Genomic DNA, 54949 nt, shown 5'->3' with positions numbered 1-54949 from the left:
GCAGGCGGCTGACCAGACGGTCGCGTTTCGACCCTGGCCGCGTGCCCGGAACATAGGCTTCAATTGGCCAAAGTCAATGAATTTGCGGCCAAAATGGCTGAAAACCTTAACCGGAAACGTTGCCGGCTGTCATTCTGGCGTTACTCAAAGGCAGGCAACAGGGCCCGCTGGCGAACGATTCGACGGAGCAGGGTATGACCATCGGACCAGGCGAATCCGCCCCACGGGTCCTGACGACCCAATGCTGCATCGTGGGCGGCGGCCCGGCGGGAATGATGCTGGGCTATCTGCTGGCTCGCGCCGGCATCGGGACGGTCGTTCTCGAAAAACACGCCGATTTCTTCCGGGATTTCCGTGGCGATACGGTCCACCCGTCGACCATGAAAATCATGCAAGAACTCGGTATCTTAAAAGAGTTTTTAAAAGTTCCACATCAGGAGATTTCGCGCCTCGAGGGGCTGTTCGGGACGACCTCGATCAGGCTTGCGGATCTATCCCGGCTCGATACGCCATGCCCCTTTATCGCGCTAATGCCGCAGTGGGACTTTCTGAGCTTCCTGGAGGTTCAAGGCGGGCGCTTTCCGACCCTCCAAATCCTGAAAAGCACCGAGGCCACTGAATTGATGACAACCGGCGATCGCGTGACCGGCGTAACGGCCCGAGATGGCGGCGGCACGCTGCGGATCTCGGCCGATCTTACCGTCGCCTGTGAAGGCCGCCACTCGATCCTGCGCGAGCAGGCTGGTCTCAGGGTCGAGGATATCGGTGCGCCGATCGACGTGCTGTGGTTTCGGGTTGGTAAGGCCAAGGGCGCGACGGACGGAGTGTTCGCGCGGCTTCAATCAGGCCAGATGATGGTGACGCTCGACCGCGACGCTTACTGGCAGTGCGCATATGTCATCGCCAAGAGCGGGATCGATGCCGTCAAGGCACGCGGCCTCGAAGCGTTTCGGGCCGGCGTTGTGGCGATGGCGCCACCCCTGCGAGATCATATCGCCGACGTCGCAAGCTGGAACGACGTGAAACTGCTGACGGTCAAGATCGACAGGCTCAACCGGTGGGCGCGCCCCGGTCTGCTGTGTATCGGCGACGCGGCACATGCGATGTCTCCTGTCGGCGGCGTCGGCGTCAATCTCGCGGTGCAGGATGCCGTGGCGGCGGCCAACCTGCTGTTCGATAAGTTCGCGGACGGCGGCCCAACTCTGGCCGATCTCGATCGCGTGCAAGCGCGCCGGCTGTTTCCCGCCCGCATGACCCAGGCTATTCAAGTTTTGGTACAGAACCGCATCATCAACAAGGCGCTGTCCGGCGGCGATCTGACGCCGCCGCTGGCGATCCGGTTGATCGACCGATGTCCAGGGCTGCAGGGCTTGACGGCGCGCGCGATCGGAATTGGCGTTAGACCCGAGCACGTCCAATCGCCTGATGCACAGGCGGCGGTATGACGCGGTTCAGCCTTGCACGGAATATCCGCCATCGACCGGGATCGCTGTGCCGGTGACGAAGTCCGACGCGGACGAACTCAGAAATACGGCGGTGCCCGCGAGATCGTCGATATGGCCCCAGCGCTTTGCTGGCGTCCGCGCCAGCACGCTGTCATGCAGCGCATCGACCTGTTCTCGTGCCTTGCGCGTCATGTCGGTATCGATCCAGCCCGGCAGGATTGCGTTGGCCTGGATGTTATCGGTCGCCCATGACGCAGCGAGCGCTTTAGTCAACTGGACGATGCCGCCCTTGCTCGCTGCGTATGCCGGCGCGTAAGCGGTCGCGAAGATCGACATCATCGACCCGGTGTTGATGATCTTGCCGCGGCCCTGCTTCTTCATCGCCGGGTAGGCGGCCTGCGCGCACAGGAATGCGCTGGTCAGATTGGTGTCGATGACGCTGCGCCAGTCGTCGAGCGCCAGCGTCTGAACCGGATTGCGGATATTGATCCCGGCGTTGTTGATGAGGATGTCGAGACGGCCGAATTTCGTTTCCGTCGTCGCGACCATCTTTTCCACGGCGGCCTTGTCGGTGACATCCACCACGATCGCCAATGCCTTCGCGCCCAGCTTTTCGATTTCGGCGACCGCCGCTTTCGATTTCGCGTCACTGCGCCCGGCGATCACGATTGCCGCGCCGGCCTTCGCAAGACCGCGCGCCATGCCGAGGCCAATGCCGCCATTACCGCCGGTGATGATTGCAACCTTGCCGGTCAGATCGAAAGGGGACGTCACCATATTGCTTCTCTCCGTCGCGGTCTTTGCGCCGCTGCCGGATCAAAACACACGGTTGCTGTGAAGGCTAGCGCCGCAGTGCGAACGTCATCAGGGCGGCGCCGACCACACTCAATCCAGCGCCATACCACGCCCACTGCATTTGCCGGATCATGAAGCTTGATTGCGGCCAGTTGACAAAGCCTGTTCCCTGACCGACCCAGAGCAGGCCGATCAGAAGCGCAAGAATGCCAATGGTGAGTAATGGTGTTCGCATTGGCTCACTTACGTTGACCGGCCGCGACGGGTTTCAAGGGAGCCAGACTAGACGTCCAGCAAGTCCTCATTGGCGAATTCGGCCTTGTCGGAAATGAACGCGAAGCGCGCTTCCGCCTTGGTGCCCATCAATCGCTCGACCGAATCCGCCGTGCCTTCGCGATCATCCGGCAATAGCACCACTCGGAGCATGGTGCGTTTGGTGGGGTCCATCGTGGTTTCCTTGAGCTGCGCCGGCATCATCTCGCCGAGGCCTTTAAAGCGGCCGATCTCGACCTTGGCGTTGGCGTGGAATTCCTTTTTCAGCAATTCGTCACGATGGGCTTCGTCGCGGGCATAGACCGTCTTGGCGCCGTGGGTGAGGCGATAGAGCGGCGGCACCGCGAGATACAGATGGCCCTCGTCGATGAGGCGTGGCATCTGCCGATAGAAGAACGTGATCAGCAGCGAAGCAATGTGGGCGCCGTCGACGTCGGCGTCGGTCATGATGATGATGCGCGAGTAACGCAAATCTTCCTCGCGATAGTGCGAGCCGGTGCCGCTGCCGATCGCCTGCATCAGATCGGAAAGTTGCGCGTTGGCAGTCATCTTGTCGCGGGTGGCGGAAGCGACGTTGAGGATCTTGCCGCGCAGCGGCAGGATCGCTTGGGTTTTGCGGTCACGCGCCTGCTTCGCGCTGCCGCCCGCCGAGTCACCCTCGACGATGAACAGTTCGGAGCCTTCCGCCGCCGTGTTGGTGCAGTCCGCGAGCTTGCCGGGCAGACGGAGCTTCTTGACTGCGGTCTTGCGCGAGACTTCCTTCTCGGCGCGGCGGCGCAGGCGGTCGTCGGCGCGCTCGCAAACGAATTCCAAGAGCTTGTTGGCCTGCAGCGGGTTGCCGGAAAGCCAGTGGTCGAACGGATCCTTGATCGCCTGTTCGACGATCCTTTGGGCTTCGGCCGTGGCAAGGCGGTCCTTGGTCTGGCCCTGGAATTCCGGCTCTCGCACGAACACCGACAGCATCGCGCCGGCACCGATCATGACGTCCTCTGACGTTATTGAGGACGCTCTCTTGCCCTGACCGATGCGTTCGGCGTGATCCTTCAGGCCGCGCAGCAGCGCGCTGCGAAAGCCAGCTTCGTGGGTGCCGCCATCGGGGGTCGGCACGGTGTTGGTGTAGGACGACAGAAAACCGTCGGCATCCGCGGTCCATGCCACCGCCCATTCGCAGGCACCATGCGCGCCGTTGCGGCCGGATTTGCCGGCGAAGATGTCCGGATGCACCAGTGTGTCGGCGTGGATCGCCGCACCGAGATAATCCTTCAGGCCGCCGGGGAAGTGGAAAGTGTCCTCGGCCGGAACGTCTTCGAGGCCCTTGAGCAGTTCGGGATCACAGCGCCAGCGGATTTCGACGCCGCCGAACAAATAAGCCTTGGAGCGCGCCATCTTGAACAGGCGTTGTGGTTTGAACGCTGCCTTGGCACCGAAGATTTCGCTGTCCGGTTTGAAGCGGATGCTGGTGCCGCGCCGGTTGTTGACCTTGCCGAGTTCTTCCAGCTTGCCCTTCGGTTTGCCGCGTTCGAACGTCATCCGGTAGAGCTTTTGACTGCGCGCGACCTCGACCACCAGCTGCGACGACAGCGCGTTCACCACTGAGACGCCGACGCCATGCAAGCCGCCGGAGGTTTCGTAGACTTTCGAGTCGAATTTGCCGCCCGCGTGCAGCGTACACATAATCACTTCGAGAGCGGATTTTTTTGGCATCTTCGGATGCGGGTCGACCGGAATGCCGCGCCCGTTGTCGATCACGGTCAGGAAGCCGTCCGCGCCCAGCTCAACCTCGATGAAGGTTGCATGACCAGCCAGCGCCTCGTCCATCGAGTTGTCGATGACTTCAGCGAACAGATGATGCAGCGCCTTTTCATCGGTGCCGCCGATATACATGCCGGGGCGGCGGCGAACCGGCTCAAGCCCTTCCAGAACCTCGATATCACGAGCGGTATAGCCAGCTTCCGCGCCGGACGCGCGGGGGCTCGCCTTTGCGCCGCCACTGCGGGGCTTGCGGTCAGTCGAGGCGAACAGATCCGCTGCGACCTTCGGCTTAGCTGACGATTTCGTGTTTGCTTTCAGTGACTTCGGCATGGTTCTTATATCGGGATTTCGGTACTGTATGGCGAATCGGTGCCACTCACTATGCCACGGATGACACCTCAAATGTGACGGGTGGCCGAGCCGAACCGGGGTGGTTCCGCTTTACTACCGGGCGTAACGCATAATTGCGTCAGCGGTTTGCTGGCGAAAAGGGATATGTATGGGACTGGAAGAACTGGCTCGCGAGGTCGTTGGCTTCGTGAACGAACACCGGACGTGGGCCGCTCCCATCGTGTTCGTGCTGGCGTTCGGAGAGTCACTGGCGTTCGTCTCGCTGCTGGTCCCCGCCTGGGGTGCGCTGGTCGGGATCGGGGCGTTGGTCGGGGCGACTGACATCAGTTTCTGGTCGCTGTGGATCGCAGGAGCGCTGGGGGCGGGTATCGGCGACTGGGTATCCTACTGGATCGGATTCAAGTTCAAGGATCACGCCGCGCAGATATGGCCGCTGTCGCGCTATCCCTCGGTGCTGCCACGCGCCGAGGCTTTCGTAGCCGATTGGGGAGTGCCCAGCATCTTCATCGGACGGTTCTTCGGACCGTTGCGCGCGGCTGTTCCATTGGCGGCCGGCATTTTTGAAATGCCGTATTGGCAGTTCCAGATGGCAAACTTCTCGTCAGCTCTGGTGTGGTCGGCAACGCTGCTGCTGTTCGGAGATATTCTGTCTAAACTGGCCGGCTGGTTCTGGGGCGCCATCTGATCGACCGGCCGCCGGAATAAGCTGCATCGGCTGGTATTGGTCAAGAATCCGCTCGCGCTGTCGTGATCTTCGGAGAGCGGATTCTTCATTAGAAAAGCGTGTTCGGAAAACAACATCATCAACGGCGGCATCGAAAACTCCTGGGAGAAAACAACAATGGACATCACGCGACGCCACGCTCTCGCGGGTGCAGCAACGGTTGCAGCCCTGCCACTCCTGTCGTCATTGCCACTGACGTCCGCAAAGGCTGCTGCACCGGCCGTGGGAAAACAGAACGCCAGTTTTTATCGCTACAAGGTCGGAGACATCGAAGTCACCGTGGTCTCGGACGGCGCCAACACGTTCCCGCTCAATGACGGTTTTGTGCTCAACGCCAAGAAGGACGAGGTCGGTACCGCGCTGGCGAAGGCATTCCGCCCCAGCGACAAGATGACGATCCAGTTTGGACCCCTGGTCATCAATACCGGCGGCAAACTCGTGGTCGTCGATACCGGCAATGGTCCCGGTGCTTTCGCCTCGAGCAAGGGCGCCGTCGGTCAGTTCATGACGAATCTGCAGGCGGCCGGCATCGATCCCAAGGCTGTCGATATGGTGGTGATTTCCCACTTCCACGGCGATCACGTGAACGGATTGCTGACCGCTGATAATCAACTGGCGTTTCCGAATGCCGAAGTGCTGGTGCCGGCTGTGGAGTGGAAATACTGGATGGATGACGGCGAGATGAGCCGCGCGCCTGCCGGTCGCATGGAAGGCCTGTTCAAGAACAACCGCCGCGTTTTCGAGGCTGGACTGAAGAAGAAGGTCACGCCCTACGAGTGGGGCAAGGATGTTGCGCCGGGGATGCACGCCGTGGAGTCGATCGGCCATACGCCGGGGCACACGTCCTATGTGCTGTCGTCCGGATCGGACAAGGTGTTCATCCAGTCGGATGTCACCAACGATCCCGATCTCTTTGCGCGCAATCCCGGCTGGCACCTCATGTACGATCAGGATCCAGCGGTCGCTGAAACAACCCGGCGCAAGGTCTACGATATGGTCGCAGCGGAGAAGCTCAAGGTGCAGGGCTTCCATTATCCGTTCCCCGGCTTGGCCCATATCGAGAGGGACGGGGCTGGCTACCGGTGGGTGCCGGCGCCGTGGAATCCGATCATCTGACAGGTCTGCCGGCTTGACCGGGGAGGGGCGCGGATTTATATCCGTGCCCATGACGTTTACCGCGACCATCACCATCGCTCGCCGCCGCCGCATTCTCGCGGTATGGGCGGTTGGTCGCGTTTAAGATCATCGTTCGTGCCGCCGGAGACGGTCCGCGGCACGCTTACTCTTCCAAACCACGCGGTTCGATCTCAGGTGGCTCCTCATTGAAGCAGGAGCTTACAGATGTATGTCCCGCCCGCTTTCAGTATCGATCGCGCCGCTTGCCTTGCGTTCGCCGCCGCGCGCGGCTTCGGGCTGGCCTGCGCCCATGACGGCGGCAAGCCGGTTGCGTCGCCCGTCCCGTTCCATCTTGATTACGGGCCTGACGGCACACCGCTGCTTTGCTTTCATCTCGCGCGCCGCAATCCGCTGATCGCTCTCGCGGACGGCGTAACGCCATGGCTATTCGCGGTCAGCGGGGCCGACGCTTACGTGTCGCCGGACTGGTACGTCTCGCCGGGTCAGGTTCCGACCTGGCTCTATCAGGCGGTGCACATGACGGGACCAGTCAGGCCGATGACGGGGCATCAGCTTGCCGAGCATTTGCGGATCGCGAGCGCGCGGTTCGAGAGCGAACTCGCGCCGAAGCCGTCGTGGACGATGGACAAGATGTCCGCCGGGCGGGCTTCGGCGATGATGCAGGCGATTACGGGCCTGTTCATGTCTGTTGAGGAAGTCGAAGGTAGCCTCGAGCTGAACCAGCATAAATCGGACGCGGACCATGTTGCGGTCACCGGCGCTTTGGCTTTACAGAAGTCGGCGGATGCGCGCGATTTGTCGGATGCGATGCGCGTCATGCGCCCGCAGGCCTTTGCTGCTATTGAAGATGATGTGTTGGATTTGACGCACGAAGGGATCGCGCCATGAGCACGAAAAAGAAAATCGGTATTCTCGGCGCCTCGGGCTACACCGGCGCGGATGCCGTGCGCCTGTTAGCGCGCCATCCGCATGTCGAGATCGCCGCACTGACCGCCAACACACACGCCGGCAAGGCGATGGATGAGGTGTTCTCGCATTTCTTCATGCTGGACCTGCCGCGGCTAATGGAATGGGAAAAGGTCGACTGGACCAAGCTCGATGCGGTGTTCTGCGGGCTTCCGCACGGCACAACGCAGGAGATCATCGCCGCCGTGCTGAAGGTCAATCCGAAGATCAAGATCCTCGACATGTCGGCCGACTTCCGGCTGCGCGATATGGAGACCTACGCGAAGTGGTACGGCCACGAGCACCGCGCGGCGTCGTTGCAGGGCGAAGCGGTCTACGGACTGACCGAGTTCTATCGCGAGAAAATCACCTCGGCGCGGCTTGTTGCGTGTCCCGGCTGCTATCCGACGGCGGCACTGCTGGGGCTCGTACCGCTCGCCCGAGCCAAGCTGATCGATGCCGATGATATCATCATCGACGCGAAATCCGGCGTCACCGGCGCGGGCCGCGGGCTGAAGCAAAATACGCTGTTCAGCGAAGCCGGCGAGGGGCTGTCGCCTTACTCCGTCGGCACGCATCGTCATGCGCCGGAGATCGAGCAGGAAATCGGGGGCGCGGCCGGCTCCGCGGTGACCGTGAATTTCACGCCGCATCTTATTCCGATGAGCCGGGGTGAACTCTGCACGTCCTACGTCAAACTGAAAGGCGCGACGCCGGACGATCTGCGCACTGCGCTTGAAGAAGCCTATCGCGACGAGCCGTTCGTGTATGTCGCGAAGAAGGGCTTACTGCCGCAGACACAGAACGTGCGCGGTTCGAACTACGTGCAGGTGAACGTATTCGCCGACCGCATCAAGGACCGGGCGATCGTGATTTCAACGCTCGACAATCTGGTGAAGGGTTCGGCCGGCCAGGCGATCCAGAATATGAACCTGATGCTCGGTTTCCCGGAAACAACCGGGCTCGAACAGATCGCACTATTCCCGTGAACGACAAAGGGGACGGCATGGTGCCGTCCCCTTTGATTTTTTAGACTATGCGCTGAGGCGATCAGACGATTCCGAAAACCGCCAGCGCCAGGACCACCTGTGCAAGGAACCCCACCGTGAAGGCCAGCGTGCGCAGCACCGGCACGCCCATGGTGTAAACGATCAGGTGCGCGACCCGCGCCCAGAAATAGACCGCGCAAGCGAGGACCGTCCACTTGGTCGAATAGTCGATGGCGTTGAGGATCAGCACCAGCGGCGCAAAGATCACGAGGTTCTCGATCGCGTTGTCGTGCGCGAACATCAGTCGGTTGGCCCATTCTGCGTGAGGCTTGTCGGCACGCGAGGGATTGGCCATGGCGCCGCCGAGACCCCGGACCTGACAGCGGTTCAGCACGTAAGGTACCCACAGCAGTCCCGTCAGGATGACCGTCAAAGTGAGCCAGAACAATTCGCGCGTCATCGGAATCTCCCTTTCAATCGCTCAATATCCGCTCACTGCGGCGTCAAATGCTGTTGCCGATCTTAAGCCCGAAGAGCCCGAGTCGGCAGCAACAAAGTCGTGGAGACTCACAGACCATCGGTCATTTGAGGCCAGCGCAGCCTTTGGGTTTTGCCGCATGTGGTCGGGCAGGTAATGACGGCTTCCGTCCTTCGGGAATGTTCCGGCAGGGCTGGCGGCGTTTATCAGGCGCGCACCCGCACGTAGCTGCCCGGCGCGTCCTCGATTGCTTCGAGGGCTCCAGTCCCGGCCGGTCTGGCGGAGACCCGCTCACTGTCGATCGTTTCCAGCCATTGCCGCCAATCAGGCCACCACGAACCCTTGTGTTCCTGCGCGGTTTTGAGCCAATCGGCGACCGTGACGTCATGGATATTGTCATTGGTCCAGTACTGATACTTGCCAGAGGCGGGCGGGTTGACGACACCGGCAATGTGACCCGAGCCAGCCAGTACATAGCGCACCGGCCCGCCGAAGAATTGCGAGCCGTACAGTACGGATTCCGCCGGCGCGATGTGGTCCTCGCGGGTCGCGAGATTGTAAACCGGCACCTTGACCTTCGACAGGTCGAGCAGGGTGTTGTCCAGCACCATGGTGCCGGATGACAGCCGGTTCTCGAGATAACAGTTGCGCAGATAATAGGAATGGTTCGCTGCCGGCATTCGCGTTGCGTCCGAATTCCAATGCAGCAGGTCGAATGTCGAGGGCTCCTTGCCTTTCAGATAATTGCTGACGACGTAAGGCCAGATCAGATCGTTTGAGCGCAGCATGTTGAAGGCCATCGCCATCTTGCTGCCCTCAAGAACGCCTGCGCGCTGCATGTCGCGTTCCAGCGACGAAATCTGATCCTCGTCGACGAATATCAAAAGATCGCCGGCGTGAGTGAAGTCAACCTGTGCGGCGAGGAATGTCGCCGACGTCACGCGCTGGCGGCGCTTTTCGGCAAGCCATGCGAGCGTGGCGGCGAGCAGGGTGCCGCCCACGCAATAGCCCATGGTGTGGACCTTCATCTCGCCGGTGGCTTTTTCGATCGCGTCCATCGCCGCAAGCGGCCCTTCGGTCATGTAATCCTCAAAGGATTTCGAACCGAGCTTCTTGTCGGGATTGACCCAAGAAATCACAAACACGGTGACGCCCTGATCGACACACCACTTGATGTAGGACTTCTCCGGCTTGAGATCGAGAATGTAAAACTTGTTGATCCACGGCGGCACGATCAACAATGGTGTCCGCAACACCGTCTCGGTGGTCGGTGTGTACTGGATTAGCTGCATGACGTCGTTCTGGAACACCACCTTGCCCGGGGTCAAAGCAAGGTCGCGACCAACCTCGAGATTGGCTGCGGATTGTCTGATCTTCAGCGTACCGCCGCCGGCCTCAATATCTTCGGCGAGCATCTTCATGCCGCGCGCAAGATTTTCGGCGTTGCTCGCAAACGTTTGCCGCAGCACTTCGGGGTTGGTCAGAACGAAATTCGACGGCGCGATCGCGTTGCAAATCTGTTGGACGTAGAACTCAGCTTTCTTGCGGGTGTGAGGGTCGAGTCCCTCAGCACTGCGCACAAGATCACTGGCCCATTGCACGGTCAGCAGATAAGCCTGCATCATAAAATCGAAAAACTGGTTCGACTTCCATTCCGGATCCTGAAAACGCTTGTCGCGCGGGTTCGGTGCGATCACCGGCTCGGACGTCTCGCCGGTGAGGCGGCGCATCGAACTGCCCCACAAATCGAGATAGGCCTTGCCGATCCTCATCTGCAAATCGGTCGTGCGCTGTTGATCTGACAGCCAATAGTCGGCGACCGATGAAAACGTCTTGATGACGTCCGTGAGTTCGCTCGGGGAATCCTTGACCTGACCATTCACACCTGGCGCGAGATATGCCGACAGAGCGCGGCCACTGGATTCAAGGGCGCGTGCAAGGTTTTGCCCAAACGCTTCCGGATCGAAGCTCTTGCCGGTGGTGGTCTCTGGTGTGCCGTCACTCATGATTTGATACTATACGCTGTTAGTGCGACTTCAGCGCGATGCTTTGTCGCGACGCCCAACGATGATGACACAGTTCGGTTAACTGTGCCTGTTTATGAACGCTGCGATGCAGCATAGTGTCTTGGTTTAGTCATATTGGAGTCGCAGGGCAGAGGGCTCGATCTTGGCCGGATCGCTTATCTGGTTTCTAACGTCCGATACCGCTTCGGGTTCAGGCTACGAGGCGACCGGATCGGCGCCGGATTTCAGTCCGGGTGACATTCGACAATCGGCACGACGATTTGAGAGGCAATTTGGAATATCGGTTCAGATCGATTGAAGGACGTGATGGTGCGCGTGTCGTACGTGCGCCGCTGCTCGCCGTGCTGGCCGCCTGCCTGCTCGGCGGGTGCTCGCTGCCGGTCGCTGATCTGCCGGTGGTCGGCCTTCCGGCCAGTACACCGCCGCGCCCCGAAACCCCAGCGGCCTATCTGCCGGTTCACGATATCCCGGCCCCCCGCAACGATACGCTCCTGAGCCCGGACGAGCAGGCCCGGATTGAAAAGGACCTGGCCGCAGCCCGGGACCGTCAGATTGGCCAGTCCGCCGCTGACCGCCGAAATGACTGACTTTTTCGTGCTTTGACTGGCGTGGACGGGGGTTCGTGTTAAAAAGAACCCGATTCAGCTAATGCGACGCGAATTCTCCCGGTATCTTGACCGGATTAGCGCCTGAATTCGCGCGTTTATTGGCTCGAATACAGTGTCTTGTCACCCGAACGGATCGTCCGTTTCGCCTGAAAGACGCTGCCGATTGTCTCGTTGCCGGTTCCCGGAGCCTAGGACCCATGGAAGAGTTTTACCGCATTCGCCGTCTGCCGCCTTACGTGTTCGAACAAGTCAACCGGGCCAAGGCGGCCGCACGCAATGCCGGGGCCGACATCATCGACATGGGCATGGGAAACCCGGACCTTCCAACGCCGCCCCATGTGATCGAAAAGCTCAAGGAAACACTGGGCAAGCCGCGGACCGATCGCTACTCGGCGTCGCGCGGCATCACCGGCTTGCGCAAGGCGCAGGCGGCCTATTACCAGCGGCGGTTCGGCGTGAAGCTCAACCCCGAAACCCAGATCGTCGCCACTCTCGGATCGAAGGAAGGTTTCGCCAACGTTGCCCAGGCGATTACCTCGCCCGGCGACGTCGTGCTGGTGCCGAACCCGAGCTACCCCATCCATGCCTTCGGATTCCTGATGGCCGGCGGCGTCGTCCGCTCGGTTCCGGCCGAGCCGACGCCGCAACTGTTCGACGCGCTTGAGCGCGCCATCGTTCATTCGATCCCGAAGCCGATCGCGATGATCGCCTGCTATCCGTCCAATCCGACGGCCTATGTGGCGACCCTCGACTTCTACAAAGACCTCGTTGCCTTCGCGAAGAAGCACGAGATATTCATCCTTTCCGATCTCGCTTATGCCGAATTGTACTTCGACGGCAATCCGCCGCCGTCGGTGCTGCAGGTGCCCGGCGCGATGGATGTCACCGTCGAATTCACATCGATGTCGAAGACGTTCTCGATGGCCGGATGGCGCATGGGATTTGCGGTCGGCAACGAACGCATCATCGCCGCGCTGGCCCGCGTGAAGTCGTATCTCGATTACGGCGCGTTCACGCCCGTGCAGGTGGCAGCAACGGCCGCTCTCAACGGGCCGCAGGATTGCATCAGCGAAATGCGGGAGACCTATCACAAGCGCCGCGACACGCTGGTGGAGTCGTTCGGACGCGCGGGCTGGGTGATCCCGCCGCCGTCGGCGTCGATGTTCGCATGGGCGCCGCTGCCGGAGAAATTCCGCGACGTCGGCAGCATGCAGTTCGCCACGCTCATGGTCGAAAAATCTGGCGTCGTCGTGTCGCCTGGCGTCGCCTTCGGCGAACATGGCGAGGGCTATGTCCGCATCGCGATGGTCGAAAACGAGCAACGCATCCGCCAGGCTGCGCGCAACATCCGGCGCTTCCTTGATACCGGCGTCGAAACGTTGCACAACGTGGTTCCACTCGCCACTCGGCGATAGTTTTCCGGCAGGTCTGAAACGAAATGGTTGCTCCGCTCAAGGTGGGGATTGCGGGGCTCGGCACCGTGGGTGCCGAGGTTGTCAATCTTCTCGAACGGCAAAAGAGAGTGCTGTCCGCGCGCTGCGGTCGTGGCGTGCGCGTGGTTGCGGTATCGGCTCGCTCCAGGGTGAAAAAGCGCAAGCTCGATCTTCGCGGCATCGACTGGGCGAAGAATGCGCTGGCGCTGGCCAACGATCCGCGGATCGATTGCTTCGTCGAACTGATGGGTGGCTCGGGAGAGCCCGCATTGTCCGCTATCGAAGCTGCCTTGAAGAACGGCAAATCGGTGGTCACCGCCAACAAGGCGCTGGTTGCCAAACACGGCTCGCGGCTTGCTGCGCTGGCTGAGAAACACGGCGGCGCATTGAACTACGAGGCTGCCGTCGGTGCCGCCATCCCGGTTATCAAAACGCTACGCGAAGGGCTGGCGGGCACCGATATCCATCGGGTCTACGGCATTCTCAACGGCACCTGTAACTACATCCTGACGCGGATGGAGAAGGACGGGTTGTCGTTCGCAGCCTGCCTGAAAGATGCACAGCGGCTCGGTTACGCCGAGGCCAATCCATCGTTCGACGTTGATGGCCATGACACCGCGCAGAAGCTCGCCATTCTCGCCAGTCTCGCATTCGGCACCAAGGTCAACCAGAGCGCCGTTTACGTCGAGGGCATTTCATCTATCGCGCCTGAGGATCTGCGGGCAGCCGAGGACCTTGGCTATCGCGTCAAGCTTCTGGGCGTCGCGGTCCGGACTGAAACCGGCATCGAGCAGCGCGTTCATCCGACCATGGTGCCGAAGTCGTCGTCGATCGCGCAGGTGATGGATGTCACCAACGCCGTCACAATCGATGGCGACGGCATTCCAGCGATCACCCTGGTCGGGCCGGGTGCCGGCGGTGCCGCGACGGCATCGGCCGTGGTTGCCGATATCGCCGATGTGGCGCGAGGGATACGGGCGCTGCCGTTCGGCCGACCGGTGAATCGGCTCAAAATCACCTCAAAGGCGCCGATGCGGCGCCATGAGGGTGGTTACTATATCCGCCTGATGGCACGCGACCTCGCAGGAACCGCGGCGACCATCGCAACACGGCTGGCCGAACAGAAGATTTCGATTGAATCGATCGTCCAGCGTCATCCGGATGGCATGATCGATGGTGTAGGAGCCGGCAAGAAGTCGTCTCCGGTGCCGGTCATCCTGATCACCTACGCCACGACAGAAGACGCCGTGCGCCGCGCCTTGCACGCGGTCCAGCAAGACCGGGTGATAACCGGTCGACCGCAAGTGATACGTATTGAAAAGAACTGATAGGGTTTGCCCGAGCTGGTCAGACCTATCGCGACGTTTAAGGAGTTAAGCCAATGACCGTAACGATTTCCGTTCCGCCGCAGTTATTGCTGGAGCGCATTCTGACGCTGGAAATCGTCCGTGTGACGGAGCGCGCTGCAGTGTCGGCAGCCCGTCTGCGCGGCCATGGTAACGAAAAGGCCGCGGACCAGGCGGCGGTGGACGCCATGCGTCGCGAGCTCAACAAAATTCCGATCAAGGGCACCGTCGTGATCGGCGAGGGCGAACGCGACGAAGCGCCGATGCTGTTTATCGGCGAGAAGGTCGGTGCGGAAGGCGGTCCGGATGTGGACATCGCGGTTGACCCGCTCGAAGGCACGACGCTGTGCGCTAAGAACATGCCGGGCGCGATCGCGACCATGGCGATGGCCGAAGGTGGCACGCTGCTGAACGCACCCGACGTCTATATGCAGAAAATCGCAGTGGGCCCCGGCTATCCGAAGCACGTCGTCGATCTCGATGCACCTCCCGGTGAAAACATCCGCCGTCTGGCGCGCGCCAAGGATGTGCATCCATCTGCGATCACGGCGCTTGTGCTCGATCGCCCGCGTCATGCCGACATCATCAACGCGATCCGCGCCACTGGCGCTGCGGTCCGGCTGATCACGGATGGCGACGTTGCCGGCGTGATCCATACGGCCGACCCGGAAAACACCGGTGTCGATATCTACATCGGGACGGGTGGCGCGCCGGAAGGCGTGCTCGCTGCGGCTGCCTTGCGCTGCATCGGCGGGCAGATGCAATGCCGCCTGATCCTCGACACCAATGAGAAGCGCGAGCGCGCCGCCAAGATGGGCGTCACCGATCCCGCCATGATCTATGGCATTGAAGACATGGCGAAGGGCGACTGCCTGTTCGCCGCAACCGGCGTCACCGACGGATCGCTGCTGTCGGGCGTCAAGTTCCGCAAGAACGTGATCGAGACCGAAACCGTCGTGATGCGATCAGTCACCGGCACGGTGCGCATCATCAAGGGTGAGCATCGTCAGTTCGAGAAATTCCACCTCGATTGAGCGAGGTCCCGATGTCCGAGCGTGTATTGATCCGTCCGGTTGGCGAGGATGAACGCGCGGCATGGGAGCCGCTCTGGCAGGACTACCTCACGTTCTACAAGGCAACGCTTCCGCCTGAGAATACCGACGCGGCGTGGAAGCGTTTTCACGATCCCGACGAGCCGATGTTTCTGCTCGGGGCGTATGTCGACGGCAAGCTCACGGGCATCGTTCAGTATCTTTTCCATCGCTCGACGTGGACGCCCGGAAGTTATTGCTACCTGCAGGATCTATTCGTCTCCGAGAGCGGACGCGGTCATGGCGTCGGCCGCGCGCTGATCGAGGCGGTATACGAGAACGCCAAGAAAGCCGGCGCAAGCCGGGTCCATTGGCTGACCCAGACCACTAACGCGCAGGCGCGGATTCTCTACGACCAGGTCGCGGACAATTCGGGCTTCATGCAATATCGCAAAATTTTCTGAGGACACGCGATGGCTCCCGGGGTCAAGGCATTGCTGTTCGATGTATTCGGGACCGTCGTCGACTGGCGCAGCAGCCTGATCGCCGACTTCACAGCCTGGGGAAAAGCCAAAGGCATCGATGTTGACTGGGTGCCGTTGGTCGATGCCTGGCGCGGCGCATACATGCCGTCGATGGACGAGGTGCGCAAGCATCCCGAAAACGGTTTTGTCATTCTGGATACGCTCCAGCGGCAATCCGTGGAGCCGTTGGCCGCAAAGCTTGGCATCACCGGCCTGACGCCCGCAGATTTCGATTATCTCACCAGCGGCTGGCATCGCCTCGACCCGTGGCCGGATAGTGTCTCCGGCCTGACTCGGCTCAAGACAAAATTCATGATCAGCCCGCTGTCGAACGGCAATGTGGCGCTGCTGGCGAACATGGCCAAGCGCGCGGGCCTGCCGTGGGATCTGGTGTTGAGTGCCGAGGTGTTCGGCCACTATAAGCCGGATCGCGAAGCCTATCTCGGCGCCGCCCGCATCCTTGGCCATCAGCCGCATGAGGTGATGCTGGTTGCAGCCCACAACAACGACCTCGCGGCCGCCCAGTCGTTCGGGCTAAAGACAGCTTTCATTCCGCGCCCGACCGAATATGGCCCGCTTCAGAAACGGGATTTTGGTCCGGAAGGAAAATGGGATTACGTAGCGAAGGACCTGAACGACCTGGCGGCGCAGTTCGGCTGCTAGATCGTCGGCCGGTACCTGTTCTTGAATTGCATAACACCGTCATTATTTGCGGATTTGCTCATGACGCCCCCTGTATCCGCATTGCCCATTGAAGCGCCTCAGGCCTTTCTGGGCGTCGCCTATTCCGCGACAGGCAAGCTGTGGCGCGACCGGCTTGATGCACGCGGTGCGGCGCGGGCGCTTGCGATTGCGCAACGCCACGACCTTCCCGAAATGCTGGCGCGGGTGATCGCGGGGCGGGGCATCGACATTAATGCGGTCGATGATTTTCTCGATCCGACCATTCGCAAGCTGATGCCGGATCCCTTCACGGTGACGCAGATGGAAGCGGCGGCAAGCCGCATTTCAGATGCCGTCGCGCGCCGAGAGAAGGTGGCAATTTTCGGCGATTATGACGTCGACGGCGCAACTTCCGCAGCTTTGCTGACCTGGCACTTACGCCATTGTGGGCTCGATCCATTGATCCACATTCCGGATCGCATCTTCGAGGGTTACGGCCCGAATGTTGAAGCGATCCGTAGCCTTGCCGACAAGGGCGCAAAACTCCTGATCACGGTCGATTGCGGCACCACCAGCCTCGAGCCCCTTGCGGAAGCCAAGCGGCTTGGGATGGATGTGGTGGTGATCGACCATCACCAGTGCGGCGATGAACTTCCCGTGGTCGATGCACTGGTCAATCCGAACCGGCCGGACGATCTCTCGGGACTCGGACATCTCGCTGCAGTTGGACTGGTGTTCGTCACGCTGGTGGCCGTCAACCGCGAACTCCGCAAGCGCAATTTCTGGGCTGCGGAGATGCCGGAGCCGGACCTGCTCGGCGTGCTGCATCATGTCGCTCTTGGCACTGTCGCGGACGTGGCACCGCTGCTCGGGCTTAATCGCGCTTTTGTCGCCAAGGGCCTGATCGCGATGCGGCGCCGAGATCATATTGGCCATACCGCGCTGATGGATATCGCGCGCCTGAACGGCCCGCCGGAAGCCTGGCATCTTGGCTTCATGCTCGGGCCGCGTATTAATGCCGGCGGGCGTATCGGCCGTGCCGACCTCGGCGTCCGGCTGCTTCTGGAGGGCGACATTTCGGAAGCCGCCCGCATCGCTGCGGAGCTCGACCGCCTCAACACCGAACGCCGCGTCATCGAGCAGATGGCGGAGGCGCAGGCCGAGGCCGAGGCGATGGCCTCACTCGGCCTCGAAGACAAGGGTGCGGTCATCGTGACTGCGTCCGAAGGCTGGCATCCTGGCGTCGTCGGGCTGGTCGCCTCGCGGCTCAAGGAAAAATTCGGCCGACCAGCCTTTGCCATTGCGCTGGAGCCGGGTGGTCTCGGCACCGGCTCGGGTCGCTCCATCACGGGCGTCGACCTTGGCAAGGCTGTGCGGCAGGCGGTGCAGGACGGCGTGCTGATGAAAGGCGGCGGCCATGCGATGGCAGCGGGCGTGACGCTGAAGAAGGAACGCCTCGCCGAATTTCGCGCTTATATCGAGGCCGCGCTGGCGGCCGATGTGGCGGAGGCGCGTCACGTCAACGAGCTGTTCATCGACGGCGCGGTCAGTGCGCGCGCGGTGACGACCGATCTGGTCAATACGCTTAACCGGGCCGGGCCCTTTGGTAGCGCCAATCCGGAGCCGCTGATCGCGCTGCCGTCGCATCAACTGGTCTATGCCGACGAAGTGGGACAGGCGCATCTGCGTGTCCGGTTCAAATCCGGCGACGGGGCTATGGTCAATGGCATCGCGTTTCGCTCGGTCGGCCAGAAGCTCGGTAACGCACTGCTCGAAAATCGCGGCCAGCCGCTGCATGTTGCCGGATCGCTGACGGTCGATCGCTGGCAAGGTGCGGAGCGCGTGCAGTTGCGCGTCACCGATGTGGCGGTGCCGAATCCCGAACCAACGCTTATCCGGTAGCGGCTAAGTGCCCTGCCGCAGGCGTGCGAGCACCTTGAGGCCGCCATAGCCGTCTGCCGGCGATAATCCGGCCTTGATCTGGAAATCCTTCACAGCCTTCATGGTATCGTTGCCGACGCGGCCGTCGGTGCCGCCGGTATCGAACCCGGCCTTAGTCAGCCGCGTTTGCATTTCCTGCACTTCGGCCAACGTCAGCGCGCGTTCCGAGCCGGGGAACGGGTGGATGAACGGCCCGTCGCCGAGGATACGGTCGCCGAGATGAACGATCGCCAGCGCGTAGTTCATCGACGGATTGTAGCTTTTCACCGCGTAGAAATTTTGCCCCAGCAGGAATGACGGACCGCCTTGCACCGGCGTCCACAACTGCGCCATGTCGCTAGGCCGTGGAAACGATTTGCCGTCGGCGCGGGTGACCCCGGAGGCCGCCCAGTCGGTATAAGAACGTTTGCCGCCCGCTCCGCTGCTGCTGCGCACCTCGTAACCCCAATGTTCATTGCGGCGATATTTTCCGCGATTGACGAGATAGCGCGCACTCGACCCGAGCGCGTCTGCGGGACTACCGAATGGTGACACGCGTCCGTCGCCATCATAGTCGAACCCGACATTGAGCCAGACTTCCGGCATCCATTGAGTGTGCCCCATGGCGCCGGCCCACGACCCGCGCATTTCGTCCGGAGTGCTCCAGCCTTTGTCGACAATGCGCAACGCGTTGATCAGTTCGGTTTCCCAGTAAGATCGTCGGCGCGGCTCGCGCCACGCCAGGGCAGCAAGCGAGGGGAAGACCGGGCGCATATGGTTCTTCTGGACCAACGGATCGCCGAACGCGGTTTCGACGCCCCACAGTGCGAGCAGAGTGCCGCGTTCGACGCCGAAATCCTTTTCGATCCGCGAGAACAGCGCGCCGTATTTTTGCAGCGCGACCTTGCCCGCTTCCATACGCCAGTCGGAGACACGGCGGTTGATGTATTGCCAGAGTTGCTCATGAAACTCTGGCTGCTTCTTCATTTTTGCGAACACGCTCATGTCGGGCTCGATGCGGCCCATCACGCGGGTGTAGGTGGCGTCGGATACGCCCTTGGCGCGGGCGCGTGCACGGAAGGCATCGCGCCATTGATCGAAGCCTTCCGGCGCCGCGGCCGCAGCTTCCACTGTCAAAACCAATGCACTCGCGCTCGCCGCGCCAATCAGAATATCGCGGCGCGTCACCGAAGTCGGAAAAAGACGGGAATCGGGTTTGCTCATGAGAACAGTCTAGCGGCGGCAACGTGGTTCCCGCAAAGCCCAATCCGCCGCAGGCCGCGGTCACTTAACGGCTGACGGCGTCTGCCGCTTTGGATTCGGCCGGTTCCGCATGCGCGATGGCAGGCTTGTCAGGCGAGGGCGGCGTATATTCGCGGCCATGGCCTCCGATCAAACGCTCATAAGCCGAGATCAGTGTGACGTAAGGATTGACCCACAGCCAGCCGTCGCGCGTGAACACCTGAACGTCGAAATGCAGATGGCTTGTGGTCCCGCCGACATAATCCTGGAAATTCGCCACCATGCCGATTTTCTCACCCTCGGCTACGCGACGTCCGTGCAAGACATGATCGGCATCGAGATGCACCGGGTTCATGTGCATGTAGCGAAATCGGATGTGCTCGTTGCGGGTGTTGATGACGAGGTGCACCGCCTGCTGCTTCGCTCCGCGGATGATGGTGCCGTCACGCACCGCGACGGCTGCGAAAAGGCCGGGCAGACAGCGGTCGGCACCGTCATTTTTCATTGAACAGGAGGGTGGACGAATGTCCTGACCCTGATGACCGTAACCGTTGGCGCATTGTCCGACTTCGAAATCGCGGGTTTCGCAGAAATTATCCTGCCAAGGGTAGCTATAGTTTTCCTTGGCGGATTCATCGAACACCAGCGGCTTGTCGTTGCGCTTGCAACGATAGTGATCGCCTTTTACCGGTCGCCATCCCGCCCGCCCGGTGTGATAGCAATCGCCCCAGTTCATGAACGATTGCGAGTTCGCATAGGCTGGTGCATCAGCCAGTGGAAAGCGGATCTGCGCGTACACTGTATTGTCGCGATGACCGGGCTGACTCTTGTAGCCGCTGTTGGCGATGATTTCGCCGGAGCGCCGGTAGGTGAAATCCGGCGACGCCGCGATCGGCCTTTCGGCGCGTTCCGATACAATGTTGGGGCGCGATGCAGCAGGCATCCCGCCAGTCACGCGCAGGGCTTGCAGGAAATGCTCTGCGACCGCCGAGGCTTCGCGGCAGGCCAGCCGCTTCTTGCGCGGGGCGCTATCGAGGCAATGAATGAAAACAACATAAGGAACGCCGAAGCGCGTGAACGCGTAGCGGACGAAGCCTTCACGGATGACGCGGCGTAGATCGGGGTACTGCGACGCCAGTGATTTGACCGGCGCACCCTGGCCGCCCCGCGGATCATCAATGTCGTAGAGCAGGAGCGAGCCGGTGATCTGGACTTGAACCGGTTTCGCATAGACGCGGCGCGGCAAGCTCTCTCCATCGCCGGGCTGCAGTGTGAACACAGCATCATAGCCCGCAGGGCCGGCATCAAACATGCTGGCGGGCTGAAACCCGGCTTGATAGTTCGTCAGCGACGAATTTGGCGGCGTGGCAGCAGTACGCTCCGTCACGAATTTCGCGGTATCGAACGGAAGCAGCACCGGCACCGGGCTGCGATTGATACCAGGGAAGATATCAGAGGTGATTGCGTTAAGTTGCCGCCACGCCGGTGAGGGCTGCTGGTCCGGCCGCCGAAATCGGCGACCGGCCATAAACGTGAAGCGCTCCGCGCTTGCCGCGAGCCTGGCAGTTTCAGCCCTGAGCTGATTGACGGCGGCCCGCCAATCCGGCTGTACGACGGAGATCGGCGGCGTTCTGAATTCGTCGGCGCGGCTGTCGCGGAGGCTTCCGGGTGAAAGCGTCGCTGCCATGGCACCGAGGAGGCATCCGGCAATGTGGCTGGATGCCCTGTTTCCCCGATCTGCAGCGCGCCCCCGCGTCAAATCAACTCCGTCAGCTATTAGTCCTTGGCACGTTCGACGTACGAGCCGTCCTCGGTCAGCACGACAATACGCGTTCCGGTACCGATATGAGGTGGCACCGCCGTTCGCACGCCGTTGGACAGCATTGCCGGCTTGTAGGACGACGATGCGGTCTGGCCCTTGGTGACGGGCTCGGTTTCGACGACTTCGAGTGTGGCGCGCTGGGGCAGGGTGATGGAGACCGCAATGTTTTCGTGGATCGAAAGCTTGACGGTCATGTTCTCCTGCAGATACGGCGCGGCACTGCCGACAACGTCCTTGGGGACGAGAAGCTGGTCGTAGTTCTCGTTGTTCATGAAATGGAAGCCATCGCTGTCTTCGTAGAGGTAGTTGAAGTCGCGATCTTCGACGAAGGCGCGCTCGACCTGATCGGTGGTCTTGTAGCGTTCGGAGATCTTCACACCGTCGCTGATTCGGCGCATTTCGATCTGGCTGACCGGGGTTCCCTTGCCGGGGTGGATGTTCTCCGCGGTCAAGACGACATATAGCTTGCCGTCCTGCTCAATGATGTTGCCCTTGCGGATCGAACTGGCGATGACTCTCACAGATAAATTCCCTGATGTTCGAAGCCGGGCGCCGAATGGATTCGGTGCTGGGGCCGGCCGGGTAGTTTCGGGCCGCAACATACTGATTTATCGCGTATATGCCAGCATTTTGCGCCAAAACCGGGCTTTTGGGCCATGAAGCCGGTGGATGTGCCCTCGCCATGGTGGATTCCGCAGCGTTATCAGGATCGCAAACCGTTCCTGCAGGCGCGGACGGCCATTACCCGGGCCACCCGGGCGTGGTTCGAGGCCGAGGGGTTCACCGAGGTCGAAACCGGCGTTTTGCAGGTTTCACCGGGCAACGAGACCCATCTCCATGCGCCGGCGACGGACCTGCTGTCAGCGGCAGGCGAGACATCGCGACGCTACCTGCGGACATCTCCGGAATTCGCCTGCAAGAAGCTGCTGGCGGCAGGTGAGAACAAGATCGTGGAGTTTGCTCGCGTGTTCCGCGATCGCGAGGGCGGCGCATTGCATCTGACCGAGTTCACGATGCTGGAGTGGTACCGCGCCAACGAAACTTATGAGGCGGTGATGGCTGATTGCATCACCGTCATCGCGCATGCGGCGCAAACCACCGGCACCGGATCGTTTTCGTTTCGCGGCAAGACGGCGGACCCGTTCGCCGAACCGGAGATGCTCACGGTGGCTAATGCCTTTGTGCGATTTGCCAAGGTCGATCTGCTTGCCACCATTGTGGGAGAAAGCACCGATCGTGATGCGTTGGCACACGCGGCGGCAGACATTGTTCGTATCACGCCCGATGACACCTGGTCGGACATCTTCAGCAAGGTGCTAATCGAACATGTCGAGCCGCACCTGGGGCAGGAGCGGCTGACCGTGCTTTATGAATATCCCTCACCGGAAGCAGCACTGGCGCGAGTCAAATCGTCTGATCCGCGTGTCGCAGAACGGTTCGAAATTTATGCCTGCGGGGTCGAACTCGCCAACGGCTTCGGCGAACTGATCGACGCAAATGAGCAGCGGCGACGATTCAGCGCCGCGATGGATGAAAAGCAGCGGCGTTACGGCGAACGCTATCCGCTCGACGAGGATTTTCTCGCAGCGGTTTCACAGATGCCGCCGGCCAGCGGCGTGGCGCTCGGTTTCGATCGGCTGGTCATGCTGGCCAGCGGTGCTACACGTGTCGACCAGGTGATCTGGCAGCCTCCTGCAGGAGCATCATGAAAGTTTCCACCGTCCTTCGCCGTCCTGAAGAGCTTGTGGCTCACGGCCTTGCGCCGCACGAGACGCTTGCCGATCTTGAACGGGTGGCCGCGCGTTATGCCGTCGCTGTCACGCCGGAGGTCGCCGGGCTGATCGACCCCTCCGATCCCAACGATCCGATCTCGCGGCAATACATTCCCGACGCGGCAGAACTCGTTATCCAACCGGGTGAGAACGCCGATCCGATCGGCGACCATCCCCATTCGCCAGTGGAAGGCATTGTCCATCGGTATCCGGACCGCGTGCTGTTCAAGCTGGTGCACGTCTGCGCTGTCTATTGCCGCTTCTGCTTTCGGCGCGAGATGGTGGGGCCGGGGAAAGAGACGGCCTTGTCCACGGAAGCCTATCGCAACGGTCTCGAATATATCCGTGCTCATCCGCAAATCTGGGAAGTGATCCTGACCGGCGGCGATCCGCTGATGTTGTCGGCGCGGCGCTTGCGCGAGATCATGTCCGATTTGGCGGCAATCGCGCACGTCAAGGTCATCCGCATCCACACCCGCGTGCCGGTCGCAGATCCCGCGCGGGTCACCGATGAGGTCGTCGACGCCTTGCAAACGGCGAATGCGACGACGTGGGTCGCGGTCCATGCCAACCATCCGCGCGAGCTCAGTGAGACTGTACAAGCGGCGATCGCACGTATGGCAGATGCGGGAATTCCGCTCGTCAGCCAGTCTGTGTTGTTGCGCGGTGTGAATGACGACGCCGCGACACTGGCGGCCTTGATGCGCGGCTTTGTGGAATGCCGGATCAAGCCTTACTATCTTCATCATGGCGACCTTGCGCCGGGGACCGCGCATTTGCGGACGACGATCGAGGAGGGGCAGGCCCTGATGCGAGAGCTGCGCGGCCGGGTGTCTGGCCTCTGCCAGCCGGACTATGTTCTCGACATTCCCGGCGGCAAGGGAAAGGTGCCGATCGGCCCGGAATATCTTTCGCGCGAACGTGAAGAACAGCCGACATACCGTGTCGTTGATTATTGCGGCGATGTTCACAAATATCCGCCTCGAGGGTCTACTCTGGATGAGTGACAACAAGCCGCCAGAGGACGATGATAATCGCGGTCTTGAGAATATTGTGATGCTCGGCTTTTTTATCGTGTTGGTGGCCGCGGGAATCTGGTTGCTTGGGACGATGGCCGATGTTCGCAAGGCCCAGGATTGTACCGCGCAAGGCCGCAGGAATTGCGGAACAATCGAATTACCGGGTCGTTCTTAAGGAAAATTTCGCAGGAGACGTAACATGCGAAAACTGATCGTTCTGACTTTGAGCGTGTTTGTCGCCGGCAGCTCGTTGGCGCTCGCGCAAGGTGCCCGCGGCAGCGGCCCGGCGTCGTCGGGTCCTGCCAATCCGACTGTGCCTCCGTCGCTCTCGCCGGATTCTCGTGTCACTGGATCGGCGCCCGTCGGCCATGCTCAGCCGAGACGGGATGCGGTCCCGTCCGAGAACAACCTCCAGGAGTCGGCGGAAGACAGGGAACTCAACCGCAAGATCAAGAGCATCTGCAGAGGCTGCTGAGCGCTCAGGGCTTCCGCGCGGCCAGTGCCATCCCGATCAGCGACGTGCCGCCGAAAACCAGGTTGATGCCGACCAGCAGACCGATAGCCCACGCGGCGGAGCCGGGCAGGCCTGTGATGATCATGCCTGCGATCAGAATATCCACCAGACCTGCGGTCATCAGCCAGCCCCAGCGGCCGGTCAGTTCGCGTCTGTGCTCGATGGCATACATGATGGTCGCGACACCTTCGGCGACGAAATAAGCCCCGAGGATGATCGTCAGGGTGAGGGTCCCCTGCATCGGTCGCCAGAGCAGGACGACGCCAGCGGCAATGGCAACGACAGCCGACAACAAGGCCCACCAGAAGCCGGGAGCCTCCCGTGCCGAAAAGGTCAGGAACAAGCCGACCGCGCCGCTGATCAGGAACATCCAGCCGAGAAAGACCGCAACCGCGATGCTGGCCAGCGGTGGCACGATGATGGCGGCCAGACCGATAATGACGAGGACGATGCCCTCGATCAGAAATCCCTTCCAGTGCGCCTGAACGGCTTCTTTCATTCTGGTTTGAAGGCGATCCATATCCTGGGGCGTCGTCATGGAAATCTCCATTCTGCGGAATCGTGACCGGCCGGATTCGAGCTTAGCTCTCATCAAGCCTGACGTGCGGAAATTTTACCGACCTCAGGCGTCGATAATGGCAACCGCTCGGGTCCAGCCGGCAGACGCGCGCTCGATCTTGACCGGAAAACACGACACCGTGAAACCGGTGGAGGGAAGCAGTTCAAGATTGTGTAATTTTTCGATATGGCAGTAACCAATGTGGCGCCCCGCCTTGTGCCCCTCCCAGATCAGGCTTGCGTCTTTGGTTTCGGCATATCGTTTCGCCGTAAAGACGAACGGCGCATCCCAGCTCCAGCCGTCGATGCCCGTCAGCCGCACGCCGCGTTCGAGCAGATACATCGTCGCCTCGTAACCCATGCCGCAGCCCGAGTTGACATAGTCCGGCTGGCCGTATTTCGCGCCGCCACTGGTATTGACCACGACGATTTCGAGCGGCTTCAGCGTATGGCCGATCCGCTTCAGTTCGTTTTCGACATCCTTGGCGGTCGCGACATAACCGTCCGGGAGGTGACGGAAGTCGAGTTTAACACCGGGCTGGAAACACCAATCCAGCGGCACTTCGTCGATGGTCCATGATCGCTCGCCGCGATTCATTGTCGGGTGGAAATGATACGGCGCGTCGAGATGAGTGCCGTTATGCGTCGACAACTGAACGGTCTCGACCGCCCAGCCCTGACCATCCGGAAGATCCTCCTTCTTGAGGCCGTCGAAGAACTGCAGCATCCGCGGCAGCCCCTGCTGATGATCGATGTACTGGATCGTCGGGTGGTTACCCGGCGGATCAGCAGGCACATCGTTCTGCAGAGGAACGGAAATATCGATCAGTCTGCGGACCATCGGAGGGGTCTCCTGCTGCGGCGCATGCGAACGATTACACGTCCTGCCGTTCGACCTTGTTCCTGAGAATGCCGATCTTCTCGACCTCCAGCTCAATGGTGTCGCCGTGTTCGAGATACCAGCCAAGCTCGAGGCCGCAGCCGTTGCCGACCGTGCCAGAGCCGATGAATTCGCCCGGCATCAAGGTCTCGTCCTTGGTGACGTGCGCGATGATTTCCTCGAACGGAAACAGCATCCCTTCGGTCGTGCCCTGCGAGCGCATCTTGCCATTGATGCGCGCTTCCATCTTCAGCTTGTAGGGATCTCCGATCTCGTCGGGAGTCACGATCCAGGGGCCGAGCACGTTGCCGCCATCGAAGCTCTTGCCCTTGGCCGGGCCGAGGCGGCCTTCCATTTCGACCCGCTGCGCGTCTCGCGCGGAGAAATCGTTGAAGATGGTGTAACCGAAGATGTGATCGCGCGCCTTCGATGCGGAGATATTGGCTCCCTTGTTTTTGGTGATGATGCCGAACTCGAGTTCGTAATCCATCACCTTGCTGTAGCGCGGCCACTTCACCGTGGTGTTGGTGCCGCGGACGCTAAAGCGGTTGGTGATGTAGAAGATCGGCTGCTTGCGATAAACCTCGGGAAGTTCGCCGAGCGGTTCAGCTTCGATACGCGCCAGTTCCTCCATGTCGTTCTTCGCGCGCGCTGCAAGCTTTCGCTGCCCGCGCGGTGCTTGCAGGATGTGCAGCGGGAAGGACATGCCGTCACGCATCTGCCGAGGCTCGGGCAGGGGCGCCAGAATGTCGGTGCCGGCGACCGGAACTGACAGATCGCTGTCCTTACTGTGACGATCGAACAGGCTGCGAGCAGCATCGAGCGCAGTCTCGCCGGCATCGATCAGCGCCAGCATCGAGGCAAAAGCGGGATTGTCGGCACCGGAGCGCGCGGCAGCGGCGGCGAGATCGAACACGCGGGCGTCGTTGTCATGAACGATGCCGATCTTGTCGCGGCCACTGACTCGAAAGGTAGCAAGTTTCATCAGGTGCTCCGGTTGTGTCGGGGTGCGGCTCCAGCTAGCGCGCGTGTCATGGTCGGACGGCGCGCAATCGGGCTGGGGCTAGTTGCCGTTCGAATAGCGGTGGATGTGCTGTCTCGCCCGGAGTGTGCCTCATGAGCGCAATCTTTCTCAAGCCGCACGACGATCTGAGGGAACAGCCGCCGGGGTGCTTGCCGCTGCCGTCAAACGCCATTATACGTTGCGGCGCGTCGGCCCGATTCTGGTCGCGTCCGCCGCCAGACTCATACCAAGATGTTGATTTGGTGCGGTTATTTGCTGATCAGTAGCGAAACGACCGGGTGCGGCAGGCTTGCCTTCCGCCGTCTTGTCAGCCTTTTCGCTCCCTTCGTCTATCGGTTAGGACGCCACCCTTTCACGGTGGAGAGAGCGGTTCGATTCCGCTAGGGAGCGCCAGCAAATTCAATGGCTTACCCTTAAAATCTGCAATTCAACCTGAGCAGTCGCCAAGTCCGGCAGCGCTGGTCGCTATGGGGTCTTGCAGGGCGAATAGAAAATCCCATTGGCCGCTTCCGTCCGCTCAAGGCAGTGCTGCGCGTCAGTGATTGTCCCTGCGACAGTGAAGTCGTAGGGCTGCCGCTTCAGCGACAGCACATAACGTCCCGGCGGCAATGGGTCCGGACTTTCGGGACGCAGAACGATCATTTCAGGATGGCCGGCCACGGGCGCGAGCCTGAACTGATATGCGACATTGCGAATGACCCAGATGTTGTCCTCCCTGGTGGTGGACGGCTTGTTATCCGCACCGAACTTCAGGGTCCGGGCGATCCGGGCGACGACGCGCGCCTCGACCCGATCCTGCCCCAGGTTGGCCAAATCGCGTCGGAAGACGATGAAGGTCGGCAGGCCGTCCGGGACAATCGTATGGCTTGGGGTGCTGATGACGCTGGACATCGCGATTCGTATGTCCGGCACCTGACCGGGCAGCATCTCCAGTTCAGACAGTTGGCCGTTGTTGATCGCGTAAGTCCCATAGACGGTTGGCAATGGAAAATCCGGCTGCGGCGGGGCGGTTGTCGCCGGCGCTGTAGTCAACGCTGACGGCGGCGCGGATGCATTGGTTGCTGCGGCAGATGGTGCGGCTTTTGAGGCGGAAGCCGGCGCCGTAACCTTTCTCACCGTCAGGCTGCCGACTCCGGTCCAGATTCCGAAATACCGCAGCGTCGCCCCGCACAGAATCAGCACCAGCACCGTGACGCCGATCCCCAGCCTTATGGCGGGCCAGGCGGATGAAGGGCGCTGGTGTTGTCGGGGTGCCTGACGCGTCGCCGCAGAATCTTGCGCGCTGCGGTCGACACCAACATCGCTGAAAGGAACATTGGAATGAGATGAATGATCGAGCCGCAGCATAGCCGCGCGGTGCGCGGCTGGGGGCGCGATCTCGGAATTCGAACCGTAAGCAAGAGCCTGCGCATCCTGCTTCTGGGAAAATGCTTCAACGCCGACGATCGCCGTTTCAAAGGCCTCCCCAAGACGCTTCGCTTCTTGCGGATCGCCGCGCAACAAATCCCGGCGCAGCTTCAGCCGGGCCAATTCGTAGATGTTCTGCCGCAACTGGGCAGGGTCTTCCTTCATGGACTCGATGATTCGCGACAGCACCAATGCGAACTCGACCTCCGGCAAACTTGTCGCCGGGACGGGATCTGGCTCGGCTTTCACTATATCGGACATGAATCTCGGGCGCCTCGCGGGATGCCGTCAGCGGAGACTGAGCAAGCTTATCGACAAGGCCGCCGCGCCAGCAATGGTTTATTCGGCGGACGCTTAAGGCCGGACGACCGCAACGTCCGTAAAAAAATAAAGCCCCGCGCGAAGCGGGGCTTTTAGAGTCCGGTTCCAAAAATGCAAGGCGGCGTTAGCGTCCGAAGAACAGCCAAAGCAAAATGATAATCGGAATCGGTACGCCCAACAGCCACAACAATATTCCTCGTCCCATCGCTGCTTCCTCCATCAACAGATTTATCGGGTGTCGGAGAAGAAACGCAGCAGATGACCAGATGTTCCGTCGGCTGAAGAAGAGTTATTTTTGTGCTTACCAGTGGCCGGTGTTCTGCATCGATGCCCACGGCTCCTGCGGCGACAACGCATCGCCCTTCTGCAGCAATTCAATCGAGTGCAGGTCCGGCGAACGGATGAACGCCATCTGACCGTCACGCGGCGGGCGATTGATGGTGATGCCGAGTTTCATCAGGCGATCGCAAGTGGCGTAGATATCGTCCACCTCGTAGGCGAGATGACCGAAATAGCGATCTTCGCCATAGGCCTCCTCATCCCAGTTATAGGTCAGTTCGACGAGCGGCGCGCCGCGGCCCTTGACCTGTTTAAGCAATCCCTCGTCGCCGGGAGCGCAAAGAAAGACCAGGGTGAAGCGCGCCTTTTCATTGTCGATTCGGCGCACTTCCTTCAGCCCCAGCGCGTCGCTGTAGAACTTCATCGCCACGTCGAGATTGCGGACGCGCAGCATCGTATGCAGGTAACGCATGTTTCTTATCCTTCGGGAGCGTCTTCACGAGAACGGTTTGCGCCCGTTTCACTAGCATAACCGAGCGTACGCAGCGAGGCGCTGCCGGATCACACTTTGCGGCGCGTTCGGAAGATTACGATACCGCGGATTTGGGCAGCACGATATCTGTCGCTTTCGGATCGCTCTTCTCCGGCGGATCCTCAGCGCACGGTCTGATTTCGTAGTCGTTATCGAGCATCCGGCGGGGGGTCTGCTTTTCCTCGTCGGATGAAACATCGACAACTAGTCCGTTTTCCGCGGCTTTTTTCCAGACTTCGGCCTCGGTCTTGTAGGCTTTGCTTATTTTCGCATCCTGACAGAACAGCGCATACGGCATTGAGGTCTCCGGGAAAAACGTTTCAGGCGCTGGAACGCCTGCTGGTGCTTATGGAATCAATCGACCTCCCGAAACGGGACGTTCGGCGATAACCGGCCCGCGCAATGTTTGTTCCAGACTTCAACGAATGAAACAGGAGGCTGCCCGGGAATTGAATTCGACATATCTATGCGCAAATATCGGCAACGACATTTTTTCCTGGAAGTTGAACAAAAGTTATGATCGCAACCGATTTTCGCAGCGGCCTCGAACGCTTGGGCGACATGATTGCCGAAGCGTCAGTCATTGTACCTTTCACCGGCGCGGGCATCTCGACAGAGTCCGGGATCCCCGATTTTCGATCGCCCGGAGGGTTGTGGGCCCGCAATCGCCCGATTCCATTCGATGAATTTGTTGCGAGTCAGGAGGCGCGGGACGAGTCCTGGCGCCGGCGATTTGCAATGCAGGAAAATTTTGCGGCGGCGAAACCGGCGCGTGGCCACCGGGCGTTGGCGGCGCTCTACAAGGCAGGCAAGGTTCCTGCGATCATTACGCAGAATATCGACAATTTGCATCAGGCCTCGGGTTTCGCGCTGGACGACGTGATCGAACTTCACGGCAACACCACCTACGCTACCTGTCTCGGCTGTCAAAAGCGTTTCGAAATCGCCTGGGCGAAGGACAGGTTCGACGAAACCGGCGAGGCGCCGTCCTGCAGCGAATGCGGACAAGCCGTAAAAACTGCAACGATCTCATTTGGCCAATCAATGCCGGAGGACGAAATGCGCCGCGCCGCCGAACTGGCGCGCAACTGCGATCTATTCATGGCGATTGGTTCGTCGCTTGTGGTGTGGCCGGCCGCCGGGTTTCCGTTGCTGGCGCGGAACAGCGGCGCAAAGCTGGTGATTATCAACAACGAGCCGACCGAACAGGACGACATCGCCGATCTGGTGATCCATCACGATATCGGCGAAACGCTCGGTCCTTTTGTCGGAAATTGATTCGCAACGGCGCAAGGCTGTTCATAGGTCCCGGCAAGTTTGTTTTTTATCTTTGCCGCATGTGTCGGAGTGTTATCGTCGAATCATAAGATTCGCGACGCTCCATCTTGAATTCTTAAGGATGGGCGCAATGAGATTGGTGTCGTCACGTTAGTGACAGACAGCACGATGTGTGGGGTCCGGGGTCATGGGGTCGGACGGTTTTGAGTCCAAAAGGATTGTCAGGCCAGAGCTGGGCAGCGGCGGAGACGGGCGGCTTTCATCGACAGAGTTTTCCAACTCGCTCGATAGGGACGCGGCGGTCGATCCGTTCACCGGTACGCCAGACGGCGTTGCCGCCAATCTGGTCGAGCTTCGGGGCATCATCAAATGGTTCGACGCTTCAAAGGGCTACGGCTTTATCGTTCCTGACAATGGCTGGCCTGATATTTTGCTGCACGTCACCATTTTGCGGCGCGACGGCTACCAGACCGCCTACGAAGGCGCGCGGATCGTGTGTGAATGCGTCCAGCGCCAAAAGGGTTATCAAGCCTTTCGCGTCGTTTCGATGGACGAGTCCACCGCGATCCATCCCGCGCAAATGCTGCCGCCGCGCACCCATGTCAGCGTCACGCCGACCAGCGGGCTCGAACGGGCGCAGGTCAAGTGGTTCAATCGTCTGCGCGGTTTCGGCTTTCTGAGCCGTGGTGAGGGCACCCCGGACATTTTCGTCCACATGGAAACCTTGCGCCGCTATGGCATGACCGAGCTGCGGCCTGGCCAGTACGTGCTGGTTCGCTATGGGCCCGGCTCGAAGGGGATGATGGCCGCTGAAATCCAGCCGGAGTCCGGTGCGGGCGGTCTGGCGTCGCACTAACGCGCTTGAGCTGTTCCGGTCGCAAGCCGGTCCGGCAGGAATGCCGAGACGGTTTCGAGTCCGCAGAGGTGCGGCCTCATTTTCAATAACGTCATCTTGAGCCATAAGCCGCACCGGTTGGATGGCGCGGTGCGGGCCGATCTGTTATCTGCCACGGGCTTCAATACGCCCGCTGCCAGAGCATCCGGATTGCCGATGACTGTCGATCGCTTACACGAAAATTCCCGCCGCAGTGCGATCATAGGACTGCTGATCGCGTTGATCGCCGCTGTCGGCGTATGGGTGCTTCAGGCCGCACCACTACGCGCCGCGGAGCTGGAGCCGCTTGAGATTGTCACCAAATCCGGTGTCCATGTTTTCTCGGTCGAACTGGCGAAGACCGAGCAGCAGCGCATGACCGGCCTCATGTACCGGAAGGAGCTGCCGGAAGGGCGTGGGATGCTGTTCGACTTTTCGCCGGAGCAGAACGTCTCGATGTGGATGAAGAATACCTTCATTTCGCTCGACATGATTTTCATCCGGTCCGACGGCCGCATTCTGCGGATCGCCGAAAACACCACGCCGCAATCCGAGAAAATCATCCCGTCAGGCGGTCCGGCCAAGGCAGTGCTCGAGGTCATTGCCGGGACGGCGCGGAAATACGGGATCGAGCCGGGCGACCGGGTCGCGCATCCGCTATTCGGATCGCGGTGACGAAGGGCACTGGATTGAACGGCCCGACGTGGGCTAGCCGAAGCGCGTCCGCTCAGGGCGTTGATATGATCTTGATCCGATAGGCCATGGCCGGGCCTGCAAAGCCTAGAAACGTCCGCGTCAGCGAGACATCGGACCACGGCCGACCACGCCCGCGTCCATCTCCGAAAACCTGGCACGGTTTGTCATCGGCCGTGCAGATGACTGCCAATCCCTCGCGCTCCCGTTCAGCACGCTCCTGACGCGACAGAATGCCTGACAATGGGCGGGCCAGTGGCATGTAAAACGCCAACCCGTCCACGATGCTGTTCGACGCGTGAAAAACACGAACCGGTGTCGGCGACAGACCGGCAACCGCGTTCGCCAGTTGCTGCCAGTGCTGCCGATGGAAATAACTTGAGTCGGACAGGTGGCGATAGGCGATCCATGGCGCGGCAATCACCGCGCAAAGACTGACAATGGCGGCAAGCATTATGGCCCGTGTGGCGGCCGCCCGAGGAACGACAAGCAAGGGCGATCCATAAAGCACGACGGGCAAAATCGCCCAGTTCGGAAACGTCCATACCGCCGTCAGCCGATGGGGAAATGCCACGTTGACCAAAGCCGGAACGATCAGGGGAACGATGAGCAGGATCAGCGACTGCTGCCGCTGCACGTCTTTCGGCCAGACCGTGTCCGCGATTGCAGCCCGGCTCGGACGAAGGGCTGCGAAGAATACCAGCGGCATCACGACATAGGCGATGGATGCGACCAGATAGCGGATCGAGTGGGCGATATCGGTCAGCGGTGCCCGCTCGGAGAAGACGCTCTGGGCCAGGAAACTGTCCGTGTCCTTGCCACGCTCCGTCAGGAGCCAGTGAAGATGCGGAGCAACGACGATCAGCGCCGCGACAGCCATGACGTAGGGGGCCTTCGACGTCCAGAATCGGCGCGTGCCCGAGCCACTGATGGCAGCGACGGCCATCCCCGCGAGAAGATAGACACCCCAATATTTTCCGAGAAACGTGAGGGCCGCAAAGACGCCGGCGAGCACGGCATCCTTCACGCCGAGATCGCGGCGCGCTCGCAGGTAATACAGGAGCGCGCCCGCCCAGAACGGCATCTGAACAAGGTTGGCATTGAACTTGATGGCCTGGAATGTGTAGAGCGGCACGAGCGCCAATGCGGCCAATCCAACGAGCGCCCGTTCGAAACTCAACTGGTCCCGCAACAGACACCAGGTGATCGCGAGCGTTGTGGTGACAGTCGATGCCGCCAGTAAATGAGCGGCCCAATTCTCGCGGGGAAAGATCGCGAACCAGGCCGCAAAAATCCATCCGCTGAGCGGCGGGTGCTTGTAGCCGAATGCGAAGTGCTCCGCCCACACCGACATTTCGCTGAGATCGAGGTGGACATCGACCGATGAGAGCGACAGGTCGGTGAACAGAAACCAGAGTGTCCCGAAGCCGATGAGCAATAATGCGACGATGGTTCGTTCCTGCTGTTGCGCAGGCGGATGCTCAACCGTGGTCATGAAGGTGGTCTCAACGTCGTTTCAGTCCGGACACGGAAACCACAACGGTCACGGTTGCTCAAAAATCAAATATACTCAATGACTTGGGCTGGTCGGGGCAGGAGGATTCGAACCTCCGACCTGCAGTACCCAAAACTGCCGCGCTACCAGGCTACGCTATACCCCGTTGTGGCCCAGTCGTTACACCGTTCGCAGGGCGCCAGCAAGGCGGCGCAGGCTCATTCTGCCGCCCGGGGTGGCTGGCCGGCGGGGACCGGGGCGGACCGCGCCGAGGGCTTGTCCTGTTTCTTGGACCAGTTCCCGTAATAGGCGACGCCCGTCAGGATCGCGAGGCCGCCGAGGCTGACGCCAAGCTGCGCCCAGATCGAGCCATAGCTCATCAGCAAGACGAAATGCGCCACGAACGACAGGAATACGCCGACGCAGAACACCTGCAATGACTGCTGCCCACATTTGATCAGCGGATCGAATATCTTCCATTCCAGGCCTGGCCAATCCTTGCGCACGAAACGCGTCACGAAAAACGCGATCACCACGAAGTGGAGAACCCGGTAGGGCGCCAGATTGGTTTTGTCGTTGGGGTTGAAAGCGTCGTACAGCCACTTCGGAAACAGTTCGCCAAAAGCCTCGAATCCACCGGCCGTGGTCATCACCAGCGCGAACAGCAGATAGGCCGTGCCTGCGATCAGCAGATAGCGCGACTGAATGACAGCCCGCGATTCCAAAGCGCCGCCGAGCGCGAACCATGCGCCGAACACGAACAGAAGCTGCCAGCAGAACGGATTGAAATACCAACTGCCGACCGGATAAGCCGACAGATTCCAGCCGAACTGCCGAGCGGCCAGATAAAGCAGGATCGAGCCGATCATGGTGAGATCCGGCTTGCGCAACAGCAGCCAGAGCACCGGCGGGAAAAATCCCATGAGCACGATATAAAGCGGCAGCACGTCGAGATTGACCGGCTTGAAGCGGAGCAGCAGGCCCTGCGTCAGGGTCTGGATCGGATTGTCCACAAGACCGGCGAGATTGAACTCGTTGATGATCTCGGCGTCGGCATACCGATAGGCAACCCATCCGATCGCGGCGATGTAAATGACGAACAGCAGCACGTGCGCGACGTAGAGCTGCCACACCCGTTTCCACAGTCGCGTCGCGCCGACGATGAAGCCGCGCTCGATCATCATCTTCGCGTATACGAACGATGCGGTGTATCCGGAGATAAAAACGAACAGGTCGGCGGCGTCGCTGAACCCATAATTCCGGGTTGTCACCCAGTTGATGACATTGTTCGGGATATGGTCGAGGAAGATCGCCCAGTTGGCGATGCCTCGGAAAAAGTCGAGCCGCAGATCGCGGCCTTTGGCGGGGAGGGTTGCCTGGATTTCCATGGGTCCCGTATCGTGCTGCTTGGGCTAAAGGGGCCTCGAAAACGCGGTACCGGATTGCGGTCTGCTCCCGGTCGAGATTGTGGTAAGGTCGCAGAAAGTCTATACCAAACTTAGGAATAAAATACGCCGACGGCAGAATCGGCTCACCGAAATCTGTCCCGTATGACTATATCAACCGTGCCGATTTCACCAATCGGACATGTAGCCCAATGGAGTTCGACCATCCATGATCGCTCGAATTTTTAAACCCGCCAAGAACGCGATGCAGTCGGGCAAGGCCGTCACCAAGGAATGGCGTCTGGACTACGAACCCGAACAGCCGCGCGTGATAGAGCCGCTGATGGGTTGGACCAGTTCTGGCGACATGAAGCAGCAATTGACGATCCGGTTTGACACCAAGGAAGAGGCGATCGCCTATTGCGAGCGCAAGAGCATTCCTTACCAGGTCCAGGAGCCTGCGGAGCCTACACGCCGCCAGGTGGCATACGCCGACAATTTTGCGTTCCGCCGAAGTGAGCCCTGGACACACTGAATTCCAGTAAATGTGAGCGGGCTCCTCGCCCAAGTACCGACGGATCGGGGACTCATGAAATTGCCCCGGCAAATGTCGGGGACATGACATTCCGAAATTCCGGTTTGCTCTATTGAGGGCGCCTGACCCAGTGCAAGCCCCTTCAATATCGTCGCAAAAGTTGTGGTTGCATTCAGCCGCCAAGCAGTGACACCTTGCGGGTCGAAGCCGTCTGAAATGGACGGAAGCAAGCAAGATCAAAATGTTACGCGGCGGGAGGCTATGACACTACGGTCCGGTATCGACAAGACGTCCGCTGATTTCACCCGCAACTCGGAAGCGATGCGCGCCTTGGTCACGGACCTGCGCGACAAGCTGTCGGCGGTTGCCGGCGGCGGCGGCGCGACATCGCGGGCGCGGCATACCGCGCGCGGCAAGATGCTGGCACGCGAACGCGTTGACCTGCTGATCGATCCAGGGACCGCATTTCTCGAATTGTCGCCGATGGCGGCGTACGGGCTTTACGGCGGCGACATTCATTCCGCCAGTATCGTCACCGGTATCGGCCGGGTCGCTGGCCGCGAATGCGTCATCGTCGCCAACGATGCGACGATCACCGGCGGCACCTATTATCCGATGACGGTGAAGAAGCATCTGCGCGCGCAGGACGTGGCGCGGCAGAATAATCTGCCGTGCATCTACATGGTCGACTCCGGCGGCGCATTCCTGCCGCAGCAGGACGAGATCTTTCCTGACGAGCGGCACTTCGGCCGTATCTTCTACAATCAGGCCCAGTTGTCGGCGCAAGGCATTCCGCAAATCGCCATCGTCATGGGATCGTGCACGGCAGGTGGTGCCTATGTGCCGGCCATGTCGGACGAGAGCATCATCGTTCGCAACCAAGGCACGATCTTTCTCGGCGGCCCGCCGTTGGTGAAGGCGGCGACCGGCGAGGTCGTAACCGCTGAAGAGCTCGGCGGCGCCGACGTCCACTCGCGACAATCGGGTGTGACCGATCACTACGCCCAGAGCGACAGCCACGCGATCGGCATCGCCCGCCGCATCATCGGCAATCTCAATCCGCCGCAGAATTCGGCGGCTGGTCTGCGCGCGCCACGCGAGCCGCTGTACGCGCCGGACGAAATTTACGGCGTGGTGCCGGCCGATGCGCGGAAGCCGTTCGATGTGCGCGAGATTATTGCGCGTATCGTCGATGGCTCGGAATTCGAAGAGTTCAAGAAACTGTATGGCACGACGCTGGTGTGCGGCTTCGCCCATATCTGGGGTTACCCGGTCGGCATCATCGCCAACAACGGCATCCTGTTCAGCGAGAGTTCTCTGAAGGGCGCTCACTTCATCGAACTGTGCTGCCAGCGCAATATCCCGTTGCTGTTCCTGCAGAACATCACCGGATTCATGGTTGGAAAAAAATACGAAGCCGGTGGTATTGCCCGCGACGGCGCCAAGCTGGTGACGGCAGTCGCCACGGCATCGGTGCCGAAATTCACCGTCGTGATCGGCGGCTCGTACGGTGCCGGCAACTATGGCATGTGCGGCCGCGCCTATAGTCCCCGTTTCCTTTGGATGTGGCCCAACGCGCGTATTTCGGTGATGGGCGGCGAACAGGCCTCGATGGTGCTCAGTCAGCTGCGTCGCGACAATATCGAAACCAAGGGCGGCAAATGGTCGGCTGAGGAGGAAAACGATTTCCGTGCACCGATCCGCGCCCAGTATGAAACACAGGGCCATCCATACTACGCCACTGCGCGGCTGTGGGACGATGGCGTGATCGACCCAGCAGATACGCGCCTCGTTCTTGGCCTCGGGCTTTCGGCTGCCGCCAACGCACCCATCGAGCCGACGCGGTTCGGCGTCTTCAGGATGTGACGATGGAAAGTCTTGTCAAAGCCTCCCGCGAAAACGACGTCGCGCGGATCGTACTCAACCGTCCTGAACTGAATAACGCACTCAATCCTCAGCTGATCGATGCTCTTCGCGCTGCACTCGACGGCACGGCAGGTGACGCGACCATAGCAACCGTCGTGCTGTCAGGCGAAGGCAAGAGCCTGTGCGCCGGCGCCGATATCAACCGGATGCGCGAAGCCGCAACGTTCACCCGCGACGATAACATTCAGGATGCGCTGCCGCTGTCAAAGATGCTGGCAGCGCTCGACCGCCTGCCGCAGACCACCATTGGCCGTGTTCACGGGCCAATCTACGGTGGCGGCGTCGGCGTGGTCGCCGCGTGTGACATCGCCATCGCATCGGCCGACGCAACGTTCTGCCTGTCCGAGGTACGGCTCGGCATCGTTCCAGGGATGATCAGTCCCTATGTGGTACGCGCGATCGGGGAGCGGGCGGCACGGCGCTATTTCCAGACTGCAGAAGTGTTCGACGCCCATGAGGCGCGGCGGATCGGGCTGATTCACGAAGTCGTCGAGCCGGATGCGCTGGATGAGCGTATTACCAAGTTGCTCAAACAACTCCGATCGGCGGCTCCGGGTGCGCGGGCCGTCGCCAAGAAACTCGCCGGGGACATTGCGGGCCGCTCCATCGACGACGCATTGATGCTGGAGACCTCGCAATTGATCGCGGATGTGCGTGCGCGGCCTGAAGCCCGCGAAGGCTTGACCGCGTTTCTCGAAAAGCGGAAGCCATCATGGAGTTGAGCGTGAACGCTGCCCGCACAGATCATCCGTTGTATCGCCGGTTCGGCACGTTGCTGATCGCCAACCGGGGCGAGATTGCCTGCCGTGTCATTCGCACGGCGCGGGCAATGGGAATTCGCACCGTCGCAATTTACTCAGAAGCTGACCGCGATGCGCTGCATGTGGCAATGGCGGACGATGCCGTGCTGCTGGGGCAGGCGCACGCCCGGGATAGTTACCTGAACATCGACCGCATTATCGAGGCTGCGCAGAAGACCGGCGCTGAAGCCATCCATCCTGGCTATGGATTCTTGTCCGAGAACGCCGAGTTCGCGCGACGCTGTGCGCAGGCCGGCATCGTTTTCGTCGGCCCGACCGCCGACATGATGGAGGCGATGGGATCGAAGTCGGGATCCAAGGCGCTAATGGAAAGGGCCGGCGTGCCGCTGGTGCCCGGCTATCACGGCGAGGCCCAGGACGACGCAACACTGACGGAGGCGGCCGACAAAATCGGCTTTCCCATCCTGGTCAAGGCGTCGGCGGGCGGCGGCGGACGCGGCATGCGGGTCGTGCGCACGGCCGAGGAGCTTGCACCGGCCATTGTCAGCGCCAAGCGCGAGGCGAAAGCTGCTTTCGGCGACGACAGGATGTTGATTGAGAAATACGTCGACAATCCGCGCCACATCGAGGTGCAGATTATCGGCGACAGCCACGGCAATCTGCTATCGCTGTTCGAACGTGAATGTACCCTGCAACGGCGTCATCAGAAGGTGATCGAGGAGGCGCCGTCGCCGACTCTCAATCCGGCGCAGCGCGAAGCGGTCTGCGCGTCGGCCCGCAAGGCCGCAGCGGCCGTGAGTTACGTCGGCGCGGGCACGATCGAATTCGTCTCCGATGGACGCGATGTGTTCTTTATCGAAATGAACACCCGCTTGCAGGTGGAGCACCCGGTCACCGAACTGATTACCGGCGTGGATCTGGTCGAGTTGCAGTTGCGGGTCGCCTTCGGCGAAAAATTGCCAATGACGCAGGATCAACTCGTGCTCAACGGCCACGCCATCGAGGCGCGGGTTTACGCGGAAAATCCCAACAAGAATTTCATGCCTTCGGTCGGACGCATTAAGACTTGGCGTACGCCACCTGAGGCCGATGGTCTGCGGATCGATGCCGGGTATCGCGAAGGCGATACGGTGTCGCCGAACTATGACGCGATGCTGGCGAAAGTGATCGCATGGGCGCCAACGCGTGATGTCGCAATCGACCGCCTCAATCGTGGACTTGAGGAGACCGATGTTCGCGGCATCGTCACCAACATCCCGTTCCTGTCGGCGCTGGTCACGCACCCGCAGGTCCGCGCCAATGCGATCGACACCGGGTTCATCGAGCGAGAACTGGCGGCCCTCACCACGCAGCGCGCCGCGTTCTCCGATCTCGAACTCGCAGCTTGCATCGCGGCGATCGTGCAAAGTGAGCGGGTGACGGCGCGGACAATTATCGGTTCGCCGTGGCAAACCGCAGGCTGGATGATGGCCGGGACCCGGCAGCGGTCGTTCGTGTTCCGCGAGGAGATGCAGGAGCACAAGGTCACCCTTCGCTATGGACGCGGCTCCTCTGTACTGGTGGTCGATGGCCGCGAGATAGCCTTCGATCATGCGAGCGGAGAAACAGGCGACATCCATGTCACGCTCGATGGTGTTCAATCCCGCGTGACCGGCGTGGTCGGCAGGCACGAAGTTTATGTCCGTACCCGCAACGGCCGGTTCGAGGTTCACTGGGTCGACCCGTTCGGCATGGAGGATGAGGAACAGTCCGGCGCGGATCGTGTTGTGGCACCGCTCCCCGGAACCGTGGTCGCGCTTCTGGTCGAGGAGGGCGCTACGGTTGAGAAGGGAGCCGCGATCGTCACTCTGGAAGTGATGAAGATGGAGCAGACCCTGCGTGCGCCGTTCGCCGGCAAGGTGATCCGCCTGAAATGCAAGGTCGGTGATATCGTGCAGGAAGGCGTCGAGCTCGCCGAGATCGAACCGGCCCAGCCATGAGCGATCAGGTCCGCATTGTTGAGGTCGGTCCGCGTGACGGCCTCCAGAACGAGAAGACGCCGATCACGGTCGAGGCGCGAGTGGCGTTCATCGAGAATCTCGTCGCTGCCGGACTCCATACGGTCGAGGTCGGAAGCTTCGTGTCGCCGAAGGCGGTGCCGCAGATGGCGAGCTCAGATCAGGTTTTGCGCGCGGTCGATCATCATCCGGGCAGCGAATTTCATGTTCTTGTGCCGAATGAGAAAGGTTACGACGCAGCGCTTGCCGCCGGGGCGAAGGTGATCGCGGTGTTCGCGTCAGCCTCCGAGGGTTTTTCGCGCGCCAACATCAACTGCACGATTGCGGAATCGATCGAGCGGTTCAAACCAGTCATCGCGCGCGCCAAGGCTGACGGCATCAAGGTGCGCGGCTATATTTCCTGCGTGTTGGGCTGTCCGTATGACGGCGAAGTCAAGCCGGCACAAGTGGTGCCGGTTGCTGATCTGCTGTGGCAACTCGGTTGCTACGAAATTTCGCTGGGCGATACCATCGGCGTCGGCACCCCGTTGAAAGCGCGGCAGTTGCTCCGTGCCGTCGCCGGGTCGGTTCCGATGGCGAATATCGGAATGCATTTTCATGACACCTACGGGCAGGCGCTCGCCAATCTCTACGCCGGACTGGAAGAGGGCGCGCGCGTTATCGATTCAGCCGCTGGCGGTCTTGGCGGCTGCCCCTATGCGCCGGGCGCGACCGGCAATGTTGCCACCGAGGACGTGGTCTATATGCTGGAAGGCATGGGCATATCGACCGGTGTCGACATGAAGCGGCTCGTTGCTGCTACCAATCAGATCAGCACACTGATCGGCAAGCCGCCGGTCAGCCGTGTCGCGTCGGCGATCAATGCCGCCCAACGAAAAGCGAGCTAACGAGGAACATGACGATGAGCGAGCTACCCGTTCTGGTGACCAAGCGCGACGGCATCCACACCATCACGCTCAATCGTCCCGCGCAACTCAATGCCTTCACGCAGGACATGCATATCGCGCTGGCCGTGGCGTTCGATGATGCGGGCAAGGATCCGGCCTGTCGTGCGATCATTGTCACCGGCAACGGCAAGGGTTTCTGTGCCGGTCAGGACCTCGCGGAAAATTTCACCGCCGGGGCGGGTGACAGCAAGCCAGACGCCGGCGCACGCCTCGAGAAGTACTACAACCCGCTGATGCGGGTGATCCGGCGTCTGCCGCAGCCGGTGATCTGCGCCGTCAATGGCGTTGCCGCAGGCGCTGGCGCGAACTTCGCCCTGCAGTGCGATTTCGTGGTCGCGGCACGCTCTGCGAAATTCCTGCAGGCCTTCGCCAAGCTCGGGCTGGTCCCGGATGCCGGCGGCACATGGTTGCTGCCGCGTCTTGTAGGCTCAGCCCGTGCGCGTGGGCTCGCCATGCTGGCCGAGCCGCTGAGCGCCGAGGATGCCGAACGCTGGGGCCTGATCTGGAAATGCGTGGACGACGACAAGCTGATGGCCGAGGCTGAAAGCATTTGCCGCCGGCTTGCGGCACTGCCGGCCGACGGCATTACCCGTATCAAGCGGATCATGGACGCATCGGAAACGAACTCGCACGATGCCCAACTCGATCTCGAGCGCGACATACAGCGCGAGGGCGGACACGATCCTGATTTCCGCGAGGCAGTCGCTGCGTTTGTCGAGAAGCGCGCGCCGAAGTTCAAGCGCTAGTTATCCTAACGTACCTCCAAGCGTGACAATGACCGGGCAACGCCCGGCCATTTGTTTTTCGTGCCTCGCGGTTGACGGCTAACGCGCCGCTTCCGGCCCCATGACCACAAGCGTCGCCACGCTGTAGCTGATTCCAATTCCGAGTACGGTCATGAATGCGTGGTCCTGCCGAATGAACTGATGATTTGGAGCAGGATCTGGACTCACAGCAGTGTCATCCCGACAGCCATGAGGTAATACGAAATCGCCAGCGGCGGGCTCCACATCGAGTTGGACACTTGACCGTCGACGAAGGCTTCATGCGCAAGCGTCCATGACTTCCAGGCAATCGGTGAGGGCTTTGCCGACCGGCTGCTTCTTCCATGCGAGGCCTTGGTCGTAACTGCTCAGCAGACCGGGCATCAGGCCGATGTTGGCTTCGGGAACTTCGCCGCAGGCATAGAGAAGGGTAGAGGCTCATGTCGAGCGCACCGTTGCGCATCGCCGATTGATGCGCTGCACACAAATCTGGGTCGATTGTCGCTCGGACCGGCCCAGCGTCAAGAGACCGAGTTTTCGGCAGAAAAAGCTCCGGGCTCCAGTAACAACCGGGCAGACGATGCGAAGTGTCATTGGGCGACATTCGTCGCTCAAGCGACCCTGATCACAAGGATCCCATCAATGACGATCGGCACTCGTATCGCGCTTGGCGTCTCCGCCGCAGTTCTGTCCCTTAGCGTGGCGTTCGCGCCCGCCGCCTTCGCCCAGGACAAGATGTCCAAGGACGGCATGAAGAAGGAAGACACCATGTCGAAGGATGGCATGAAGAAAGATGGCATGCACAAGGACAGCATGATGAAGAAGGATGGCATGAAAAAAGACGGGATGAAGAAATAGGCCTTCTTATTTTTCAGAGCGTGTCAGGCTCACCGTCCCGGGAGCCTGACACTCTTGTGCATGCAGCCTTGCGCTCTTGGCCACCTACCAGCGCGTTCGTGAAAATTACTTCCGAGCTTTGCGGGCGGCATAGCGCGCATCGCGCGCAGCTTTTTGCTGGGCCTTCAGGGCGAGCGCAGCTTCTTCCGCCGCCAGCCGCTCGCGTTCAGCCTGTACCGCCGCTTCCGCGGCAAGTTCGGCCTCACGGGCCTTTTTCTCGGCCTTCGCCGCATCGCGCACCCGCTGCGCGTCCGCGCGCTGGGCTGCGAGCGCCTGCCGCTCTGCCTGCCGTTTCAGCACCTCAGGATCGTCAGGAGCGGGCTTGCTCTTGAATTTCTCCATGATGCCTTTTTTGGCGTTCCGTGCGGCGGCTTGCCGGTCGAGGAATGACGGCTCCTTGAAACTCATGTTGATTGGCTCTTCTCGGTCGTGCGGGTTGAATCGCGTGGTTTATGCCGGGACATGTAGCAGATTTCACAGCCCTGTCCGGGTTTTCGACAAAGATTTCGTCAGCGGCCGGAACTGGCGCCGGAACGCCGTTCGCGCTAGATGCGGCACATGGAACTGGGATACTGGCGATGAATAAATACGACCCGCTTCGGGACTACCTGAAGCAGCAGACGCAAGCCGAGCTTGTTCTGACGTTCGAGCAGATCGAGGACATCATCGGGTTTCAGCTATCCCGCAGTTCGCAGCGGGCCCGTTGGTGGGAAAAGGAGCGGGGTCCCCATGATGCCATGCCGCAGCGGAATGCGATCCGCGACGGCGGCTTCGAGGCCACCAGGCTGCCTGACGGAACTGGAGTCCGGTTCAAACGCATCGGGCTGAAGTCCAAATGGCACTAGGTCGACTGGTCCCGAATAATGATTGAAGCCATCGGGGCAGCCCGTCCTGCCAGAAGCGCACTGCCGCTCCAAGCCGCCTTGAAACGGTGCAATCGATACATCCGTGCATCGCGCGCGATTGGATTCACGAAGGTGTTTCATCTGCGCCCGCAGCGAGCTAGAAGTTTGATTCGGCTGGGGGGCTGTTTCAAATGGCGGCGCGACTTCTGTGGCGGGCATTTCGCGGGCGCTATCGCGACAACCGGACTGAGTTGGACGCAATCGCTGCCGCAATCAGACCTACCGACATCGTCTGCGATATCGGTGCGAACAAGGGCAGCTACCTCTACTGGCTTTCCCGTTGGACCCCTCAAGGCCGGGTCATTGCCTTCGAACCGCAGCCCGAACTTGCGTCATATCTTGAATCCTCGTTCCGGGCCCCGAGGTTTGCGAATGTGACCGTGGAGGCGTCGGGCGTCGGGGGAAGTTCAGGGAGCCGGTCGCTCTATCTTCCGTCGAAGAACTCCCCGGGCGCGACGCTGAACGCCAAACATTATCCGGCTGGAACACCGTCCGTGACGATCCCCGTTGTTGCGCTCGACGACTATTTCGGGGCCGGCCGTCAACCGGACATTCTGAAGATTGATGTCGAAGGGGCCGAGTTGGAGGTCTTTCGCGGAGCCGAGCGCATCCTCACTGAGCGGGGCCCGCTCCTCGTGTTCGAATGCGAACAACGACACCTCGACACCGGCTCCGTTTTCGATGTGTTCGCCTATCTGGAACTATTTGGATATACTGGGAAATTCGTCAACGGCCGGTTGCTTTCGCCGATCGCCGGGTTCTCCCTCGATCAGCATCAGCGCCAGACCGGCGACTGCTTTTGGGCTGATAAGGGCTACTGCAACAATTTCGTCTTTCAGAAGGGATGAAAGACGACGCTGGCAGAGGTACTGGCTCTTCATATTTACAATGGTATGAAGATCCCACGATCCCATAGCTCAACTGGATAGAGTAGCGGATTTCTACTCCGCGGGTTGCAGGTTCGAATCCTGCTGGGATCGCCATGCTGGCTTTGTCGTCAATGATTTCAATGGGTTATCAGCACTTTTGCCTAACTCTTCGGGTGGGTTAGGCAATCTGGCATCAAAACCGCCTTCAAGTTTAGCCATCGCGGTAACGGCCAGTTTCTTGCGGGCGGCCTCGCGGCAGTAGCGCTCAATCTCCCTGATATCGGTGTGGCCGGTAATCGCCATGATTTCGAGCGCGGTGCATCCTGTCTCGGCCAGACGACGACATGCCGCCTTTCGGACTCCGTGCGGTGACGACTTCGGCGGCAGTCCGGCGTCCGCCGCCGCTTCGCTAATCCAACTCGAAAACGCCTTCTCGCTGCGCGCCTTCCCATACATGGTTTCAATGAAGGCTGGGCCATCCTTCGGGCAGTCGGCAATGTAGCGGGCCAAGTCGGTGTGCACCGGAATGCACAACTCGACATGGCCTTGGCTCTTTTTGGTGGCGATAGCGAACCCGTCCTGCGTCAGGTGATTCCAGCTAAGGCGGACGGCATCGCTGCGACGCAAGCCGGTATGCAACAATACCTCAAAGGCGAGCCGTAGCGGCGTGCCAACCTTCCAACGCTTGCGGAATTTGGTGATATCCTCTTCCGTCCACGTGCGATGGCCTGTAGTTTTGAGTTTCACCCTCTTGGCCATGATAACCGGATTGTCAGCGCGCATTCCGACTGAGACGGCGTAATCCATTACCGCCTTTAGACGCTTGCGGAAATTGCTCGCGGCGGAAGGTGTGTCGGCCATCTCGTCTATCAGGTTGTTTATGTACTTTGCCTGAAGGCCAGCAACCGGCCCGTCGCCGTGCTTTTCAACAAGGCGGTCCAACACGCCGCGGTAAACCGCTTTCGTGGTCTCGGCCAGCGCCCTGAATTGGGTGCTGTTATAGTAGCCCTTAACGTGAGTGCCCTCGCAGCCCTTGACGGCGGCAGCAATGGTGCCAGCCTTGATGCGCTTCACTTCCGGCGTTGGTGCATCGCTAGACATGGCTGCACGGTACGCCGCCCAAAACTCGGGTGTGTATAGCGGCGCGGGCAGGGCAAGCTGCGGCTTACCCGGCCTGCGCAGATAGACGCGGGGATGCCCGTGTCTATCCAGATATTCATTCACGTATTTTGGTTTGCGCTGCCGCACGCTTTTTCCCAATAATCGTTGTCATTGGCGGCAGACGGCAATTTGCCATCGAATAGGGAATCAAGCTCCCGCCTGTCCCATAGTACAACGCCTAGAATTTGATGGGGAGCCGGGATTGCCCCGACGGAGCGTTGGTTGTCAAAGTGACTAGGCGATATCCCAAGATATCGAGCCGCCTCGGCGCGGCGTAAACCGCGGGGGGCGTATTCATATACCGGCCTTGCGGCTGGCACGTCGGTGCGTTCGGGGGGCATGGCGCGCTCCGCTGGTGTTAAACGATTGCCCTCGATAGGCCCGAGCGGCGCGCCATTGCCGCAAATGGTGACGCGCTGCTGGATTTCAAGAGGCAATCCCCAAAGTCCGCTCCAACCCGCGCGACAAGCCCATCTCAGTCACCGCCATGGTGGCGTCGATTTCTTCCACGCTGCGCACCGGCACCGGCCTCGGCTTGGCGTCTTCGGCTTTCTGGTTCGCCCTTACCGCAGCATCGTAATCGTCTGCGCGCTCATGCACCTTCGCGGCTGTATCCGGCAACGTGCCGCCCATTTTTTCGTACATGGCGACGATTGCCTCTGCCATCGCAGTAGCGGCCGGGCCATCCTGCCGCCACGAAACTGCACGCGAGGCGACTGCCTTGAATTTCGCGGGCAACGCCTTGAAGCCACGCTCCGCGCTCCAGCTTAGTGCAACGTTATGGAAAGTAATCTGCAGTTCGGGCAGCCCAATATCAGCCGTGCAAAGCACGTCGAAACCGGACTTCGAGCTATACGCACTGCAAAGATTCATGCCTTTAACTTCCACCTTCATTTTATATGACTCCAGTTTCGCAGAGTATGTCTACAAACGCGCCCCGTTCATCGGGCGTGATGCTTTTGATTTCATAAGTTTTGTCCGTGCGGGTATTCCGAAGTTTCCAGGTTGTCGCCGCGTCGGCCACGGCGGGCTGATTGCGTATCGTGACGACAAGCGTTTGCGACGATGCTAACCGGCCTGCCATCACCGTTTCACCGGCACGCAAAACACGAATGCGGGCCGGACTCGTTGCGACAACTTCCCAAGATTGCGTATTGCCGCCAGCACCGTCACTGACTGTGACGAGTGCCTTCAGCTCGATTTCCTCGCGGAGTTCGCCGGCCGTTGTCATGCGGCGTCCTCGATTTTGTTTTTGTTATCGTTGGCTGCATCAAGGGCAGTCACGTTGAGAGGAACAACGTATGTGTCGCCGCCCTTAACTTTCGACATGTTTTCCATCTTCCTGATTTCGTCGACGTTGAGCCAGCCGTTGTTTCTGCCGATTGCATAAGCGGCGTAACGCTGCGCAAGGTCGCCGCGAGTGAGTCCATTCAAGTCGTGCTCGATAAAAAACGACTTGCGCGACTCCGGCGTGAGCAACGCGACATTCATGGCCTGCTCGATACGCTTTGCCATCGGCGCCAGACAGCGGGTAACAAGTGCGCGCGATTCCTGCTCAACATTGCTATATGTCGAGTTGTCCGTGATACCGGCTACGGATGGCGGCACGCCGAAAACGCGACAGATGTCTAGGTTAGATAACTTGCGGCTTTCGAGGAATTCGCTGTCCTTCGAGTTGAAAGAAAACGACTCGAATTTTGCGCCCCCGTCCAAAATCATGACGGAGTCGGTGGCCATTGCTCCGACAAACTTCGCTTTGAATTTCGCCAAGATGTCATCAGCATTGCCCGCACCCTTGCCAGCCGCGGCCAACTTTTCAGGAAATACAAGCGCGCCCTTGGGCAGAAAGCTATTCTGTGCAGCAACGCCTGCCGTATCTTGCTGACTCAAGGCAAGCCCGAAGGTTGCAGCCGCAATCTGGATAGGGCTCATGCCAAGCACGCCGTCGCTGGTGCGATAGCGCAGGTGGAGCATTTCATCTTGGAGCAAGACTTCTGTGCCGCCATTGCGCTGCGCGTGTTTGTATCGCAACCGCCCATTAACGAGACATTCCACCGTCACGGAGCCAGCGACAAACGGGTGCAGGCCGACAACCTGCCCGCGGCCGTTACGCTCGATGCGGGCGAATGCATTCCCGTACATAAGAACGTTGGCAATCAGCCATTCCCTTGCCTCGAACGCCGTAACCGTTGGCGAGGCTTGCGTCTGCAGGACGCCATACAATGGATGGTCCGTTGCGGGCTCGCGGCCGCCGTCGTCGGTGTGACGATACAGTTTCAACGGCACCGCAGACAAATTGCCGGTGATAGCGGCGATGCAGGCCATAGCGACACTGTGGCCGGAAGCCTTCTCGATATCAGCACTGGCCTGCCAACGTGCGCCAAGGAATTCCCCGAGGAAGGGATCCGACGACGCAATGCGCTCTTCCTGTTTCTTAAACGGCCACATTGCCAGCCTCCATTTCCAAGAGAGCGATGCGACGTTGCGTAGCGGTGCGGTTTTGTTTCGCGCGGGCCGATACAGACGTTCCGTCGTAGGCAGGCCATGCGCTGACAACGCTAACCTCGTGCAGCGTCACCGATTGCAGCGTGCGCCGCTCGCCTTGCCAGTCCTCTTTATCGACGGAGAAGCCGAAGCTACAGCCGCCCATGTTTCGCACGTTGGCTAAGACGTCGTTAGCAACCGTCGTGTTGGGCAAGTCGATTTCAAACTTGAGGCCGCGCGTGTCGCTGCTAAGTCGCAACGTACCGGCTTTGGTGCGGCCAAGCACTTTAGTCCTGTCATGGTCTACAAGCGCGAGAATGTCTCTGCTTTCGGCAAGACTGGTATCAAACGCACCGGGCGAAATCGTTTCGGAAAAATCTGCGATGCGCGCCTCGGTGTTATAGAGTGCGGCGTAGCCCGTCAGCTTGCGGCCTTCCGCGCGCACCTCGATTGCGGCGCGCTCTTCGATTGTGATTGTCATTAGAGATTTACCTCACGATACGGCGCAAGCAACGTGTCCACTCCAAAAGCGATTGCTTTCGGTGGCTCGGTGGCTGCGGATTCGCGGTTTTGATACCAATGTCCAACTAGCAGAAGAATTGCGTGCCCGATTGCAGGCTGTGGTGGACTCTCGTCCACCACGCCAATCGATGCAACGTAACCTTCCGCGGCGTCCAGCAACGACTCAAGATACGAGTCCTCGCTGGAATGGCTGATGCGAATGTGTGCCTTCACATCATCCAATGTCACCGCGGACATAGATTAAACGGCCTTGTAGGAGAAGGCTTCCGGATGACGGATAGCGATATCCGCATCCAAAAATGCGTGCAGTCGCAAGCCGCCCTTGCTCGCATCGCTGTACGGGTTGGCGAGGATATCCACGCCGCTCCAGTAACCAATTACGAGGTTGCTCCAAGCACCATAAATCAGATGCTCTTTTGCCGGGCTACCCGCGTCGTCCGGCACGTTGTTCGAGGAAACGACCTTCTCGCCGTGGAAAATATCCGAGACGGGAATGATGCGGTTGTTATCGTCCTTCACCTTGCGCACGGTGGCCAACAGCTTGGGCGAAGTGAGGAAGCCCGTGCTGCCGGAGACGTCGTCGATTTCGAGCGCGGCGATAAGGTCCGCAGCGATATCCGACAACTCGGTTTCGCTGGTAGCATTCGCCGTGATGGTTTCCAAAATGCCATCCGGCTCATTCGAACCGCCGCCCTGAATCGCCGCCGAGTCCAACGCCTGCGCAAGCACAAACGCCAAATCGTTTCGGAGAAGGTTTTCAATCGCAACGCCACTCTGGAGAGTAAGACGGCGCGACATATACATTTCACCCGAAACGGTGCGGGGAGTCAGGCTCACCTTGTCGAAATGGCTATCTGAGGCAGTCGTCGCCGCGTCCTCAGAAATCCAATATGCCTGCGGGCCTGACGTTAAGCGGGGCAAATCGAGATTGCCGACAAGGCCGGAAATCACGGTTGCGCCCAAGCCCTGCACCGCCAAGACGGGCCGCAACCTGTCGATAAGCCCGCCCAGGTTAGTGGCGACAGTGTTGCCACCATTCGCAGCCGTGCCGACAGTCATGGCCCGCTGCTCGCCAAAGATGGCCGCGGTTGGCACCATAATGCCTCTGACTTCACGCCCCTTACCGAGCTCGGCCGAAACTTCAGCCTCACGGCCCGTCAAACCGCCGGCAACGGATTCCCGGATAGCCTTCGCCACCGAAAATTCGCGCACCTCGGCATCAAGGCGAGTGTCAGGTGCGGCATCGGCCTGGCGTTCGAATTCCGCCAACGTGGCAGCATTCTTGATTTGCGTATCCAGCGCGCGCACTTCCGTTTCGAGGGCATCGAATTTGGTGGCGTCAGGGGTGTCACCGAGCGCGCGCAGGGCAGTAATCTTGCTGGCGCGGGTTTCACGAAGCGAATTGATATTAGGCATGTAGAAATAGTCTCCTAGGATGGCCTTGCGGCCGGGTGCCCGTCGCGACGGGCGGTAACACGCTGGCGCGAAGCCAACGCAAAACGCCCGCGCAGCACGAAGGCTGGCGAGCAATTCAAATCAGGTGATGGAATTCCGAAGGGGCAATGGAAAAGCCGGTATTCCGGGTAATTGCGCCTTTTACGGCGCGGCTGTTTTTTTTGTTGTTGCGGCCTAAGCCGGGATAGAGAGTGCCGCAGTCGGGCGGCAAGTTTTGGCGCTTTGCGCGCTCTTGTTGATGAAAGCTAGGCAACCAAGGTGCTCACCGTAAAGCGGAGAGTTGGAAAAATTTCCCCTCAAGAATGTACCCTACGGCGACTCGCTTTAGGCGGCATGCCCGAGCCCGGTTGGGGCACAACCTTCCAGTCCCCTCTATAACCTTAAGGGATTGGCGGGCGGATTGCCGTACACATGGCGTCGATGGCGGCTCGAACTGCAGACGCCCCCTATAGGTAACCGGCTGAGACGGCAGGCAAGGGACAGTCTCCATGGCGCGTCAGGCCGTCCCCCTACTTATATGTCAACGGGAACGCCCTCGACGGCACAGTCGAGCTAAGAAGAAACTTCGGTGTGTCTTTAGAGAGACAGCCCGCGCCAATTACGACGCGGGCGGAATCCGCGGGTTAGTATCAGGCCGCCGACCGCGCCGGTTCGTACCGGCCCTCGCACTTATGGACGGCAAGCAGTTTGTCCATCGGCGCGACAAACTGCCTTGTGCTGCCGAATACGGTTCCCATCACAACAGACACGCAACCATCCGCTGCGCTCAGTTCGAACGGCATCCGCTTCCAATCGATCTCCGAAAGGCCGGTATCGAGGTTCACCAGAACCGGGCTGCCGAAGCCTTGTTTCGGGTGTACACAGACTAAATCGCCAGCCTGCGGCAGATCATCTCGCGCCAGCAATACCAAATCGCCGTGCGAGATATCGCCCGACACGTCGGCCGCGTTGACGCGCATCAGATATTTGGGTTCGAAGGGCGGCAAGTCCTGCAGGGGTTTCACCTTGGCAGCGCCCTTGCGGCGAATCTTTGTGGTCTGTTTATTGGCCTTAGCCATTGATCGCGGTCCTTTCGCGGTTGGTGGTTAGAGTCGCTGTGGTGGTACCAGCACCCAGCGACTCGCCTATTGATCCACAAACCGGGAAAACGCGCAAGATAGGGCCATATGCCCTAGTGGGGAGCGGAAAGCCTAGCGCATCTGAGAAGGCTTCACCTCAAGCAATTGAGTCGGCTTCTCTCCATCTGCAGACGGGATAGAAATCTTCCACCCACCAAAAATCAGCGCACTGTTATTCACGCCCTCAACCAATTTCCCGTCAGTCAAATTAAAGAAGCGTCTGTTTGAGAAATCCTTATCTCGCAGCGAAAATTCGGCCACGTAGCTATTGCCGTCCAAATAGAGACCACCGGTAAAACATACGTTGTTTGGAGAGCGGAATAAGCCGTCGTCAATTGTCGGCTCTAGCAACCAGTCCGTCCCGTAAGACAAACACCGGGGGTCTTCTTTGATGACCTGATAAAAAGCATAGCCATCTCGCTCGTTCGGCGTCACCGGCTGAAGATATGCGAGCAGGGTGCTATGAGCGTCGGCGGCAAGTACAATCGCGTACCAATTTCCCGTCGCGGTGATAATAATCAATTCACCTGGCTTTGCAGTCGACAATTTTTTTGTTTCAAATATTTGTCTCGTCTTCATTGTTTCCTTTTCCCTTCACTATGCCGCCAGCAAACACGCTGGCAACGTCTGCGGCTCATGACGCGCGGCGATCGCGAGCGACATAGCCGCCGCGACGATACCATCAATGCGGCCGGATGCCTTCGACTTATCTAGTTTGCGCGAACCGGCCGGATCGCGGGTGACAACGGCATTGCTCGCACACATCCGCATAATCGGATTTCCCGCGTGATTAATCCGCCGCTGCGCCACCAGCACCTCAAGGTTATCGACGGCCGGACTCATATCCTTGTATCCTTGGCCGAACGGCTCCAGCGGCAACTGAATCGATAGTTTCGCAAGCTCGCGTTTCAAATCTTCGATGCGCCAGCGATCAAATGCGATTGCCTGAATCTCGAACCGGGCCGCGTCGTCGGCCATTGCCTCGGCCACAAGTGCAGGATCGATAACCTTGCCGGGTAACAGCGTTAGGCGTGCGTCGGCTTGCTTCGCCCATAGATCGTATGGGACTCGATCCAAGTCCGATTTCCCGGCAATGTCGAATTCGGGCAGGAAAAAACGGGGTAGCAACTGCACCGTGCCGTCATCCATCGGAAAGGCAAGCACCCAAGCCGTGAGATCCCTTGCGGCGGATAAATCCAAGGCCCCAAAGCAGGGCCGTCCTTCGAGCGCCTTCTCATCGATCGGCCCAAGGTTACAATCATTCCACTCGCGGGCCGCGATAAAGCGCACCGTACCGTCGACACGCTGGTTGAGCACCTTATTGCGGAAGTCGGCCTCCTTGGATGGAATGCGCTGCGCCTGTGCGGCCATGCGCTCGATTTGCTCAAGGCTGTTGAAGTCGCCTAGCGCCGGATTGGCCTTTGCCCACGTTTCCGGACTCCATGGATCGTCCTTGTCACCGGCCGCAAACAGCGACAGGTGGAAACTAGGATCGTCTATTTCGCCAGCCTTCACCCGCGTGCCGTAGTCCAGCATCTCTGAAAAGAAATGAGCGTCATCCTTGGCTTGAGTTGAAATAAGAACAATCAGCGGATTGTCGCGAGCGCCGAGCGCACTATCGAATGCGTCAAACAAATCGCGTTTCGGCCAGTAACCGGCCTCGTCACAGAGAACGAACGACGGGCTCATTCCTAGCTTGCTATCCGCGTCGGCAGACACGGCTTTTAGCACCGAGCCCTTGCCGACGCCCTCCAAAACTTCAATCTCCTTTGAAAACCTAATGATGTTGACGCGCTCGCTAAGCTCCGGATGCGCCTCAAGCAGCGCCTTCACTTCGGCCCATGCCTTTGAAGCCTGCAGCTTGTCGATAGCGGCAAAATAGATTTCGCCGCGCTCCTCCGCTTCCGATCCGCACAAGTGACACGCGGCCAAAGCAGCAGACAGAAAAGTTTTGCCGTTCTTCCTGCCCATTGAAACCACCGCGGTGCGCACCGGCCTGATACCGGGCGCGTCCTCGGCGTAAATCGGAGCAAGGATTTCATCAATCTGCCATTGCCGCAGTTTCATGGTAGTGCCGCGCAGCGATCCTTGCGTTACTCGCATGTCTTCACAGAACGCCACCACGCGCTCCAGCCGTGACAGCCCGTCAACCTCCCATGGCAGCACCTTGCGGAGCTTTGCCGCGGCCTTACCCTTTTTAGATTTGGGTTTCGCACCCGGCCCTCTGAGCCCCATTATTCAAGTTCCATTTGTGTCTAGTTGCGAGTCGTTAGCAAAAACTAAGTCCGTGCGATTGGGTGCCGCCGGTACATAGGTGAGGCTTTCCAGTCCTCCGAAGCCCCCTAGGTATTGGGCCACCGTGACCACGACGCCCCATATCTTGCGATTCCGGCTCGCTGGCGCGTTTAATCGCTGGCTGGTGGTTGGGTAGCTTGGGCGCGCTAAACGCACCCAGCGCCACCGCTGCGGTTCCTATTGGAACCAGTCATCGTCAGGCGATATCGGGCTGCCATCTGCCGCGCACCCCTTGAAGGCGCTGCCTAGCTTGGCCTGCCTGTCCGGCCTGTCTGCCACGTTGGTTTTGTAGTTGTGGCAGGATGCGCACATGCTGCGCAGGCCCGACAACGGCGGAAAGGCTGGCCCACCGGCCGCGATAGCAACGCGGTGGTCCACTGCCTTGGCCAACACCGTGCGGCCACGCATCTCGCACACCTCGCACACCGGCTTATCGGCCAGCTTGGCAGCACGTAAGCGCCGCCATGCTGCTGTCGTGTAAGGCCAGCCGCTCATGCCGCGTCCTGCTCGGCGCACCAAGCCGCATATGCTTCATCGCAGGCGCGTTGCTCGGCTGGTGTTAGCGGGCGAGAGGTGCGGGTTGGCGACTCCGGCTTGGGCTTCCGCTCAAGCGGCGCAGTGAACTCCAGCTTGCCACCTTCAACCACCGCGACAATCTCGAGTCCATGCAACACCTTTGAGTCCTCGATCTCCGACAGGCCGGCCGCGCGAACGATGTCTCCTAGCTCGCGCTGCCCCGCCTCTTGGGTGTCCGAGTTGTGGTGCTCCAGGAAGGTG

The 54949-nt window shown here is 60.3% G+C and carries 57 protein-coding genes, 3 tRNA genes and 2 pseudogenes (1 of these 62 running past the window's edge); 30 read left to right on the top strand and 32 right to left on the bottom strand.

All coding sequences use genetic code 11. The features are described from left to right. The first annotated feature begins 194 nt into the window (after positions 1 to 194). Positions 195 to 1445, top strand: a complete 1251-nt coding sequence (locus ASC80_RS07660) for an FAD-dependent oxidoreductase (RefSeq protein WP_056294628.1) — start codon at positions 195 to 197, stop codon at positions 1443 to 1445. Positions 1446 to 1451: 6 nt separating this feature from the next. Here the strand turns inward: ASC80_RS07660 and ASC80_RS07655 are convergent, their stop codons facing one another. From ASC80_RS07655 to parE, 3 genes are all read right to left on the bottom strand, one after another. Continuing rightward, the gene (locus ASC80_RS07655; RefSeq protein ID WP_056294627.1) at positions 1452 to 2222 is read right to left on the bottom strand and encodes an SDR family NAD(P)-dependent oxidoreductase; all 771 of its coding nucleotides are present in this window, start codon (positions 2220 to 2222) and stop codon (positions 1452 to 1454) included. 64 nt (positions 2223 to 2286) lie between these two features. Beyond that, positions 2287 to 2475, bottom strand: a complete 189-nt coding sequence (locus tag ASC80_RS07650) for a hypothetical protein (RefSeq protein WP_056294624.1) — start codon at positions 2473 to 2475, stop codon at positions 2287 to 2289. A gap of 47 nt (positions 2476 to 2522) precedes the next feature. Beyond that, entirely contained in the window at positions 2523 to 4595 is a 2073-nt protein-coding gene (gene parE, locus ASC80_RS07645; protein ID WP_056294621.1) for a DNA topoisomerase IV subunit B, read from the bottom strand. A 169-nt stretch (positions 4596 to 4764) separates the two neighbouring features. On the opposite strand from parE, the gene ASC80_RS07640 reads away from it, so the two are divergent. The 4 genes from ASC80_RS07640 (at position 4765) to argC (ending at position 8411) form a co-directional block, all read left to right on the top strand. After that, positions 4765 to 5301 (top strand): DedA family protein, encoded by a 537-nt coding sequence (locus tag ASC80_RS07640; RefSeq protein WP_156464297.1) that lies wholly within the window; start codon positions 4765 to 4767, stop codon positions 5299 to 5301. A gap of 156 nt (positions 5302 to 5457) precedes the next feature. Continuing rightward, complete coding sequence (locus tag ASC80_RS07635) at positions 5458 to 6456, top strand: MBL fold metallo-hydrolase (RefSeq protein ID WP_056294618.1); 999 nt, start codon at positions 5458 to 5460, stop codon at positions 6454 to 6456. 225 nt (positions 6457 to 6681) lie between these two features. Next, the gene (locus tag ASC80_RS07630; protein ID WP_056294615.1) at positions 6682 to 7365 is read left to right on the top strand and encodes an FMN-binding negative transcriptional regulator; all 684 of its coding nucleotides are present in this window, start codon (positions 6682 to 6684) and stop codon (positions 7363 to 7365) included. Next, positions 7362 to 8411 (top strand): N-acetyl-gamma-glutamyl-phosphate reductase, encoded by a 1050-nt coding sequence (argC, locus tag ASC80_RS07625; protein WP_056294613.1) that lies wholly within the window; start codon positions 7362 to 7364, stop codon positions 8409 to 8411. The genes ASC80_RS07630 and argC overlap by 4 nt, the downstream gene beginning before the upstream one ends. A gap of 61 nt (positions 8412 to 8472) precedes the next feature. Here the strand turns inward: argC and ASC80_RS07620 are convergent, their stop codons facing one another. Beyond that, positions 8473 to 8871 (bottom strand): MAPEG family protein, encoded by a 399-nt coding sequence (locus tag ASC80_RS07620; protein ID WP_056294610.1) that lies wholly within the window; start codon positions 8869 to 8871, stop codon positions 8473 to 8475. Between the two features lie 224 nt (positions 8872 to 9095). Then, positions 9096 to 10895 (bottom strand): PHA/PHB synthase family protein, encoded by a 1800-nt coding sequence (locus ASC80_RS07615; protein ID WP_056294607.1) that lies wholly within the window; start codon positions 10893 to 10895, stop codon positions 9096 to 9098. Positions 10896 to 11149: 254 nt separating this feature from the next. On the opposite strand from ASC80_RS07615, the gene ASC80_RS07610 reads away from it, so the two are divergent. From ASC80_RS07610 to recJ, 7 genes are all read left to right on the top strand, one after another. Then, complete coding sequence (locus ASC80_RS07610) at positions 11150 to 11503, top strand: hypothetical protein (protein WP_349509650.1); 354 nt, start codon at positions 11150 to 11152, stop codon at positions 11501 to 11503. 218 nt (positions 11504 to 11721) lie between these two features. Next, entirely contained in the window at positions 11722 to 12939 is a 1218-nt protein-coding gene (locus tag ASC80_RS07605; RefSeq protein ID WP_056294606.1) for an LL-diaminopimelate aminotransferase, read from the top strand. 23 nt (positions 12940 to 12962) lie between these two features. Further along, entirely contained in the window at positions 12963 to 14285 is a 1323-nt protein-coding gene (locus tag ASC80_RS07600) for a homoserine dehydrogenase (RefSeq protein WP_056294604.1), read from the top strand. A gap of 53 nt (positions 14286 to 14338) precedes the next feature. After that, the gene (gene glpX, locus ASC80_RS07595) at positions 14339 to 15337 is read left to right on the top strand and encodes a class II fructose-bisphosphatase (RefSeq protein WP_056294602.1); all 999 of its coding nucleotides are present in this window, start codon (positions 14339 to 14341) and stop codon (positions 15335 to 15337) included. Between the two features lie 11 nt (positions 15338 to 15348). Continuing rightward, a complete protein-coding gene (locus tag ASC80_RS07590; RefSeq protein ID WP_056294599.1) occupies positions 15349 to 15798 on the top strand; it encodes a GNAT family N-acetyltransferase in 450 nt (149 codons plus the stop codon). 9 nt (positions 15799 to 15807) lie between these two features. Beyond that, a complete protein-coding gene (locus tag ASC80_RS07585; RefSeq protein ID WP_056294596.1) occupies positions 15808 to 16521 on the top strand; it encodes a haloacid dehalogenase type II in 714 nt (237 codons plus the stop codon). A 60-nt stretch (positions 16522 to 16581) separates the two neighbouring features. Beyond that, positions 16582 to 18423 carry a single-stranded-DNA-specific exonuclease RecJ gene (gene recJ / locus ASC80_RS07580; protein ID WP_056294593.1) on the top strand — a complete coding sequence of 614 codons (1842 nt, stop codon included), beginning with the start codon at positions 16582 to 16584 and terminating at the stop codon, positions 18421 to 18423. Between the two features lie 3 nt (positions 18424 to 18426). Here the strand turns inward: recJ and ASC80_RS07575 are convergent, their stop codons facing one another. The 3 genes from ASC80_RS07575 to efp all read right to left on the bottom strand — a co-directional run bounded on the left by ASC80_RS07575 (position 18427) and on the right by efp (position 22026). Next, positions 18427 to 19665 carry a lytic murein transglycosylase gene (locus tag ASC80_RS07575; RefSeq protein WP_056294588.1) on the bottom strand — a complete coding sequence of 413 codons (1239 nt, stop codon included), beginning with the start codon at positions 19663 to 19665 and terminating at the stop codon, positions 18427 to 18429. A 64-nt stretch (positions 19666 to 19729) separates the two neighbouring features. Further along, the gene (locus ASC80_RS07570) at positions 19730 to 21370 is read right to left on the bottom strand and encodes a M23 family metallopeptidase (protein ID WP_056294586.1); all 1641 of its coding nucleotides are present in this window, start codon (positions 21368 to 21370) and stop codon (positions 19730 to 19732) included. Between the two features lie 89 nt (positions 21371 to 21459). After that, complete coding sequence (efp, locus tag ASC80_RS07565) at positions 21460 to 22026, bottom strand: elongation factor P (RefSeq protein WP_056294584.1); 567 nt, start codon at positions 22024 to 22026, stop codon at positions 21460 to 21462. 135 nt (positions 22027 to 22161) lie between these two features. Here efp and epmA point away from each other — a divergent pair, with 135 nt between their 5' ends. Genes epmA through ASC80_RS07545 form a run of 4 tightly spaced genes read left to right on the top strand, consistent with a single transcriptional unit; the run spans position 22162 to position 24771 of the window. Further along, complete coding sequence (gene epmA / locus ASC80_RS07560; RefSeq protein WP_056294581.1) at positions 22162 to 23214, top strand: EF-P lysine aminoacylase EpmA; 1053 nt, start codon at positions 22162 to 22164, stop codon at positions 23212 to 23214. Then, positions 23211 to 24284, top strand: coding sequence for a lysine-2,3-aminomutase-like protein (locus ASC80_RS07555; RefSeq protein ID WP_056294577.1), 1074 nt, complete (start codon positions 23211 to 23213; stop codon positions 24282 to 24284). The genes epmA and ASC80_RS07555 overlap by 4 nt, the downstream gene beginning before the upstream one ends. Then, positions 24277 to 24471 carry a hypothetical protein gene (locus ASC80_RS07550; protein WP_056294575.1) on the top strand — a complete coding sequence of 65 codons (195 nt, stop codon included), beginning with the start codon at positions 24277 to 24279 and terminating at the stop codon, positions 24469 to 24471. Before ASC80_RS07555 ends, ASC80_RS07550 begins: the two co-directional genes overlap by 8 nt. 24 nt (positions 24472 to 24495) lie before the next feature. Next, positions 24496 to 24771 (top strand): hypothetical protein, encoded by a 276-nt coding sequence (locus ASC80_RS07545; RefSeq protein WP_056294572.1) that lies wholly within the window; start codon positions 24496 to 24498, stop codon positions 24769 to 24771. Between the two features lie 4 nt (positions 24772 to 24775). On the opposite strand, the gene ASC80_RS07540 is transcribed toward ASC80_RS07545, so the two are convergent. The 3 genes from ASC80_RS07540 to ASC80_RS07530 all read right to left on the bottom strand — a co-directional run bounded on the left by ASC80_RS07540 (position 24776) and on the right by ASC80_RS07530 (position 27233). After that, positions 24776 to 25348 (bottom strand): HdeD family acid-resistance protein, encoded by a 573-nt coding sequence (locus tag ASC80_RS07540; RefSeq protein WP_056295759.1) that lies wholly within the window; start codon positions 25346 to 25348, stop codon positions 24776 to 24778. Positions 25349 to 25432: 84 nt separating this feature from the next. Beyond that, on the bottom strand, positions 25433 to 26209 hold the full coding sequence (locus tag ASC80_RS07535) for a cyclase family protein (RefSeq protein WP_056294569.1): 777 nt from the start codon (positions 26207 to 26209) through the stop codon (positions 25433 to 25435). Positions 26210 to 26243: 34 nt separating this feature from the next. Beyond that, entirely contained in the window at positions 26244 to 27233 is a 990-nt protein-coding gene (locus ASC80_RS07530) for a fumarylacetoacetate hydrolase family protein (protein ID WP_056294566.1), read from the bottom strand. Positions 27234 to 27590: 357 nt separating this feature from the next. Between ASC80_RS07530 and ASC80_RS07525 the strand changes: the two genes are divergently transcribed. Further along, a tRNA-Glu gene (locus tag ASC80_RS07525) sits at positions 27591 to 27665 on the top strand. Positions 27666 to 27737: 72 nt separating this feature from the next. Here ASC80_RS07525 and ASC80_RS07520 read toward each other — a convergent pair. The 3 genes from ASC80_RS07520 to ASC80_RS07510 form a co-directional block, all read right to left on the bottom strand. Then, on the bottom strand, positions 27738 to 28802 hold the full coding sequence (locus ASC80_RS07520) for a hypothetical protein (RefSeq protein ID WP_210168406.1): 1065 nt from the start codon (positions 28800 to 28802) through the stop codon (positions 27738 to 27740). 499 nt (positions 28803 to 29301) lie between these two features. Next, on the bottom strand, positions 29302 to 29751 hold the full coding sequence (locus ASC80_RS07515) for a VOC family protein (RefSeq protein WP_056294562.1): 450 nt from the start codon (positions 29749 to 29751) through the stop codon (positions 29302 to 29304). 115 nt (positions 29752 to 29866) lie between these two features. Beyond that, positions 29867 to 30109, bottom strand: coding sequence for a hypothetical protein (locus tag ASC80_RS07510; RefSeq protein ID WP_056294559.1), 243 nt, complete (start codon positions 30107 to 30109; stop codon positions 29867 to 29869). A 218-nt stretch (positions 30110 to 30327) separates the two neighbouring features. Here ASC80_RS07510 and ASC80_RS07505 point away from each other — a divergent pair, with 218 nt between their 5' ends. The 3 genes from ASC80_RS07505 to ASC80_RS07495 all read left to right on the top strand — a co-directional run bounded on the left by ASC80_RS07505 (position 30328) and on the right by ASC80_RS07495 (position 32638). After that, a complete protein-coding gene (locus tag ASC80_RS07505) occupies positions 30328 to 31089 on the top strand; it encodes an SIR2 family NAD-dependent protein deacylase (RefSeq protein WP_056294557.1) in 762 nt (253 codons plus the stop codon). 187 nt (positions 31090 to 31276) lie between these two features. Next, positions 31277 to 31945, top strand: coding sequence for a cold-shock protein (locus ASC80_RS07500; protein WP_056294554.1), 669 nt, complete (start codon positions 31277 to 31279; stop codon positions 31943 to 31945). Positions 31946 to 32140: 195 nt separating this feature from the next. Beyond that, positions 32141 to 32638, top strand: a complete 498-nt coding sequence (locus ASC80_RS07495; protein ID WP_056294551.1) for a DUF192 domain-containing protein — start codon at positions 32141 to 32143, stop codon at positions 32636 to 32638. A 52-nt stretch (positions 32639 to 32690) separates the two neighbouring features. Here ASC80_RS07495 and ASC80_RS07490 read toward each other — a convergent pair whose 3' ends face one another. From ASC80_RS07490 to ASC80_RS07480, 3 genes are all read right to left on the bottom strand, one after another. Continuing rightward, on the bottom strand, positions 32691 to 34151 hold the full coding sequence (locus ASC80_RS07490; RefSeq protein ID WP_056294549.1) for a glycosyltransferase family 39 protein: 1461 nt from the start codon (positions 34149 to 34151) through the stop codon (positions 32691 to 32693). Between the two features lie 89 nt (positions 34152 to 34240). Further along, a tRNA-Pro gene (locus ASC80_RS07485) sits at positions 34241 to 34317 on the bottom strand. Positions 34318 to 34369: 52 nt separating this feature from the next. Then, a complete protein-coding gene (locus ASC80_RS07480; RefSeq protein ID WP_056294548.1) occupies positions 34370 to 35539 on the bottom strand; it encodes an OpgC domain-containing protein in 1170 nt (389 codons plus the stop codon). 226 nt (positions 35540 to 35765) lie between these two features. On the opposite strand from ASC80_RS07480, the gene ASC80_RS07475 reads away from it, so the two are divergent. The 6 genes from ASC80_RS07475 to paaG all read left to right on the top strand — a co-directional run bounded on the left by ASC80_RS07475 (position 35766) and on the right by paaG (position 42448). After that, positions 35766 to 36071 (top strand): ETC complex I subunit, encoded by a 306-nt coding sequence (locus ASC80_RS07475; RefSeq protein ID WP_056294545.1) that lies wholly within the window; start codon positions 35766 to 35768, stop codon positions 36069 to 36071. A 261-nt stretch (positions 36072 to 36332) separates the two neighbouring features. After that, positions 36333 to 37937 carry a carboxyl transferase domain-containing protein gene (locus ASC80_RS07470; RefSeq protein ID WP_056294544.1) on the top strand — a complete coding sequence of 535 codons (1605 nt, stop codon included), beginning with the start codon at positions 36333 to 36335 and terminating at the stop codon, positions 37935 to 37937. Between the two features lie 2 nt (positions 37938 to 37939). After that, a complete protein-coding gene (locus tag ASC80_RS07465) occupies positions 37940 to 38719 on the top strand; it encodes an enoyl-CoA hydratase-related protein (RefSeq protein WP_056294541.1) in 780 nt (259 codons plus the stop codon). After that, positions 38710 to 40737 carry an acetyl/propionyl/methylcrotonyl-CoA carboxylase subunit alpha gene (locus ASC80_RS07460; RefSeq protein WP_056294539.1) on the top strand — a complete coding sequence of 676 codons (2028 nt, stop codon included), beginning with the start codon at positions 38710 to 38712 and terminating at the stop codon, positions 40735 to 40737. Before ASC80_RS07465 ends, ASC80_RS07460 begins: the two co-directional genes overlap by 10 nt. Continuing rightward, positions 40734 to 41642, top strand: coding sequence for a hydroxymethylglutaryl-CoA lyase (locus ASC80_RS07455; protein WP_056294537.1), 909 nt, complete (start codon positions 40734 to 40736; stop codon positions 41640 to 41642). The genes ASC80_RS07460 and ASC80_RS07455 overlap by 4 nt, the downstream gene beginning before the upstream one ends. Before the next feature lie 14 nt (positions 41643 to 41656). Beyond that, entirely contained in the window at positions 41657 to 42448 is a 792-nt protein-coding gene (gene paaG / locus ASC80_RS07450) for a 2-(1,2-epoxy-1,2-dihydrophenyl)acetyl-CoA isomerase PaaG (protein ID WP_056295756.1), read from the top strand. 203 nt (positions 42449 to 42651) lie between these two features. Here the strand turns inward: paaG and ASC80_RS24350 are convergent. Beyond that, positions 42652 to 42771 (bottom strand): annotated as a pseudogene (locus tag ASC80_RS24350) (TRAP transporter small permease); the annotation flags it as partial. Beyond that, positions 42770 to 42944, bottom strand: a pseudogene (locus ASC80_RS24345) (TRAP transporter substrate-binding protein DctP); the annotation flags it as partial. The pseudogenes ASC80_RS24345 and ASC80_RS24350, both read right to left, overlap by 2 nt. A gap of 164 nt (positions 42945 to 43108) precedes the next feature. Between ASC80_RS24345 and ASC80_RS07445 the strand changes: the two are divergent. Next, on the top strand, positions 43109 to 43324 hold the full coding sequence (locus tag ASC80_RS07445; protein ID WP_056294534.1) for a pentapeptide MXKDX repeat protein: 216 nt from the start codon (positions 43109 to 43111) through the stop codon (positions 43322 to 43324). 105 nt (positions 43325 to 43429) lie between these two features. On the opposite strand, the gene ASC80_RS07440 is transcribed toward ASC80_RS07445, so the two are convergent. Beyond that, positions 43430 to 43771 (bottom strand): DUF6481 family protein, encoded by a 342-nt coding sequence (locus ASC80_RS07440; RefSeq protein WP_056294531.1) that lies wholly within the window; start codon positions 43769 to 43771, stop codon positions 43430 to 43432. A gap of 170 nt (positions 43772 to 43941) precedes the next feature. Between ASC80_RS07440 and ASC80_RS07435 the strand changes: the two genes are divergently transcribed. The 3 genes from ASC80_RS07435 to ASC80_RS07425 all read left to right on the top strand — a co-directional run bounded on the left by ASC80_RS07435 (position 43942) and on the right by ASC80_RS07425 (position 45251). Continuing rightward, the gene (locus ASC80_RS07435) at positions 43942 to 44208 is read left to right on the top strand and encodes a DUF7662 domain-containing protein (RefSeq protein WP_056295754.1); all 267 of its coding nucleotides are present in this window, start codon (positions 43942 to 43944) and stop codon (positions 44206 to 44208) included. A 191-nt stretch (positions 44209 to 44399) separates the two neighbouring features. Next, positions 44400 to 45116, top strand: a complete 717-nt coding sequence (locus tag ASC80_RS07430; RefSeq protein ID WP_056294528.1) for an FkbM family methyltransferase — start codon at positions 44400 to 44402, stop codon at positions 45114 to 45116. Positions 45117 to 45174: 58 nt separating this feature from the next. Then, positions 45175 to 45251: transfer RNA gene (locus tag ASC80_RS07425), tRNA-Arg, on the top strand. Here ASC80_RS07425 and ASC80_RS24735 read toward each other — a convergent pair. From ASC80_RS24735 to ASC80_RS07370, 12 genes are all read right to left on the bottom strand, one after another. Further along, positions 45210 to 45896 carry a tyrosine-type recombinase/integrase gene (locus ASC80_RS24735; protein ID WP_502690947.1) on the bottom strand — a complete coding sequence of 229 codons (687 nt, stop codon included), beginning with the start codon at positions 45894 to 45896 and terminating at the stop codon, positions 45210 to 45212. The genes ASC80_RS07425 and ASC80_RS24735 overlap by 42 nt on opposite strands. 828 nt (positions 45897 to 46724) lie before the next feature. Then, the gene (locus tag ASC80_RS07420) at positions 46725 to 47192 is read right to left on the bottom strand and encodes a hypothetical protein (protein ID WP_056294525.1); all 468 of its coding nucleotides are present in this window, start codon (positions 47190 to 47192) and stop codon (positions 46725 to 46727) included. 1 nt (position 47193) lies between these two features. After that, on the bottom strand, positions 47194 to 47529 hold the full coding sequence (locus ASC80_RS07415; protein ID WP_056294522.1) for a phage head closure protein: 336 nt from the start codon (positions 47527 to 47529) through the stop codon (positions 47194 to 47196). Beyond that, positions 47526 to 48746: a phage portal protein gene (locus ASC80_RS07410; RefSeq protein ID WP_056294520.1), complete on the bottom strand. Its 1221-nt coding sequence runs from the start codon at positions 48744 to 48746 to the stop codon at positions 47526 to 47528. Before ASC80_RS07410 ends, ASC80_RS07415 begins: the two co-directional genes overlap by 4 nt. After that, positions 48733 to 49263, bottom strand: a complete 531-nt coding sequence (locus tag ASC80_RS07405) for an HK97 family phage prohead protease (protein ID WP_056294518.1) — start codon at positions 49261 to 49263, stop codon at positions 48733 to 48735. The genes ASC80_RS07410 and ASC80_RS07405 overlap by 14 nt, the downstream gene beginning before the upstream one ends. After that, complete coding sequence (locus ASC80_RS07400) at positions 49263 to 49541, bottom strand: head-tail connector protein (protein WP_056294515.1); 279 nt, start codon at positions 49539 to 49541, stop codon at positions 49263 to 49265. Before ASC80_RS07400 ends, ASC80_RS07405 begins: the two co-directional genes overlap by 1 nt. A gap of 3 nt (positions 49542 to 49544) precedes the next feature. Then, positions 49545 to 50720, bottom strand: coding sequence for a phage major capsid protein (locus tag ASC80_RS07395; RefSeq protein ID WP_056294512.1), 1176 nt, complete (start codon positions 50718 to 50720; stop codon positions 49545 to 49547). Between the two features lie 668 nt (positions 50721 to 51388). Then, positions 51389 to 51817: a hypothetical protein gene (locus ASC80_RS07390; RefSeq protein ID WP_056294510.1), complete on the bottom strand. Its 429-nt coding sequence runs from the start codon at positions 51815 to 51817 to the stop codon at positions 51389 to 51391. Between the two features lie 132 nt (positions 51818 to 51949). Continuing rightward, positions 51950 to 52456 carry a hypothetical protein gene (locus ASC80_RS07385; protein WP_056294507.1) on the bottom strand — a complete coding sequence of 169 codons (507 nt, stop codon included), beginning with the start codon at positions 52454 to 52456 and terminating at the stop codon, positions 51950 to 51952. 18 nt (positions 52457 to 52474) lie between these two features. Continuing rightward, the gene (locus ASC80_RS07380; RefSeq protein WP_082512434.1) at positions 52475 to 54112 is read right to left on the bottom strand and encodes a terminase large subunit; all 1638 of its coding nucleotides are present in this window, start codon (positions 54110 to 54112) and stop codon (positions 52475 to 52477) included. Between the two features lie 237 nt (positions 54113 to 54349). Continuing rightward, positions 54350 to 54667 carry an HNH endonuclease family protein gene (locus ASC80_RS07375; protein WP_056294503.1) on the bottom strand — a complete coding sequence of 106 codons (318 nt, stop codon included), beginning with the start codon at positions 54665 to 54667 and terminating at the stop codon, positions 54350 to 54352. Further along, on the bottom strand, positions 54664 to 54949 hold the 3' portion of the coding sequence (locus ASC80_RS07370) for an LvrA C-terminal domain-related protein (protein WP_056294500.1). The gene runs 1088 nt beyond the window's last position; only the last 286 of its 1374 coding nucleotides appear in the window; its start codon lies off the right edge, out of view; its stop codon occupies positions 54664 to 54666. The genes ASC80_RS07375 and ASC80_RS07370 overlap by 4 nt, the downstream gene beginning before the upstream one ends.

This window comes from Afipia sp. Root123D2, assembly GCF_001425835.1.
Taxonomy (GTDB): Bacteria; Pseudomonadota; Alphaproteobacteria; order Rhizobiales; family Xanthobacteraceae; genus Afipia.
This window is presented reverse-complemented; position numbering and strand designations above follow the sequence as displayed.

What these genes read in the sequence shown, in the direction of transcription:
- ASC80_RS07375 (WP_056294503.1), bottom strand. Translation starts at nt 54,667, where the DNA reads ATGAGCGGCTGGCCTTACACGACAGCAGCATGGCGGCGCTTACGTGCT.
- recJ (WP_056294593.1), top strand. Translation starts at nt 16,582, where the DNA reads ATGACGCCCCCTGTATCCGCATTGCCCATTGAAGCGCCTCAGGCCTTT.
- ASC80_RS07635 (WP_056294618.1), top strand. Translation starts at nt 5,458, where the DNA reads ATGGACATCACGCGACGCCACGCTCTCGCGGGTGCAGCAACGGTTGCA.
- ASC80_RS07410 (WP_056294520.1), bottom strand. Translation starts at nt 48,746, where the DNA reads ATGTGGCCGTTTAAGAAACAGGAAGAGCGCATTGCGTCGTCGGATCCC.
- ASC80_RS07590 (WP_056294599.1), top strand. Translation starts at nt 15,349, where the DNA reads ATGTCCGAGCGTGTATTGATCCGTCCGGTTGGCGAGGATGAACGCGCG.
- ASC80_RS07605 (WP_056294606.1), top strand. Translation starts at nt 11,722, where the DNA reads ATGGAAGAGTTTTACCGCATTCGCCGTCTGCCGCCTTACGTGTTCGAA.
- ASC80_RS07650 (WP_056294624.1), bottom strand. Translation starts at nt 2,475, where the DNA reads ATGCGAACACCATTACTCACCATTGGCATTCTTGCGCTTCTGATCGGC.
- ASC80_RS07510 (WP_056294559.1), bottom strand. Translation starts at nt 30,109, where the DNA reads ATGCCGTATGCGCTGTTCTGTCAGGATGCGAAAATAAGCAAAGCCTAC.
- ASC80_RS07500 (WP_056294554.1), top strand. Translation starts at nt 31,277, where the DNA reads ATGGGGTCGGACGGTTTTGAGTCCAAAAGGATTGTCAGGCCAGAGCTG.
- ASC80_RS07415 (WP_056294522.1), bottom strand. Translation starts at nt 47,529, where the DNA reads ATGACAACGGCCGGCGAACTCCGCGAGGAAATCGAGCTGAAGGCACTC.
- ASC80_RS07430 (WP_056294528.1), top strand. Translation starts at nt 44,400, where the DNA reads ATGGCGGCGCGACTTCTGTGGCGGGCATTTCGCGGGCGCTATCGCGAC.
- ASC80_RS07380 (WP_082512434.1), bottom strand. Translation starts at nt 54,112, where the DNA reads ATGGGGCTCAGAGGGCCGGGTGCGAAACCCAAATCTAAAAAGGGTAAG.
- ASC80_RS07620 (WP_056294610.1), bottom strand. Translation starts at nt 8,871, where the DNA reads ATGACGCGCGAATTGTTCTGGCTCACTTTGACGGTCATCCTGACGGGA.
- ASC80_RS07600 (WP_056294604.1), top strand. Translation starts at nt 12,963, where the DNA reads ATGGTTGCTCCGCTCAAGGTGGGGATTGCGGGGCTCGGCACCGTGGGT.
- ASC80_RS07395 (WP_056294512.1), bottom strand. Translation starts at nt 50,720, where the DNA reads ATGCCTAATATCAATTCGCTTCGTGAAACCCGCGCCAGCAAGATTACT.
- ASC80_RS24735 (WP_502690947.1), bottom strand. Translation starts at nt 45,896, where the DNA reads ATGGCCAAGAGGGTGAAACTCAAAACTACAGGCCATCGCACGTGGACG.
- ASC80_RS07390 (WP_056294510.1), bottom strand. Translation starts at nt 51,817, where the DNA reads ATGGCTAAGGCCAATAAACAGACCACAAAGATTCGCCGCAAGGGCGCT.
- ASC80_RS07570 (WP_056294586.1), bottom strand. Translation starts at nt 21,370, where the DNA reads ATGGCAGCGACGCTTTCACCCGGAAGCCTCCGCGACAGCCGCGCCGAC.
- ASC80_RS07495 (WP_056294551.1), top strand. Translation starts at nt 32,141, where the DNA reads ATGACTGTCGATCGCTTACACGAAAATTCCCGCCGCAGTGCGATCATA.
- ASC80_RS07480 (WP_056294548.1), bottom strand. Translation starts at nt 35,539, where the DNA reads ATGGAAATCCAGGCAACCCTCCCCGCCAAAGGCCGCGATCTGCGGCTC.
- paaG (WP_056295756.1), top strand. Translation starts at nt 41,657, where the DNA reads ATGAGCGAGCTACCCGTTCTGGTGACCAAGCGCGACGGCATCCACACC.
- ASC80_RS07640 (WP_156464297.1), top strand. Translation starts at nt 4,765, where the DNA reads ATGGGACTGGAAGAACTGGCTCGCGAGGTCGTTGGCTTCGTGAACGAA.
- parE (WP_056294621.1), bottom strand. Translation starts at nt 4,595, where the DNA reads ATGCCGAAGTCACTGAAAGCAAACACGAAATCGTCAGCTAAGCCGAAG.
- ASC80_RS07440 (WP_056294531.1), bottom strand. Translation starts at nt 43,771, where the DNA reads ATGAGTTTCAAGGAGCCGTCATTCCTCGACCGGCAAGCCGCCGCACGG.
- ASC80_RS07475 (WP_056294545.1), top strand. Translation starts at nt 35,766, where the DNA reads ATGATCGCTCGAATTTTTAAACCCGCCAAGAACGCGATGCAGTCGGGC.
- ASC80_RS07460 (WP_056294539.1), top strand. Translation starts at nt 38,710, where the DNA reads ATGGAGTTGAGCGTGAACGCTGCCCGCACAGATCATCCGTTGTATCGC.
- ASC80_RS07470 (WP_056294544.1), top strand. Translation starts at nt 36,333, where the DNA reads ATGACACTACGGTCCGGTATCGACAAGACGTCCGCTGATTTCACCCGC.
- ASC80_RS07385 (WP_056294507.1), bottom strand. Translation starts at nt 52,456, where the DNA reads ATGAAGACGAGACAAATATTTGAAACAAAAAAATTGTCGACTGCAAAG.
- ASC80_RS07455 (WP_056294537.1), top strand. Translation starts at nt 40,734, where the DNA reads ATGAGCGATCAGGTCCGCATTGTTGAGGTCGGTCCGCGTGACGGCCTC.
- ASC80_RS07420 (WP_056294525.1), bottom strand. Translation starts at nt 47,192, where the DNA reads ATGAAGGTGGAAGTTAAAGGCATGAATCTTTGCAGTGCGTATAGCTCG.
- ASC80_RS07540 (WP_056295759.1), bottom strand. Translation starts at nt 25,348, where the DNA reads ATGACGACGCCCCAGGATATGGATCGCCTTCAAACCAGAATGAAAGAA.
- epmA (WP_056294581.1), top strand. Translation starts at nt 22,162, where the DNA reads ATGAAGCCGGTGGATGTGCCCTCGCCATGGTGGATTCCGCAGCGTTAT.
- ASC80_RS07505 (WP_056294557.1), top strand. Translation starts at nt 30,328, where the DNA reads ATGATCGCAACCGATTTTCGCAGCGGCCTCGAACGCTTGGGCGACATG.
- ASC80_RS07655 (WP_056294627.1), bottom strand. Translation starts at nt 2,222, where the DNA reads ATGGTGACGTCCCCTTTCGATCTGACCGGCAAGGTTGCAATCATCACC.
- ASC80_RS07400 (WP_056294515.1), bottom strand. Translation starts at nt 49,541, where the DNA reads ATGTCCGCGGTGACATTGGATGATGTGAAGGCACACATTCGCATCAGC.
- ASC80_RS07585 (WP_056294596.1), top strand. Translation starts at nt 15,808, where the DNA reads ATGGCTCCCGGGGTCAAGGCATTGCTGTTCGATGTATTCGGGACCGTC.
- ASC80_RS07615 (WP_056294607.1), bottom strand. Translation starts at nt 10,895, where the DNA reads ATGAGTGACGGCACACCAGAGACCACCACCGGCAAGAGCTTCGATCCG.
- ASC80_RS07530 (WP_056294566.1), bottom strand. Translation starts at nt 27,233, where the DNA reads ATGAAACTTGCTACCTTTCGAGTCAGTGGCCGCGACAAGATCGGCATC.
- glpX (WP_056294602.1), top strand. Translation starts at nt 14,339, where the DNA reads ATGACCGTAACGATTTCCGTTCCGCCGCAGTTATTGCTGGAGCGCATT.
- ASC80_RS07630 (WP_056294615.1), top strand. Translation starts at nt 6,682, where the DNA reads ATGTATGTCCCGCCCGCTTTCAGTATCGATCGCGCCGCTTGCCTTGCG.
- ASC80_RS07545 (WP_056294572.1), top strand. Translation starts at nt 24,496, where the DNA reads ATGCGAAAACTGATCGTTCTGACTTTGAGCGTGTTTGTCGCCGGCAGC.
- ASC80_RS07550 (WP_056294575.1), top strand. Translation starts at nt 24,277, where the DNA reads ATGAGTGACAACAAGCCGCCAGAGGACGATGATAATCGCGGTCTTGAG.
- ASC80_RS07535 (WP_056294569.1), bottom strand. Translation starts at nt 26,209, where the DNA reads ATGGTCCGCAGACTGATCGATATTTCCGTTCCTCTGCAGAACGATGTG.
- ASC80_RS07660 (WP_056294628.1), top strand. Translation starts at nt 195, where the DNA reads ATGACCATCGGACCAGGCGAATCCGCCCCACGGGTCCTGACGACCCAA.
- ASC80_RS07465 (WP_056294541.1), top strand. Translation starts at nt 37,940, where the DNA reads ATGGAAAGTCTTGTCAAAGCCTCCCGCGAAAACGACGTCGCGCGGATC.
- ASC80_RS07555 (WP_056294577.1), top strand. Translation starts at nt 23,211, where the DNA reads ATGAAAGTTTCCACCGTCCTTCGCCGTCCTGAAGAGCTTGTGGCTCAC.
- ASC80_RS07445 (WP_056294534.1), top strand. Translation starts at nt 43,109, where the DNA reads ATGACGATCGGCACTCGTATCGCGCTTGGCGTCTCCGCCGCAGTTCTG.
- ASC80_RS07515 (WP_056294562.1), bottom strand. Translation starts at nt 29,751, where the DNA reads ATGCGTTACCTGCATACGATGCTGCGCGTCCGCAATCTCGACGTGGCG.
- ASC80_RS07490 (WP_056294549.1), bottom strand. Translation starts at nt 34,151, where the DNA reads ATGACCACGGTTGAGCATCCGCCTGCGCAACAGCAGGAACGAACCATC.
- ASC80_RS07405 (WP_056294518.1), bottom strand. Translation starts at nt 49,263, where the DNA reads ATGACAATCACAATCGAAGAGCGCGCCGCAATCGAGGTGCGCGCGGAA.
- ASC80_RS07435 (WP_056295754.1), top strand. Translation starts at nt 43,942, where the DNA reads ATGAATAAATACGACCCGCTTCGGGACTACCTGAAGCAGCAGACGCAA.
- argC (WP_056294613.1), top strand. Translation starts at nt 7,362, where the DNA reads ATGAGCACGAAAAAGAAAATCGGTATTCTCGGCGCCTCGGGCTACACC.
- ASC80_RS07575 (WP_056294588.1), bottom strand. Translation starts at nt 19,665, where the DNA reads ATGAGCAAACCCGATTCCCGTCTTTTTCCGACTTCGGTGACGCGCCGC.